We start from the raw sequence: 55,016 nt of genomic DNA, 5'->3' as shown, positions 1-55,016 counted from the left end.
GAGGGCTGCAATCGCCATCTCGGGGTGGAACTGATTGGGCGTCGTGACGGAGACGACGTCGACCTCGGGGTCGGCGATCAGCGCCCGCCAGTCCGCCGTCGCCTTCTCGAAGCCGAATTCACCGGCACGGGCCTCAGCAAGCCCGGCATTGGCTTCGGCCAGATGCACGAGACGCGGACGCTCGACATCGCCGAACACAGTCTTCACCGCATTCCACGCCAGCGCATGGCATTTGCCCATATAACCGGTGCCGATCAAACCGATGCCGAGTGGCTTCATTTCCGTCTCCTCCAGAGCTGCGCGCGGATTTTTGGAATATTTGGATCATTTTGACAAGAGACCTACGCATGGCATTTCTCGCGCCCTTCCCCGCACAACTGTCCAAAAGCCTTCAATTACAGGCGATTAAAAACAATTAGGCGTGTCGTTTGAAATCGTCTATGTTCGACAATATGGAATATTTGTTTCATCTCGTGAGCCGCAAGCATGGATAACGATCCCAAGAGGCACGCGCGTGTGCCGCGCGATTTTGAAAGCCTGCGCAGCACCATCATCGAGCGCAAGGCGAACATGCCGAAGCGGCTGGCTCAAGTCGCAGCCTTCGCGCTCGGCAATCCCGACGAAATCGCCTTCGGCACGACGGCGAGCATCGCGGCCGCCTCGGACGTCCAGCCCTCGACGCTGGTGCGCCTGGCGCATCATCTGGGGTATGGAGGCTTTTCCGACCTGCAGAGCATCTTTCGCGAAAGATTGCGCGACCGGACGCTGAGTTACGAAGAGCGGCTCGTCACGCTGGAGCAATCGAGCGGCGACGATGAGGACGCCAATCTGCTCTCCGGCTTCATTGCCGCGGCAAACCAGTCGGTCAACCGGTTGGCGGCGACAGTGCAGAGCGATACTTTCACGAAAGCGGTGAATATCCTTGCCGGCGCCGAGACGATCTATCTGATCGCCAAACGGCGCTCCTACCCGCTGACGGCGCACATGACCTACGCTTTTTCCAAGCTCAACATCCGCCACCAGATCGTCGCCTCGCCGAACGGCGTCGATCCGGAGATGGTGCAGTTTGCAACACCCAGGGATGCGGCGATCGCGGCGAGCTTCTCGCCCTATGCGGCCGACAGCCTCAGCCAGAGCCAGGAACTTGCCGACCGCGGCGTGCCCGTTATCGCGATCACCGATTCGGCTTTCTCGCCGCTTGCCGCCTGTGCCACGCACTGGTTCGAGGTGGCGGAGGCCGATTTCGCCGGCTTCCGCTCGCTTTCGGCCTCAATGGCGCTCACCATGGCACTGCCGGTTGCAATTGCCGAGCGGCGGCGCAAGCGGCAGCAGTCAAAACCTGTAAAAGGCAAAATGGAATAAACATTCCGAATTGACAAAATATCGGAACCAATGTTTCATTATTGAAAATTCGCAGGCACTGGAAGCCGCGCAAAATCTAGCGGGAGGACATCATGGTACAATCGAATCCGGGTTCGCAGCCGGAGCCGGCGCTTGATGTGATCACCATCGGCCGTTCCTCGGTCGATCTTTACGGTCAGCAGATCGGTTCACGGCTGGAGGATATCGCCTCCTTCGCCAAGTCCGTCGGTGGCTGCCCGGCCAATATCGCCATCGGCACGGCGCGGCTCGGCCTCAAATCCGGCCTCATCACCCGCGTCGGCGACGAGCAGATGGGACGCTTCATCCGCGAGCAGTCGGCGCGCGAAGGTGTCGCCACAGATGGTATCATCACCGACAAGGAGCGGCTGACGGCGCTGGTGCTGCTTGCGGTCGAGGCCGAGGGCGTCTCGCCGATGATCTTCTATCGATCGGACTGCGCCGATATGGCGCTCGATGAAGGCGATATCGACGAAAATTTCATCAGATCGTCGCGCGCCGTTCTCGTTTCCGGCACGCATTTCTCGCGGCCGAATACCGAGGCCGCGCAGCGCAAGGCGATCCGTATCGCCAAGGCGAACGGCCGCAAGGTAATCTTCGACATCGATTACCGCCCGAACCTGTGGGGACTTGCCGGCCATGCGGAAGGCTTCGAGCGCTACGTGAAATCCGACCGGGTCTCCTCGAAGATGAAGGAGACGCTGCCGGACTGCGACCTCATCGTCGGGACAGAAGAGGAAATCCTGATCGCTTCCGGCGCCGACGACGTGCTCGGTGCGCTGAAGGAGATTCGCCGCCTGTCGCCGGCAACGATCGTACTGAAGCGCGGCGCGATGGGCTGCATCGTCTATGACGGGCCGATCGCCGACGATCTCGAGGCCGGCATCGTCGGCCAGGGTTTCCCGATCGAAGTCTTCAACGTGCTCGGTGCCGGCGATGCCTTCATGTCCGGCTTCCTGCGCGGCTTCCTGCGCGACGAGCCGCTGAAGACGTGCGCCACCTGGGCCAATGCCTGCGGCGCCTTCGCCGTTTCCCGCCTGCTCTGCTCGCCGGAATATCCGACCTGGGCGGAACTCGACTTCTTCCTGACGAACGGCAGCAAACACCGGGCACTGCGCAAGGACGAGGCGATCAACCATATCCACTGGGCCTCGACCCGGCGCGGCGAAGTCCCGCTTCTGATGGCGCTGGCGATCGACCACCGCTCGCAGCTCATCAGCGTCGCCGATGAGCTCGGCGTCGGCCATGAGAAGATCGGCGCCTTCAAGCGGCTGGCGGTCGCGGCGGCGGCGCGGGTGTCGAACGGCCGCGACGGCTACGGCATGCTGATCGACGAACGTTTCGGCCGCGACGCCTTCTTCGACGCGGCAACGAAGAATTTCTCCTGGATCGGCCGACCGGTGGAATTGCCGGGCTCGAAGCCGCTGCGCTTCGAATTCAGCCAGGATATCGGCTCGCAGCTTGTGGAATGGCCGCTCGGTCATTGCATCAAGTGCCTGTGCTTCTATCATCCCGATGATCCGGCTGACCTGAAGACGGAGCAGCAGGAGAAACTGCGCACGCTGTTCGAGGCCGCCCGCAAGGTCGGCCGCGAGTTGCTGGTGGAGATCATCGCCGGCAAGAACGGGCCGCTCACCGACGATACGATCGCGACCGCGCTGGAAGAGCTTTATGCGCTCGGCATCAAGCCGGACTGGTGGAAACTCGAGCCGCAGGCATCGAGCCAAGCCTGGAAGAAAATCGATGCGGTGATCGCCAAAAATGATCCATGGTGCCGCGGTATCGTGCTCTTGGGCCTCGAGGCGCCCGCCGACGAGCTGATCTCCTGCTTCGAGGCGACGCTGGCGGCTCCCTCCGTCAAGGGCTTCGCCGTTGGCCGGACGATCTTTGCCGATCCGGCGCGCGCCTGGCTTTCGGGCGAAATAAACGACGAGGAGGCGATCGCCGACATGGCCGGCCGCTTCCGGCAACTGACCGAAGCGTGGCTGAAGACGCGTGGGCGTCACTGAGAATTAAGACCCTCCCCAACCCCTCCCCGCAAGGGGGAGGGACTTAACTTGAGGCTCGCCTCACGCCATGAGCGAACGTTCTTTTGGACGAGACCCTGCGGCGAGAATGTTGAGAGCCCGCCAGGTTAACCCCTCCCCTTGTGGGGAGGGTTGGGGAAGGAAAAAACGTGAAAGAAAGATTGCGGGAGGACCCGATGGGCAAGACGATACGGTTGACGATGGCGCAGGCCGTCGCGCATTTCCTCAAGAAGCAGATGACGATCGTCGACGGCAAGAAGGTGCAGATCTTCGGCGGCGTCTGGGCGATCTTCGGACACGGCAACGTCGCCGGCATCGGCGAGGCGCTCTATCAGGTGCGCGGCGAATTGACGACCTATCGCGCCCACAACGAACAGGGCATGGCGCATGCCGCGATCGCCTATGCCAAGGCGAATTTCCGCACGCGCTTCATGGCCTGCACGACCTCGATCGGCCCCGGCGCACTGAACATGGTGACGGCCGCGGGCGTCGCGCATGTCAATCGTATTCCCGTTCTCTTCCTGCCGGGCGACGTCTTCGCCAACCGTGCGCCGGATCCGGTGCTGCAACAGATCGAGGATTTCGGCGATGGCACGGTTTCGGCCAATGATGCCTTCCGTCCGGTTTCGCGCTATTTCGACCGCATCACCCGGCCCGAGCAGATCATCACGGCGCTGAAGCGCGCCATGCAGGTCCTGACCGACCCCCTGGATTGCGGCCCGGTGACATTGTCGCTCTGCCAGGACGTTCAGGCGGAAGCCTATGATTATCCGGAAAGCCTGTTCGATGAAAAGGTCTGGACAACCCGCCGGCCGCAGCCGGATGCGGACGAGCTGGCAAATGCCATTGCGCTGATCAAGGCGTCGCGGAAGCCGGTGATCGTTGCCGGCGGCGGCGTGCTTTATTCGCAGGCGACGAAGGAGCTTGCCGCTTTTGCCGAAGCCCACGGCCTTCCCGTCGTCGTCACCCAGGCCGGCAAGTCGTCGATCAACGAGACCCATCCGCTGGCGCTCGGCTCGGTCGGCGTCACCGGCACCTCGGCGGCAAATGCGATCGCGGAAGAGACGGACCTCGTCATCGCCGTCGGCACCCGCTGCCAGGATTTCACCACCGGCTCCTGGGCGCTGTTCAAGAACGACAGCCTCAAGATGGTCGGCCTCAATATCGCCGCCTATGACGCGGTGAAGCACGATAGCCATCCGCTGGTGGCCGATGCCCGCGAAGGGCTGAAGGCGCTTTCGGCAGGGCTTTCCGGCTGGAAGGCGCCGGCAGCACTCGCGGAGAAGGCGGCCGCGGAGAAGAAGGTCTGGATGGAGGCTGCGGCCAGGGCGATGGCCACGAGCAATACCGCCCTGCCCTCCGATGCGCAGGTGATCGGCGCGGTGGCACGCACGATCGGCGGCGAGAATACGACGGTTCTTTGCGCTGCAGGCGGCCTTCCCGGCGAATTGCACAAGCTCTGGCCGGCGACCGCGCCTGGCAGCTATCATATGGAATACGGCTTCTCCTGCATGGGCTATGAGATTGCCGGCGGTCTCGGCGCCAAGATGGCGCATCCCGAACGGGATGTCGTCGTCATGGTCGGCGACGGCTCCTACATGATGATGAATTCCGAGATCGCGACGTCGGTCATGCTCGGCCTCAAGCTCAACATCGTCGTGCTCGACAATCGCGGTTACGGCTGCATCAACCGTTTGCAGATGGGCACCGGCGGCGCCAACTTCAACAATCTGCTGAAGGACTCCTATCACGAGGTGATGCCGGAGATCGATTTCCGCGCGCATGCCGAAAGCATGGGCGCCATCGCCGTCAAGGTCGGCTCCATCGCGGAACTCGAGCAGGCGATCATCGATTCGAAGAAGAACGACCGCACCTCGGTCTTCCTCATCGACACCGATCCGCTCATTACCACCGAAGCCGGCGGCCATTGGTGGGATGTCGTGGTGCCTGAGGTCAGTCCTCGCGAACAGGTCAACGAAGCGCGCAAGGGCTATGTCGAAGCACGCGCCGCCCAACGCATCGGCTGACCGACTGCATAATTCCTTCAATCGGCATCGATTTAAGGACAAAATTATGCAGCAATTCGAGGTGCTACAGCGTCCTTTGCGCGTCTGGAAAGGCGCGCGGCGCTGTCGTGCCACCATTTTTCGGAGGAGCGTCCCGGCTCTTCCGCAATGCTTTTAAGGAGAATGTTGATGAAGGCCAAACTCGGCATGTCGCCCATCGCGTGGTGGAACGACGATCTTCCTGAGCTCAGCGACGATGTGTCCCTCGAGGAATGCCTGCGGCAATCGCGCAGCGCCGGTTTCACCGGCATGGAACAAGGTCGCCGCTTCCCCAGCAATCCGGAAGAGATGCTTCCCATCCTGCGCGCCGCCGACGTGACGCTGTGCGGCGGCTGGTTTTCCGGCACGCTTGTCAATGAGGAGCTTGCTGCCAACAAGGACCGCATCGCGCCGATGATTGCGCTGTTCAAGGCGGTCAATGCGCCTTGCATCGTTTATGGCGAAGTCGGCCGCTCCATCCAGGGCGATCGCTCGAAGCCGCTCGCAACCAAGCCGCGCCTCTCCGATGACGAGATGAAGGCCTATGCGCGACGCGTCACGGAATTCGGGGAATGGTGCGCCGAGCAGGGCATGCCGCTTTCCTATCATCACCACATGGCTGCCGTGGTCGAAACCGAGCCGGAACTCGACGCCTTCATGCGCTCTTCGGGTGAAGGCATTCCGCTGCTGCTCGATGCCGGGCATCTCGCCTTTGCCGGCGGCGACGTGCTGCGCGCCATCGAAAACCACCACGCCCGCATCAACCATGTTCACGTCAAGGACATCCGCAAGCCCGTGGTCGATGGGCTGGACCGCAGCCGGCAGTCCTTCCTCGATGCGGTGGCGCTCGGCGCTTTCACGGTGCCCGGCGACGGCTCGCTCGATTTCGGCGCCATCGTCCAGCGGCTGGCCGACCACGGCTATGAAGGCTGGTTCGTCGTCGAGGCCGAACAGGATCCACGCAAGGCACCGCCGCAGAAAATGGCCGAGATCGGCCATGCCGAATTGATGCGCGTCATGACGGCCGCGGGTTATACCGTGGAAACGGAAGGTTTTCCAAAGGGATAACAGAACGAAAGACCCCTCCCCTCCGGGCACCTTCTCCCCACCGGGGAGAAGGGGGAATGGAAACGGCGAGGCATGTCCCTTCTCCTCTCGGGGAGAAGGTGGCGGCAGCCGGATGAGGGAGGCCGCATCCGCCAATTTACGAGGAGAAACACCAATGCCAAACCTCAAGGTGAAACCGTCCGGCACGCATGGCCGCGTCACGCACGTCACCCCGGAAAATGCCGGCTGGACCTATGTCGGCTTCGATCTGCATCGGCTGAAGCCGGGCGAGACCGTTTCGGGAGAGACGGGCGATCGCGAAGTCTGCCTCGTCTGGGTGACCGGCAAGGGCAAGGCATCGGCCGGCACCAGGGATTTCGGCACGCTCGGCGGCCGCATGAGCCCGTTCGAAGGCGCCCCGCATGCGCTCTATATCCCGATGGAATCGACATGGTCGGTGACGGCGGAGACCGATCTGGAGCTTGCCGTCTGCTCGGCGCCCGGCGGCGGCACCTATCCGGCAAAGGCCATCCCGCCCGGCACGCATCCGCAGGTAACGCGCGGCAAGGGCACGAATGTGCGCTACGTCAACAATATCATGCCGGAGGACGACAGCTCGGCCCATTCGCTGCTGGTCGTCGAGGTGATCACGCCGGGCGGGCACACCTCCTCCTATCCGCCGCACAAGCACGACCAGGACGACCTGCCGAACGAGAGCTTCCTGGAAGAGACCTATTACCATCGCCTCAATCCGCCGCAGGGCTTCGGCTTCCAGCGCGTCTACACCGACGATCGCTCGCTCGACGAGGCAATGGCGATCGAGGACGGTGACGTGACGTTGGTGCCGAAGGGCTATCACCCCTGCGCCGCCTGCCATGGCTATGATCTCTATTATCTCAACGTCATGGCCGGACCGAAGCGGATCTGGAAGTTCCACAATGCTGCCGAACATGAGTGGCTGATGAAGGCGTGAGGGCTGTCTCAGATCGCTAAATAATCTGACAGCGCAAAATCGCCGCTGATGGTTCACTGCCTCCATCCAAACACGGATGGAGGATCACCATGCATAGCTCTAATTCCACAATCTCGGCCCGCAATATGCGGCCCGGCCTGTTCCTTGCCATAGCCACCGCAGCACACTGGCTGGAGCGCAAAATGAACGAACGGCGCAACTGCAATGCGCTGATGGAGCTGTCCGACGAGCAACTGAAGGATATCGGCCTTTCCAGGGGGCAGACCGAAAGCGACGTCCATGTCTACAGTCGCTACTGAAACTTGAGCGTGATATTGTGCCCCGCAGCGCCGCGCGTCTTTTCAGACGCGCAGAGGACGCTGCAGCATTTTGGATTGCTGCATAATTCTTTAAATCGATTCCGATTTAGGGAATTATGCAGTGGTCGCCTCGTCGGGCGGCCTGTCTGACCCGGAACATGCCATGTCGCAGTTTTCAACAGCACCGCTCCTGAAAACGAAGACGGTCACCATTCGTGACATCGTCTGCAATGGCGAATGCCGCCACAAGAGCGACGAAGAATGCGCCCATAGGACGAGCCTCGTCTATCCCTATCGCGGCGTATTCATGCGGCATGTCGGCCGCAACGACACGGTGGCCGAAGCCAATCAGGTCGTGTTCTTCAATGCCGGCCAGGGATATCAGATCAGCCACCCCATCGAGGGCGGCGATGCTTGCATCGATCTGGCGATCGACGAATCCATGCTCGAAGAACTCACGCCGAAGGATCAGGTGCAGCCCGGCCAGGCCTTTTCCTTCCGCCGTCAGCGCCGGCGGATCGATCCGCGGGCGCAGGCGCTGGTCGCGCTGCTGCGTCATGGTCTGCGCCGCAAAGTCGCCGAAACGCTGGAGGCGGAGATACTGGCGCTGACGCTGGTGCGCCGCTCGCTCGGCGAGCGTACATCGCACGCAGCGGGCGCCAGCGCCGGCCGGCAGAAACTCGTCGACCGGGCCAAGCTGGTGCTCTCATCCGATCTCGCACGACGCTGGACGCTTGCGGAAATCGCCTCGGAAGTCGGCGTGTCGCCGGTTTATCTCACCCAGGTCTTCCAGCAGGTCGAGGCCACACCGCTTTATCGCTACCAGTTGCGGCTGCGGCTTGCCCGGGCGCTCGATCTGCTCGGCCAGTATGAGGATCTGACGGCGCTCGGTCTCGATCTCGGCTTTTCCAGCCACAGCCATTTCAGCGCGTCCTTCAAGCAGTCCTTCGGGCAGACTCCGGCCGAATTCCAGCGCTCGGCGCAGCTACGGCTGAGGTAAAAGCCTCCGTAAATCGCTAAAGATTTCGACAGCGGCGATGCGGTCTTCGATGATCTTATGAGCCTGTCCCGATCTGGGGACGATAACCGGAGGATCACCAGATGAAGAAGACCACATGCGCTGCCTGCGACTGCGAACTCGGTGCGGAAACCATCACCGTCAAGCTCGGGGGCAAGACTGTCGAGGTCTGCTGCCAGGAATGCGCCGAGGCGTTGAACGAGGCGGAAGCTGCGACATCGGCCGCTTCGAGCGCCAATGAATGACGGTATCAGATAGAGCCGCCAGTGAACTGACCCCGAGGGTTGATGTTAACCTTCGGGGATCAATTCACGAGGCGGCACGGCTTTGCCGTATCAGGCGGGCAGAAGCCCATAGCGCCAACGGCGGCGTTTGGCGTTCTGCGACAGCACCAGGACGGCAAGGATGACCATGCCTGCCTCGGCAAAGACCGGCACCATCCAGATTCCCTGCTCGCCGAAGATGAAGGGAAGCAGGAAGGTGAGCGGCAGGGTCAGCAGATAGGGCCGCGACAGGCCGAAGATCGCGGCGCGCGGCGCATCGCCGATCGATTGGAAATAGGACGACAGGATCAGCATCTGCCCAAAGAGAAAATAGGCGGCGATCGTCCAGGGCAGAATTCGCCTGACCTCGGCTGTTATGGCGGGATCGGCGACGAAGACGGCGCCAAGGCGGCCAGCCAGCAACTCGACGGTAACCTCCACCAAAGTGCAATAGACGAGTGCTGCGAGCATGGCGATCTGCAGGCTGCGGCCGACGCGAAGCCCGAGGCCGGCACCGTGATTGTTGCCGGCGATCGTCTGCAGGGCGATGCTGAGGCCAAGCAGCGGCAGATAGGTGAAGGTCATGATCCGGGTGATGATGCCGTAGGCGGCAATCGTGGCGACATGATCTGCCACGCTCCAGAGCGAGACATTGATCAGAATGGCGGCCGCGGCCAGCGATATGCCGATGAAGCCGAGGCTCATCGGCGCGCCGAAGGCGACGATGCCACGCCATTCGGCAAGTGCTGCTCCAGAGGACGGCCTGAGTGCCGTGGGCCGACGCCAGCGGTAGGCGAGCACGGCTGCAAGACAGACGAATTGCGAAGCGATGGAGCCGGCTGCCGAACCGAGCACGCCCCAATGCATCACCGCCATGAACAGCCAGTTGGCGAAGATGTTGAGCAGCGAGGCCGACAGCGTCACCAGCGTCATGAAGCCGATCTTGCCTTCGCAGCGCAATCCGTCGAGATGCAGTGACAGAAAGAAGCTGACCGGCGCACAGGCGATCATCGCGCCCATGAACAGCGTTGCGCCATCGGTTACGGCGGAATTGCCGGCAGCACCGACACCGATGATCTGCCGGCCCACCGTCCAGTAGACCAGATTGAGGATAAGGGTAACGGCGAGCGCCAGCGCATGCGCGCCGGCAAAGACCCGACGCGCACCATCGCGATTGCCGGCACCCAGTCGGCGGGCGAGGATGCTTGCCATGCCGTTCGAGACGAGCGATTGCAGGGCGATCAGCAGCATCAGCCCCGGGAAAATCAGGCTGACGGCAGAGAGCGCGTCCGGGCCGACATAGGCACCGAGGAAATAGGCGTCGACGACGGTGAACAGGCCGTTGACGGTGGTGATCGCGACGATCGGCGCCGCCGTCTTGATGAAGACGCCCGGCAGCCAGCCGGTGAGGAAGGCATTGCCCTGGGAAAGATCGGTCATGGAGAAATCCGTGTCATATCGGCGAGTCCCGAGCCCGGCTTGTAACCATGCGGATTCGCCTCAAAAGAAAAAGAGAAGCAACTTACAGGTCGAGCACCAGATGCGGCAGACCGTTCGAGGTCTTTCTCGGCGACACGCCGTCGGCATCGATCTGCGCGTTCACGCGCCGGCGAAAGGCCGAGAAGCTCTCGAAGGTGACGACATCCACCGGCTCGTCGAAATGGATGGTGATCCTGTGGAGATCGCCGCCTGGCAGGGCCGAAAGCGCCAGAACCTCGCCGGTGAACGGCTGGTTGAGATAACGGCCGCGAATATGCGCGCCGATGAAAAGCGGCGCCTTTGGAGCGGCATTGGGCTTTGCCGCAAGGGCCGCGAGCGTGTTCCAGTCGCGCACGCCGTGCTGGCGGGCGATCATTTCCAGCGCCGCACTGTGGGTCAGCGGAGTGCCGCGATCGTTCATCGCCTGGCGCAGACGCTTGGCCTGAGCCTTCAATTCTTCGATGGCAGGATAGGTCGTCATGGAGTGAGCCTTCACAAGGCATGCTCTTCGACTGCGGATGGGAGCTCACATTGCCGCCAGTCAGCATGCACAAGGGGCCGTGACCATGATCGCGAGGGCTTCACCATGGATTTTCATCCGCGAGCGGCCGGTGCCTCGAACCGACCCTTGTATGCGGCAAGGACGCAGGCATGTCAAGAATGGCGCATACGCGCTGGGAAATGAGCAAATTTGGAGCAAACCTGCCCGAAATCGGTGCGATTTTCCCGCAGATTTCACCGACGCATTCAATTCTAACGATGTTCTTCAGCAAGTGTCAGCATTCCTAAGCTAATATCCTGTCCTATACCAGCGGAGGCTAAAAGGGCCTTTCAGATGCACCTCGACACAGAACACCCCAAGCCGGAACGTGCTTACAGGGAATTCAATCTCGACAGGCCGGGCAACATCATCTTCGTCGGCCATCATCTCAGCACCGGAACGCAGGTGCGCTGCCTGATCCGCACGATCACGCTCGCCGGCGCCCTGCTCGAAGTCAGCCCCAACCTGGAAATGCCGAGCCATTTCTTCCTCGAAATCCTCGGCATCCATGACGAGATCGGCTCGACCGTCGTCAAGCGCGAAGGCGAATTGGTGACGATCAGCTTCAACATGCTGCTCAATCCGGAATTCCTGCACCACGTGCTGCGGCTGAGCTTCGAAAGCTGAGGCTTTTTGCGATCCGCGAAGCATCGCGGCGCATCGCCTTTCTTTCGGCGCCCGGCCGTGCAGCGAGACGCGCGATGATCGGAACGACCCAGAGAAATCCGCGCCATTCCGGCCTATCAAGCGGATCGGCAAAGCGATCGCGGCGGATCCGGCGATTGCGGGTTTCGACTTCCTTAAAGAGAGTAACCCAGTTGAGATCCATTGCTTCGTCCTCCATCTATTGGCTCGTGCACTTGAGCTAAGCCTTCGCGCCCATCCGATGTAGAGGCGTGGGGGAAAGGGGGTTTTCATCCATGAAAGATGCCAGCTGGGACGACCTGCAGCTTTTCTTCCATGTCGCGACCGGCGGCGGGCTTTCGGCGGCGGCTCAGCGCACCGGGCTCAGCGCCCCGACCATCGGCCGGCGCATGCTGGCGCTCGAACGGGTGACGGGCCGCTCGCTGTTCAGCCGCGGCCCCACCGGTTATCTGCTCGCCAAGGATGGGCAGGAACTGCTCGATCGCGTCCGGCTGATGCAGGATGCCGCGCGTGCGATCTCGGACTGGCGCGGTGAGGTGCTGACACTACCGATCGTCTCGACGGCCGCCGACAGCTGGACCTTGCGCTTCATCGCCGATCATCTGGCCAGCGTCTGGACGCCGAAGGACAGCTTCCGCATGTGCTACAAAACCTCAGATGCGAGTGTCGATTTCACCTATCGGCAAGCGCATATCGCCGTTGGCCACAGCCGGCCGGAGAGCGGCAACGTCGCGATCCGCCGTTCGGTCAAGGTGGCACATGCGGCCTATCAGGCGGCAGATTATGACGAGGCCAATTGCAACTGGATCTCGCTCGGCACCGATACCGCCATCACGCCGGCCGACAAATGGACTTTCGAACAGCCGGATTACTGGATCACCAGCTGGACGAACACGCCGCATATGCTGTTTCACCTGATCCGCGGCGGTGCCGGCCGTGGCGTGCTTCCCTGTTTTATCGGCGATCAGGAGCGCAGGCTCGTCCGCGCCGGGCCTGTGATCGACGAGCTGACGTATGAGATGTGGATTGTTGCGCATGATGACGAGCGGCAACGGCCGGAGGTCAGGATCGTCATCGACCGCCTGGCGGCGCTCTTTGCCGATCGTGAAGAGCTGTTTGCTGGGCGGATGCCGTTGGTATGACGCGAAAACGCGGGCCTCTCGACCCGCGTTTCCTCAGTTTACTGCGAACGGGCTCAGGCCGCGAGATGCCGCTCGATCTCGTCGACCGGCATATTGGTATAGTCCTTCGCCAATTCCGCGGAGATCGCTGCCTGCGTATCGGCGCTGAGGGCCGGCCGCAACGCGCCGAGCGCCTTCGGCGGCGCAACGAGGATGATGCGGCGGGCATCCTTTTCCTGCGCCAATTCGTCCAGCCTTTCGGCCAGTTGTTTCAGAAACTGGGCTTCGGCCTGATCCTGCCAGTTGGTCTCCTCGACGGCGCTGCCGCTGAAGCCGTTGGCGGCATGGCTGCGGCCGGGCTTATCGGCGCCAATCTCGCGATCGGGCGCGCTCGGCTGCGTCAGGGTTTCCAGCACCTTCAGGTTCATCAGTTGGGCATCGCCGGCATTCTGCATGATCAGAGCCTTGGCTCCATTGCAGACCACGACCCATGATTTCCAAGGGACTTTGACATCAGTCATCTTCAATTCCTCACTGTCGTCATTCGAAGCGCGCCATGCTTCATGGATCAAGGCAGAACGCCTGGCTATTGAAAGAGTTCGGGAAAATTGCACCGAAATCGAACGGGCAGCGATCCGGCCGGCCTTTGCTGCGTAAAAAGGGACAAGTTCGGGAGACTGACGATGAAGACATCACTGCTCGCCTATGCCGGCGCCGTTCTCACCCTTCTCGTCTGCGACGGAATCTGGCTCGGCCTCATCGCTCGCAATTTTTATCGCGACCAGCTGGGCGCGCTGATGCTGCCCTCGCCCAATCTTGCGATCGCCGCCCTGTTCTACCTGCTCTTTGCCGCGGCAGTGGTCGTGCTCGCCGTGCTGCCGGCTCTGTCGGCAGGCTCGATCGTCACCGCATTTCTCCACGGTGCCATTCTGGGACTGGCGGCCTATGGCACCTATGACATCACCAATCTTGCCACGCTTCGCAACTGGCCAGTCGTCATGAGCCTGGTCGACATGGCCTGGGGCACGGCTCTGACGGCGCTGACCGCCGTTGGCGGATATCTTGCCGTCAGATTTCTGGGCTGAAACCGGAAAACCGCGTCCCGATAATGAACATGAAGGCGTCCCGCTTGGGAACAAAGTTTGAACTCGTTAAAATTGTAATTTTATATTTGACGAATGTGCAAAACATTCATGTGACCTTGGTTGGGATCAAGACCAGTTGCTCGATCAAGCCAGCCTGAATGAGATCAAGGTCAGCTTGATTGAGATAAACCCCCAATGTGTCCTGACTGACGGAGAATGTGAATGACTATGCTCCGCGCTACACACCTTGCCACGGTCAAGTCCGCCGTCTACGACCAGCGCTGGGAAGAATTCATCGTCAAACGGCCAGCCCGCATCGTCGCCGTCCGGCCGTGCCTGACGGGCGTCTCGATGCGAAGCGCCGAGATCATCGATATATCCCAAGGCGGCGCCACCTTCATCGTCTCGACCACGGCCGGCCTGCCCAAGCATTATTATCTCAACATTCTCGGCCTCGCCTATCGCATCGGCTGCGCCGAGGTCTATCGCCACAAGGAACGCATCGGCGTCCGGTTCATCAACATCATGGACCCCGAGGTTCTGCGCCGCGTCGTGCGCACCGATTTCCTCGTCGGCAACATGGAAGCGATCGCCGCCCGACGTGCGCCGATCTTCAGGGCGTGAACCGTCCCATAACAGGCTTGTTGCAGAAATAATCTTGCTTGCGTTGGCCGTGCCCGGGCCTATTGTTTCGTCAATTGTCAATATGCCCGGGAACCCGCTTTCGCATGTCCGCCTTTTCGCGCTTCACCCCCCTTGCCAGCGCCCTGCCCTCCACAGTTCCCTTTGTCGGCCCCGAGGCGATCGAACGCCAGCGCGGACTTGCCGTTTCGGCACGCATCGGCGCCAATGAGAACGGCTTCGGCCCAGCCGCTTCCGTGTTTGCCGCGATGCGCGAAGAGGCCGGCAATATCTGGAAATACAATGATCCGGAGAATTTCGCGCTCAGGGAAGCGCTTGCCGCCCATCTCGGCGTCTCGGCCGCCAACATTGCCATCGGCAGCGGCATCGACGAATTGCTCGGCCAGATCGTCCGGCTGGTGATCGAACCGGGCGCGCCCGTCGTCACCTCGCTCGGCGCCTATCCGACCTTCAATTTCCACGTCGCCGGTTTCGGCGGCCGGCTGGTGACCGTTCCCTACGCCAACGACCGCGAGGACCTCGACGGCCTGCTCGATGCCGTCAAGCGGGAGAATGCGCCGCTCGTCTATTTCGCCAATCCCGACAATCCGATGGGAAGCTGGTGGGATGCCGAGAGCATCGTCGCTTTCGCCCGGGCGCTGCCCGAGACGACGTTGATGGTGCTCGACGAGGCCTATAGCGAGACGGGGCCGGCAGGGTCGCTGCCGTCGATCTCCTCGCTGATCGAGCTGCCGAACGTCGTTCGCACCCGCACCTTCTCCAAGGCGTACGGACTTGCCGGCGCACGCATCGGCTATGTGATCTCGACGCCAGGCACGGCGCAGGCCTTCGACAAGATCCGCAATCATTTCGGCATGAACCGGCTGGCGACGGCAGCAGCGCTGGCCGCCCTCAAGGACCAGGCCTATCTCGTCGAGGTGGTCGGGAAAATCCATGCGGCGCGGGAGCGGATCGGCGCTATCGCCCGGGCGAACGGTCTCGAGCCCCTGCCCTCGGCGACCAATTTCGTGGCGATCGACGCCGGACGCGACGGCGTTTATGCCCGCGCGATCGTCGACGGGCTGATGGAGCATGGCGTCTTCATCCGCATGCCTGGCGTGGCGCCGCTCAATCGCTGCATTCGCATCAGCGTCGGGCCGGAGGCGGATATGGCGCTCCTCGAAAACGCACTGCCGCAGGTGCTGAAAAAGATCGGCCGATAAGGGCAAGAACCGCGGCCGGTGGAGGATCCGGTCGCGGTTCCCTTCTCCCGGCGTCGGCCCCGTCCAAAGCGCCCCGCCAGCTCCCTCTTTCCGAGGTTGTTATATCGTTCCTACCGAATTGCCGGCAGGTGGGTGTCAGTGAACCGTCATCCACTCGCGGGCAGCGCGCAGCGCTGCCACGAGCTGCATCTTGTCCATAGCGGCGGCCACGTCGGCACGAAGCTCGGCGGCGCGATCGTTGCCCTTGATGGCAGCGATGTTCAGCCATTTGTGGGCGGCGACGAGATCGACTTCACAGCCGCGGCCGGTCGCATACATCAGACCCATTTCGCAGAAGACATCGGCGTTGTTGTCGCCACCCATGGTGGCCGTTTCAGCATTGTGCATTTCAAAGCGTGCCATCGGTTTTATCCCTGTTAGCCTGTTTATGACTTACCCTGTTTTACCTCCGGGCCTTGCCGTCTATCGCGGCTTGGCGGCCCTTCCGGTCCGGCGGGTTTGCCCCGCTCGTTTGATGGCTTCACTATGCCGAACGGCCTTCAAAAAACGCCTAAAATGCATGATTAATTCTAGACAAACAAAGTGCAAATGCTTGGTAAATTTGGGTTTTTGTTAAACATCAGATTCCTTGCGAATTAAGGATTTTCGCGCCAATTTTACGAAAGATTCAGATTTGAAAATAAAGGGATCGTTCATCATGAAATCAGCAGGCGATATCTTTACAAGCTCGCCGCATGGCTTTTTTCTCCGGTTTTTCACTCGATCCGCAGAACAACGATCGGGCTTATTTACCTTTACGTTCGCGTCAGTTATTTTCGCGGCCGATCAAGGGACATCATGGAGGAAAAGATGATCCGCAGCTTCGTTCTCGCCGGCACTATTGCAATGATCGCGGGTATCGCGCATGCCGAGGAGCCGATCGTCGGCAGCTGGAAGACGGCCGCCGGCGATACGGCGGTGATCGCATCCTGCGGCGGCAGTTATTGCGTGACGCTGAAGACCGGCAAATATGCCGGCCGGAAGATCGGTACGCTTGCGGGAACCGGCGGCAGCTATGCCGGCGAGATCACCGACCCGGCGGCCGAAAAGACCTATAGCGGTTCGGGCAAGATTTCCGGCAATTCGCTGAGGATGCAGGGCTGCGTGATGAAGATCCTCTGCAAGTCGCAGACCTGGACGCGGCTCTGAACCATAGACAGCTCATCCCAAATACAGAAGCATGCCGGCACACCGGCATGCTTCTACGCTCTTTACCGCCCCATTCGGTAAGCCGTCCGGCGATGGCCGAAAGGGGGCGATCCGCCTGACGAACCCTTATAAATCCTCTCCGCACCCCTCCCGAGCCTGCCCGGCAAGCTGAACGGCGGATGAACCGGCATCTCAGCACTCGTTCAGCCGCGGCATGGCAAAACTCTTGTCACGATAGAGTTGCGATCGGGGGCAAGGCAATGGACCTCTATATTCTGGCAAGACGCTTTAGCATCATCACGCTGTTTGCGGCGATCTTCGCGGTCACATTTTCGGCGGTCGTGGTGCACGAAGGCGGTGGCGGTGCCCAGTCGCATTTCGGGGCGAGCTATACCTGCCTGGAGAGAAACGGCACCTTCTGCGCGCCTGCGGTGCGCTGACCAATGCGCATCGTACGACGCGCTTTAAATCTTTGATTTACGCATGTCGTTGTCCCAAAACCGTTGCGCAGTTTGGGCGACAGGCATCCGCACCAGACGCGGAAGAGGATAAAAAATCGGAATCCGCCGGCGCGCGTCGTTTGCTTGTCAAAAACAACTCTCTATAATGCGTCATGAACAAACGAATCTCCCCTTTGTCGCCCCTCGACACATCCTCTCCACCCCCTTTCCAGCCTGAGAGTTTCGATGATCCCGCCAAGGCGGTCGAGGCGCTGACGGCGCTTTACGAGCGCAATACGGCGTTTCTGATCCAGAACTTCAGCGAACTCGCACAGGGCGCACCGATTTCCTCGCGCTACCGCGCTTTTTATCCGCAGGTCAGCATCGAGACGACAAGCTTCGGCCATGTCGATTCGCGGCTTTCCTATGGTCATGTCACGGCGCCCGGCATCTATACGACGACAGTCACCCGGCCGAAGCTCTTCAAGCATTACCTGAAGGAGCAGCTGGCGTTGCTGATGAAGAGCCACAATGTTCCTGTCATCGTCTCGGAATCGACGACGCCGATCCCCTTGCACTTCGCCTTCGGCGAGGGTGCGCATGTGGAAGCATCGACCAACGCCTTCATCGACGTTCCGATGCGCGATATCTTCGACACGCCCGATCTCAACACCACCGACGACGAGATCGCGAACGGCGAATATATCCCGCCGCCGGGAGAGCCCTCGCCGCTTGCGCCGTTTACCGCGCAACGCATCGACTATTCGCTCGCCCGGCTGTCGCATTATACGGCGACGCATGCCGAGCATTTCCAGAATTTCGTGCTGTTTACGAACTACCAGTTCTATATCGACGAATTCTGCGGCTGGGCGCGCAAGCTGATGGCCGAGGGCGGCGGCGATGGCTATACCGCCTTCGTCGAGCCCGGCAATGTCGTCACCCTGCCCGGCTCGAACGCGCCGGAAACGGATGCGGCGCTTACCCGCCTGCCGCAGATGCCGGCCTACCATCTGAAGAAGAAGGGCCATGCCGGGATTACCATGATCAATATCGGCGTCGGCCCCTCCAACGCCAAGACGATCACTGACCACGTCGCCGTGCTGCGCCCGCATGCCTGGCTGATGCTCGGCCACTGCGCCGGTCTTCGCAACAGCCAGCGGCTCGGCGATTATGTTCTCGCCCATGCCTATATGCGCGAGGACCATGTTCTCGACGACGACCTGCCGGTCTGGGTGCCGATCCCGGCACTGGCCGAAGTCCAGGTGGCGCTGGAAGCGGCCGTTGCCGAAATCACCGGCTATGAAGGTTTCGAGCTGAAGCGCATTATGCGCACCGGCACCGTCGGCACGATCGATAACCGCAACTGGGAACTGCGTGACCAGCGCGGGCCGGTGAAGCGGCTCTCCCAGGCGCGCGCCATCGCGCTCGATATGGAATCGGCGACGATCGCCGCCAACGGCTTCCGCTTCCGCGTGCCCTATGGCACGCTGCTCTGCGTCTCCGACAAGCCGCTGCACGGCGAATTGAAGCTGCCAGGCATGGCGACGGCCTTCTACCGGACGCAGGTCAACCAGCATCTGCAGATCGGCATCCGCGCCGTCCAGAAGCTGGCCGCCATGCCGAAGGAAGCGCTGCATTCACGTAAGCTGCGCAGCTTCTTCGAAACGGCCTTCCAATAGGCCGTCACCTGCCTGTCACAACAGACGCCGAGCCGTCCGCGAGCATCTGCGGCCTGCCCGCGGCAAGGTTCAGCCCTGAAATCAGCAGGGTAAAGGCGGCGATGACGAAAGCGATGCGCAGAAGAGCCTTCAGCGCGTCGGCATCGTCCAGCCCCAATTGACGCCTCTCGCGGCGGCGTGCCCAGATCTGGCTTGCCAGGGCGATTTCAAGAATGCTCATTGTCGTTCTCCTCGACAGGTTTTGATGAAGCCTTGTCGAGCGCTGCCTTGCGATCTCGACAGCCGGCCGGAACAAAGATTTTTTCCGCCGCTGTCGAATTGCGTGGAGCTCGGTCGTCCAGGGTTATTGAATACTCACAAGGAGGCTGCCTGCGATGAAATATCTCTGTCAGGTCTGGTTCGATGGCGGTGTGCTCGACGCCATGACGAAAGAGGAGAAGGCCGAACTCGACACCAATTCCCTGGCCTATGACAAGGACCTTGCCGAAAGCGGGCATATGATTGTCGCGCAGGCGCTGCAGCCGCCGACATCGGCGGTGACCGTGCGGGTGCGGGGCGGCGAGATGTCGGTGACGGACGGTCCCTTCGCCGAGACGAAGGAGGCGCTCGGCGGCTTTATCCTGATCGAGGCAAAAGATCTCAACGAGGCGATCCGCATCGCCGCCGGCATTCCGCTCGCCAGGCTCGGTGCGATCGAAGTGCGGCCAATCCACGAATTCGGAGCTAAATGAGGAGAGACCGATGAAATTTCTATGCCAGATCTGGTTCGACACGGAAAAAAGCAAGCTGGTCCCTCAGACCGAATGGGATGCGCTCACACAGGAGTGCATCACCAGCGACAATCGCTGGCGCGAGAGCGGTCATCTGCAGGTGGCGCTCGCCTTGCATGAACCGTCAACGGCGATCACGGTCCGCCTGCGCAATGGCGAGGCCTTTGCGACCGATGGCCCATTTGCCGAAATCAAAGAGCACCTCGGCGGTTTTGTGCTGATCGAAGCCGAGAACATCGAGGAGGCGAAGACGATCGTGTCGAGTTTTCCGATCCTCAAATATTGCTCAATCGAAGTGCGCCCGACTTACTCCATCCAGGATGGGAAATAGCCATGCGCTACATCTGCCTGATTTATAACAGTGTCGACACCGACGGCAGGCTGACCGCGGCGGAAACCGATGAACTCGTCAAAGCGCATTTCGCCTTCGACGAGGAGCTGCGCCGCGACGGCATCATGATCCATGCCGATGCGCTTGAGATGCCTGATAAGGCGACCGTGCTGCGTGTTCGAAACAACAGCCTGTCAGCCACCGACGGCCCCTATGTCGAAACCAAGGAGCATCTGGCCGGCTTTTACGTCATCGAGGCGCCTGACATGGTGAAAGCCAGGGAGATTGCCGGGCGGATCCCATCGGCACGTTTCGGCGCGGTCGAACTGAGGCCCGTGCGAATGCTGACCCTGCCGGACTGAGGTGGCCCGTTGGAACGCGTGATCGAGGAGATCTATCGAACGCAGTCGCGCCGGGTGCTGGCGACGCTGATCCGCCTGCTCGGCGATTTCGACCGGGCGGAGGAAGCGCTGCACGACGCCTTCGCTGCGGCCGCCCGGACATGGCCAACGGACGGCATTCCCGGCAATCCCTTCGCCTGGCTCGTTTCGACGGGACGCTTCAAGGCGATCGACACGATCCGGCGGCGGGCGCGTTTCGATGCTTCGCAGCATCACATCGAAGACAGCCTCTACTCCCCCGACGCAACGGAGATCGGCGACATGGAACCGATCGAGGACGACATGCTGCGGCTGATCTTCACCTGCTGCCATCCGCTCATTCCGGCCGATGCGCAGATGGCGATGGCACTCAGAGAAATCTGCGGACTGACCACCGAAGAGATCGCCCATGCCTTCCTCATTCCGGCGCCGACGGTGGCGCAGCGGATCGTGCGCGCCAAGGGCAAGATCCGGGCGGCGAAGATCCCCTACGAGGTGCCGGGCCGCGAGGCGCTGCCGCCGCGGCTAGACCGGGTGCTGCACGTCATCTACCTCGTCTTCAACGAGGGTTATTCGGCCTCTTCGGGCGAAGACGTGGTCCGCGCCGACCTGACCGCAGAGGCGATACGTCTGGCGCGGCTGCTTCTGGCGCTGCTGCCGCATCCCGACGTCTCCGGCCTGCTGGCTTTGATGCTGCTGCAGGACTCCCGCCGCGCCGCCCGCCGCGGCGAAGAGGGATCGCTGGTGCTGCTTGCCGATCAGGACCGCTCGCTCTGGGATCATGCAAAGATTGGGGAAGGCCTGGCGCTGCTCACCGAGGCGATGCGGGCGGGAGAGATCGGCACCTATACGCTGCAGGCGGCGATCGCCGCCGAGCATGCCAGGGCGCCCGCTGCCGAAGAGACCGACTGGCGCCGGATCGCCTTTTATTACGATCTGCTTCTGGCGGCCCAGCCCTCCCCGATCGTCGAGCTCAACCGCGCCGTAGCGATCGCGATGGCGGACGGGCCGGCAAAAGGGCTGGAACTGATCGATGCCATTCTGGCCCGCCGGGAGCTGCAGGCCTATCACCTCGCCCATTCGGCGCGCGCCGATTTCCTGCGCCGTCTCGGCCGGAGACAAGAGGCGATCGCCGCCTATGAAACGGCGCTGTCGCTCTGCCGGCAGGAGCCGGAGCAGGCGTTTCTCAGAAAACGGATTTCAGAGCTTGCCGCGGCGTCCGAGCGGCAGTGAGATCGCCGTGCCGGTGAGCGCCGAGACGATGATCAGCAGGTGGGCATTGATGCTCGCCTGCGCCAGCGCGGCCAGAGCCATCCGCTCGCTCGAGGCACCGAGAGCGATGGCGCCGGCGGTGATGCCGGCCGGATAGGTGCCGACGCCGCCCGGCGCATGCATCGGCAACACGGAGGAGAGCTCGCCGCCGAGCGCGCCGCCGAAGCTTGCCGCCATCGGCGACACGCCCATCAGGCCGAGCGCCCAGGCAAGCACCATCACCTTCACCAGCCAGTTGACGATGGTCATCGCCCAGGCGCGCGCAAAGGCCACGGCATCGAGCGGCAAACCGTTTTCGATCTCGGCGACGAATTTCTGCGCCTTATTAGGCAGCAGCCGGGCGGCGAGGCGCAGCAGCGGCTTGCGGGCGGCAAAGGCTGCGACCGGCAACAGCAGAAAGGCGGTCCAGAGCGACCAGGCAACAGCCGCATTGGCGGCGGCGACGGCAAAGCCGATGCCAGCGGCGGCCAGAAGCGCGTGCAGGTCGAGCAGCCGCATGACGAAGAGCGCCGAGGTTCCGCGCGTCAGCGGAATGCCGAATTCGGTGCGCATCAGCAGCGGAAAGCTGGTCTCGCCGGTGCGGAAGGGCAGCATGATGTTCAAGAGGTTGTGGATCTGCGTGACGCGGAAGAGGACGGCGAACCGGCCGGCCGTTTCCTTTGGAAAATAATCATAGATGCGCCAGGTGCGCAGGAAATAGGTGCTCGTCAAAAGCACGAGCGCGCCGATCACCGGACCGGCGCCGACATCGGCCCATTGCCTGATGATGACGGGCCACCCCCAGAACCATTGGATGAAGAGCGCATAGGCTGCGACGATGACGACCGTCAGAATGGTCATGCGATTGCGCATAAACCAGGATTGCCGGCTTTCAACGATCGAGCTCTTCATGTAGTAGGCATTCCTCGCTTGGGTCGGCATGGGACCGGTCCCGTCGCCAGGCCTTTTAAGAGAAATGCAGGTTGCGCACAACGGCGGAGTTGATGGCGATGGAGGCGAAGGCGCCTTCCCGCCGACGATCCGGGCGCTGACCGGTATATGACACGCCTTGCCGGCTTGACGTGGAGATCGATGTTGGAGCGGATTACCAGAAGCATTACGAGCGCCAGCATGTTTCTGGCAGTCTATTTCCTGCTGAACATCGCGCTGCGCATCGCCTTACCTCATACGCTCGATCTCGACGAGGCGGAGCAATCCTTCTACTCACAATATCTGCTTGCCGGCTATGGCCCGCAGCCGCCTTTCTATAACTGGATACAATATGCCATCGTTTCGGTGACCGGCATATCGATGTGGGTGCTGTCGGTGCCGAAGAATATCATTCTCTTCGGCTGCTATCTGTTCTACGGGCTTGCCGCCCGCGAGGTGCTGAAGGGCCGCTCGCTGGCCGCCATCGCCATGCTGAGCCTGATCACTCTGCCGCAAGTGGGTTTGATGGCGCAGCGCGAATTGACGCATACCGTCGCGCTGCTGTTTGCAACCTCGCTTTTCCTCTTCGGTTTTTTCCGCACGCTGCGCCAGCCGACGATCGGGAGCTACCTGATCATCGGCATCGCCACCGGCATCGGGCTGATCTCGAAATATAATTTCGCCATCCTGCCGGCTGCCGCCCTGATCGCCGTGCTGCCGGACCGGAAATGGCGCGGCCGTCTGATCGACTGGCGTTTGCTGCCGGCGGTCGTCCTCGCCATTCTGATCGTGCTGCCGCATGCGCTCTGGCTGCCTGACAATCTCGCCAGCGCCTCTGCGCCGACACTGGAGCGGATGACCGCCGAAGACCTGGCCCCCGCCGGCCTGCCGCGCATCGGACAGGGGTTGCTGTCTCTCGTCATCGCCGTCCTCGGCTTCGTCGCATTGCCGATCGTTCTCATCGGCGCCGCCTTCCGGCGCGACTTCTTTCGCGCACTCTCCTCGTCCAGCCCGATGATCCGGGTGATCGAGCGGATGATGGTCATCAGCCTGGTCGCCTTCGTCGGCGTGGTCCTCTTTGCCGGCGCCAGCGATATCCACGAGCGCTGGCTCGACCCGTGCCTGCTCGTCCTGCCGCTTTATCTGTTCCTGAAACTGGAAACCGCCGATCTCGATCTTTCTGCCGGCCTTGCCCGCTTCCGGCCCGTGGTGCCGGTCTTCATGGTCGTCATCCTGTCGATCCTTCTTTTCCGGATCGTCGGCATTCAGTACATCGGCACCTATACGAGAACGAACGTACCCTTCTCCGGTTACGTCGCTGAATTGACCGCGACCCGCAAGCCGGTTCTTATCGTGGCGGGGACGAAGTTCGTGGCCGGCAATCTGAGGCTGGCCTTTCCCGATGTTCCCGTCGTGATACCGTTCTTCCCGGGTGCCGGGGTTCCCGAATATGCGGCGGCGAAGGGGCCGGTGCTGGTTATCTGGCGCGGCGAGACCGCAGACGACCCGACAATTGCCCCCGGTTTCGCCAGCGATCTCGTCAAATCGGGCATTCATCTGCAAGAGTTGAACACGCTGACGCTGCCCTATCTCTTCGGTGACGGCAAACGTAGCTTCTCCATCGGTTACTCCTGGGTGGAGGGGGGCGCGAAATAGCACCCCGGCAGCGCAGCCGATTGCTGGGAAACCGCCATTGCCGCTGGCAACCGGCGGACACTTCATGTAGTAGCCTTCCGCAAGCGCGGCGGCAGCAGTAACGAATACTCGGCCGCCCGGCCTTTTGGAGATGAAAGTTGCAGACAACGGTAGAGCCCATTCGCGATATGAATGATCCGGTACAATCGCTCGAACTGTCGCTGGTCGTGCCCATTTTCAACGAAGAGGAAAGCGTCGGTCCGCTTGTCGAGCGTGTCGCGGCCGCGATGGCCGGCTACCCGCATCGCTGGGAGCTGATCCTCGTCGATGACGGCAGCACCGATGCGACGCTCGTCAACGCGCGCAAGTTTGTCGGACGCGAGGGGCTGGCGCTCAGAATCGTCGAGCTGCAGCGCAACTTCGGCCAGACCGCCGCCATGCAGGCCGGTATCGACACCGCGCGAGGCCGGCTGATCGCGACGATGGACGGCGACCTCCAGAACGATCCGAAGGACATTCCTTCGATGGTTGCCGAACTGGAACGGCGCGAACTCGACCTTTTGGTCGGCTGGCGCAAGAACCGTAAGGACGGTCTGTTCTTGCGCAAGATTCCGTCGTGGTGCGCCAATTACCTGATCGGCCGTATCACCGGCGTCAAGCTGCACGATTACGGCTGCAGCCTGAAGATCTACCGTGCCTCGATCATCAAGCAGGTGAAGCTGATGGGCGAAATGCACCGCTTCATCCCGGCCTGGGTCGCCGGTGTCGTCCCGAGCTCGCGCATCGGCGAGATGGCCGTCACCCATCATGCCCGCGAGCACGGTGTTTCGAAATACGGCATTTCGCGCACCTTCCGCGTCATCCTCGACCTGCTGTCGGTGATGTTCTTCATGCGCTACAAGGCACGGCCCGGGCATTTCTTCGGCTCTCTGGGTCTTGGCCTCGGCGCGGTCGCCATGCTGATCCTGCTCTATCTCGGCTTCGACAAGTTCATCCTGGGCAACGATATCGGCACGCGACCGATGCTGATGGTCGGCGTCGTGCTGCTGCTGTCGTCGGTGCAGATGATCACCACCGGCATTCTGGCTGAGATGATCGCGCGCACCTATTATCGCGACGACGCCTCTCCGAACTACATCGTGCGACAGATCTTCGACGATCACAGCCAAGCCTAAGCCGGCAGCCCGATGCTGGAGCGCGCAACGAGGACGATCAAGACCGCGGGCCTGCTGCTTGCAGCCTATTTCGTGCTCAACATCGTGCTTCGCATCGTGCTTCCGCATTCGCTGGAGCTCGACGAGGCCGAGCAATCCTTCTTCTCGCAATATCTGCTGGCCGGCTACGGTCCGCAGCCGCCCTTCTACAACTGGATGCAATATGCCGTCGTTTCGGTGACGGGCATGTCGATCGGCGCGCTTATTGTCCCGAAGAACATCCTCTTGTTCCTATCCTATCTCTTCTATGGCCTTGCCGGGCGGCGCGTGCTGAAGGACCAGGCGCTTGCCGCCGTCGCCATGCTGGCGCTGATCACCCTGCCCCAGGTCTCCTACATGGCCCAGCAGGATCTCACCCACACGACGGCGCTGCTCTTTGCCAGTTCGCTGTTTCTCTACGGCTTCTTCCGCACGCTCGACCGACCCGATATCGGCAGCTATCTCGTGCTCGGGCTGGCGACCGGCATCGGACTGATCTCGAAGTATAATTTCGCGCTGATGCCCGTCGCCGCCTTGATCGCCATCCTGCCCGATGCCGAATGGCGGCGCAGGGCGCTCGACTGGCGCATGCTGGCCGCAGTCGCCGTTGCGCTCGTCATCGTCCTGCCGCACGCGATCTGGCTGCAGGGCAATCTGGCATTCGCCTCCTCCGACACTCTGGTCAAGATGGCCGCCGGCAGCGAACCGGTCGGCATTGTACGGATCGGCAAAGGCCTTCTCGCCTTTCTCGTCGCCATCATCGCCTTTGCGGCGCTGCCGGTCGCAATCTTCGCCGTCACCTTCCGCCGGGATTTCGTCCGGGCGCTTTCGGCCGGAAACCGCTGGACCGGGATGATGGAGCGGATGATGCTCGCAAGTCTTGCCGGCATCGCTTTGATCGTGCTGTTCACCGGCTCAACCACCGTGCGCGAACGCTGGCTCGACCCGTTCCTGCTGGTGCTGCCGCTCTATTTCCTGGCGAAGATGCAGGCTGCCGACCTCGACCTTTCCGCCGGGCTGCGCCGCTTCCGGCCGGTGCTGCCGGTGCTGATGGCCTGCGTGCTGATCGCGCTCGGTTTCCGTGTCGTCGGCGCCGGGCTGATCGGCATCTACAGCAGGCCGAATGTGCCGATGGCGGGTTTTTCGCGCGATATGACGCGACAGGCTGAACCGGCGCTGGTGATCGCTTCCGATCCCTATATCGGCGGCAACATGCGGCTGCAGCTTCCCGACGTCCCGGTGGTGATCCCGGATTTTCCGGCACCGGGCATTCCGGCCTATGCCGAGGCCAAGGGGCCGGTGCTGATCGTCTGGCGCGGCAAGAAGACGGCGACGGCTGCGGATGCCGTCATGCCGGAGCGGTTTTCATCGGCGCTGATGGCGGCGGGCATCGCACCGCAGGAGATCGGCTCGCTGTCGCTTCCCTATTATTTCGGCCGACCGGGCGACAATTTCGCGCTCGGTTATGGCTGGGTTCGGCCGGAGACCAGATAGGATGACCGAAACCAATCGTCGCGACATCAGTTGGATTTTCGCCCTGCTGGCCGCCTATTTCATGCTTCAGGTCGGCGTACGGCTCGCAACCTCGCATTCGCTCGATCTCGACGAGGCCGAACAGGTCTTCCGGTCGCAATGGCTTGCCGCCGGCTACGGCCCGCAGCCGCCCTTCTACAATTGGCTGCAATACACCGTCTTCCAATTGACAGGCGTCTCGCTTGCCGCCCTTTCGGTGGTCAAGAATCTTCTGCTGTTCATCTCCTACCTGCTCTACGGCCTGACAGCGCGGCTTATCCTGCGCGACAAGGCGCTGGTGGCGATCGCCACGCTCGGCCTGCTCACCATCCCGCAGATGGTTTTCGAGATGCAGCGCGACCTGACGCATACGGTTGCCGTGTTCTTCTCGGCGAGCATCTTCTTCTACGGCTTCATCCGCAGCCTGAAACAGCCTAGTCTTGCCTCCTATCTGATAGCAGGCGTCGGCATCGGTTTCGGCCTGCTTGCCAAATATAATTTTGCGATCCTGCCGGCGGCAGCCCTCATCGCCGCACTGGCGGATGCGCGTCTGCGGCCGCGGATCTTCGATAGGCGGCTGGTACTGACGGCGGTGGTGGCGCTCATCATCATCCTGCCACATCTCTTCTGGCTGAAGGACAATCTCGATTTCGCCACAGCACGCACCCTGGAGAAGATGACCGCCAGCGGCCATGCGAGCTATCCCGCGCAGGTGGCGATGGGCGTCAGCTCGCTCGCCCTCGCCGTCATCAGCTTTGCCGGATTGACCGTGGCGATATTCGCGATCATCTTCGGCAAAAGCCTTCGTCCGGCGCTCGGCTCCGGCTCGCAATGGACGCAGTTGCTCGAGCGGATGATGCTGGTCTTCCTCATCGGCATTCTACTTCTGATCGTCTTCGGGGGTGCTGCCGGCATCAAGGATCGCTGGCTGGTGCCGATGCTCTTCATCTTGCCGCTCTATGTCTGCCTGAAGATCGAGGCCGCAGGTGTCACGACCGCCAAGGCATTCCGGCGTTTCATGGCTGTCGTCGCCATCATCATGATCGGCGTACCGGCGGCCCTTTACGGCAGCGTCGCGGCCGCACGTTTCACCGGCCATTACGAGCGGCTGAACAGGCCTTATGCCCCGATGCTGGAAACCCTGCGCCAGCAGGCCGAACCGGCGGCGATCCTTGCCGGCGACAGTCTGCTCGCCGGCAATCTCAGGCAGGATATTCCCGGCGTGCCGGTCCTCTCGGTGGATTATCCCGGTTTCAGCCCGGATCTCTCCGGCCGGCGACCGCTTCTCCTGGTGTGGCTCCTCCCCAAGGACGGCAGCGAAGCACTGCCGCCTGATATGGCGCAATGGCTACAGACCAATCTTGGCGCATCCACGCCTGAGGCATTGGTGATCGACAAGCCCTATTTCTATCAGCGCGGCGACGACCGCTATCGTTTCGGTTATGCCTGGGTCAACCAGCCGGGCTGAACGAAATCAGGATTTTGACCCTTTTCTATCACGCCGATATTGCACGCTTGATCGCTGTCAAATGGCAGCAAATGCAAGCCAAAAACACGGATATGAAAAGGAAGGTCCCAAGCGGTTGGGATAGCGGCAGGAACGACCAGTCGCCTCGTTGAAATTGAGGCAGCGCAAACTCGGAAAGGCCGGCTTGCGCAACGGCTCCCCGCCCCATAGGCAGACCGGTCGCGATCAGCGCGATATGGGCATGGATGAAGCCTGAACGGGGGTGTCTTTGTGGCTGCATGGCCACTCTGACCCCGAAAATCGATGCAAGCATCAACAGGACCGTGGCGCTCCAAATTCCAATGCCGGGTACCGCCAAAAGCAGATAGATGGGCTCGCGCATGACCGGAAGTATTGTCATGTAAAGCCACCAGGCGGAGGCACTTGAGGGGTGGCTTTCCAGGAGCGGTATGCTGAGTACGAAGATCGATGCTATCGCGTAAGCCAGCGATGGCCCAAGTCGCATCAGCGTGAAAATCGCGATCCACATGCGGCGTTCCATCCGTTGACCTGACGAGCAGGATAGGCGACGTCGATTTGATTTCTACTCAGGAGTCACGAGGCAGATGATGCCTACCTTGGATAGTAGGCATTTTTATCACACTGTCGCATTCCGGCGAAGACCGCCTCTCTCGCTTTTTTGTGAGTATATGCTTAAATTCTTGAGTTGTTAGCTTTTTTTCACGATGATCTCGGGTGAACACATCCGAGTCTTAGGTAAGAATGTCTGATGGGGATCAAATTGCCAATGTTGCAGATCAGAGTTGGAACGAAATGCATCGCGCTTTTGATAGCGACCGGAGCGATCTTAGCTGGTTGCCAGTCATCCAGCGATGGTCTCGCTGCTTATGGCGATAGTGCAAAGACCCTCGAGGATGACTCAGCCGTCGCCTTCTATAAGAACGACGAGTTGATAACCACCGGCAAACTGCAGTTTCAGGAAAAGAACTACGGAAAATCTTACGCCATTTACAAGCGAGCAGTTGACGTTTTTCCGCAGGATCCGGCCGCTTGGCTAGGCTTGGCAGCCTCCGCCGACATGGTTGCCCGCTTCGACACCTCCGACCGCGCCTACCAGCAACTCTCGCGCATGATCGGCAACACCCCGGTCTACTACAACAATATTGGATATTCTCACCTTTTACGCGGCGATTTGCGCACTGCCAGAGGGTATTTCCTGAAAGCCTATGAGCTTGATCCCGGAAACGAAGTCACAGCCCGTAATCTCGAGTTGATGAAGAACAGCGTCAATTACGCTCAGCGGTGATCGGCCCTTCGGCGATCGGCAATCTGTGTAGAGATGAGAGCGCCCTTGCCGCGTTGCGAGCATCGGCGCGGCGCCCCTGGCAGCGTCCGGCGATTGCCTTAAAACTGTCGCGCAAAACTGTGCGGCGGTTTGCGGCAGGGAGATCATGTAAAAGCAAAGATCTGAAGCACGTCACATGAAGCACGTCTGATGCCACGTGCTTTGCAGGTGAAGCCTTTATCTACCGTGCCTTGCGAAGGATGAGCTGGCCTTCCGGCGAGAGTGTTCGTTCGTAACGCGGCAGGTCGCTGACGGCAATGCCCCCGGCTGCGATTGACGCAAGACTGCTATCCGGCATCAGAGTTTCCGCCGGCGCAGCACGGGGTGCGAAAAATTGTGCCGGTTCCTTGCCGGGCGCGCTCAGGACCAAAGCGGAACCCATGCGAAGACCGTCTGTGTCGTTGTGCCGTTCGTTGACCACGGCTTTTTGCAGCTCATCCATCCCCTGGCGGATCAGCGCGACGTCGTCGGCCTTGGCATTGTCGTCGATCTTGCGCGACTGCTTTTCCATCTGTCCTTTCAGGCCGTCGATGGACCTTTTCAGCGCGGCGATGGTCTCGCGGCTCTCGCGAACATCCGCCGAGTTTTTGGCGGTATAGATGAGAACGCCGGCATTCACCGGCAGGAGCATCAGGAGCAAACCGATGAGCAGCGGGCTTTTTGAGCCCCTCTGCTCTACTGTTCGCAAATTGCCTGGTTTTGGGCGTTCTGCTTCGACCTCGATACTCGGAATGCTGGTCATTCGTTTACTCCCCCGTAAGTCATCAAATCTACCTGGCCGCGATCGGCGGCAAGTGCGCAATCATTCCGATGTAAACACGCCTTCCCATGCCCGTTCGAGCATTTCGAGCGATGCATTTCTATCTATGCCATTGAAATCACAGTAAGAACCGACGAAATCCAGAAGATATTTCGGATGATAGCAAGACGCCGGCACATCGCCTTTGTACTTGCGATCGTAGAACAGGTTCAGGTCTGGATCACAGACAGCCAATCCGGTGCTGCTGGCATAGGATTTGAAAATTCTGATATATTCGTCGCGCGACGGCGTGTTCACAAAGATCTTGTACTTGAGTCGCCGCAAGCCCGCCTCGTCGGAAAGGTCCTTCGGTGCGATATTCGTCGAAAACACCACCAGCTCGTCAAAGGGAACCCTGAACTTCTTGCCGGTGTGCAGCGTCAGGAAGTCATATCCGCGCTCGAGCGGCACAATCCAGCGATTGATGAGCGCCTGCGGCGCCACTTGTTGGCGTCCGAAGTCGTCGATGATGAAAACACCTCCGGACGCCTTTAAGTGTATGGGCGCTTCATAGACATTCGGTCCTTCGTTGAAGGTGAGATCGAGCTGATCGAGGGTCAATTCCCCGCCCGTCTTGATCACCGGACGGCGGCATTCGATCCATCGTTGATCCGCTTTCGGATGAGATTCCGTGTCAGCCTGCGATACGGGGTGATGCACCGCTTCGTCATAGAAACTGATGACATGGCCGCCGACCTCGATGGCATAGGGCACCCAGATCGTTTGGCGAAACAGTTGCGACGTCCGCTCGGCGATGCTCGTCTTTCCGTTGCCGGGGGGGCCGTAAAGCAGGATAGAGCGACCGGAGTTGATGGCCGGGCCGAGCTTTTCGACCAGGGCGTCTGAGAGCACCAGCCCGTCAAGGCTGTCGTTCAGCCGCTCCGGGGTCACGCGCTCGTAATGGATGGACTGCAAACCGACTTGCCGGCAGAACGCGTCGAGCGACACCGGCGCCGACCCGACATATTGGCTTTGACGCGACGCCGCGTGGGCATATTCGAGCCCCTTCATGGAAAGAGCATATCGAATATCGGATCGCACATCCTCACCAGCCAAGCCGCGAGCTTCAAGGTATGCGAGTTTCACGAGCTCCTTGATCAGGATATTGACGATCACTTTCGGCAATTTCATGCGGTCAGCCAGATGAGATACCGTGGTCGTATCCTGCTCGGCCGCGCATTTTGCCGCCAGCCGAAGCAGGAACGACGGATCCAGTCCGGCTTGTTCTATGCTTGCCGGTGCCATGGGCATACGCGGATCGAGGGTAATGATGGCCTCGTTACGATTCTGTTCGAGCGAATACTGCATACGACCTCGCTTGGCTCAACCGCCGGGTTTCATGCCGATGAGAAGACTGACGACACGCATAACAACGGGTACAAGAACGATGACCAGGCTTACCGGAAAAAGGAATGCGCCGAGCGGCAGCAGCATTTTGACCGGCAGAGCGTTTGCCTTTTCCTCCGCGCGAACAACACGGAGGTCGCGCATTTCCTTGCAGTAGACCCGCAATGTCTGCGTTACGCTGGTCCCGAGTTCCTCCGATTGGCGGAACAGAACGGAAAGGGCCCGGGCCTCGTCGATCCTCAGGCGGACGGCAAGGTTGGCGAGCGCCTCACGCAATCGCCGGCCGCCTCGCACTTCCAGCATCATGATCGAGAGATGCAGGCCGAAGTCCTGCTGCTTGGCAACGAATTCCCGGGCAACGCGGTTCGCCGCCGCCTCGATGCTCATCCCCGCATCAAGGCAGACGATCAGCATATCCATGAAATCGGGAAAGAGGCGGCGGTACTCCCTCTCTTTGGCGGCACCACGCCGGTCAATATAGATGTTGACCAGAATAAAGGTCGCGCCCGCAGCAAACATGCCAAGGATGAGCATCACTATCTGCGACATATCAGGCGCGAACCGGTTTAGGGCCCAGACCGCTGCGACGAGCATGCTGATACAGACCACCGCGCGAACCACCTGGAAGGTGGTCACGGCACCGGCAGCGAAATACCCCGCCCGGATCAGCCGGTTCTGGGTGGAGTTCACATTGGTGTCACGTCGCGTAATCTCGAAATAGCGACGGATCAGACGGTTTTCCGCCTCGCCGAGATCGGCAATCGTCGTATCGCCAAGGTGGAACTCGTCGCCTGATGCCACCGAGCTCTTCGACACCCGGACCGAGACCTCGCGCTGTCGAAAAAACAATTCCGATGCTGCTGCGGAAAAGATCAGCACTGCAAAGAAGACGATGAGATAAATTCCATACTCACTCGACATGACTCAGTACTCGAAGTTGACCATCTTGTAGAGAATGACATTCCCGATCGCCATGACGGCCAGCAGCACGCTCACCACCATGGTTCCGTGACCGCTATCCCAGAGGGGATCGAAGTAGGTCGGCGACAACGCCTTGATCATCGCGTAGAGCAGAAACGGATAGGCCGACATGAAGATCGCCGTGATGCGTCCTTCCGACGAAATCGCCTTGACCTTTGCCTTCAGCATCATCCGGTCACGCAGCGTCTTCGAAAGGTTCTGCAGGATCTCCACGAGGTTTCCACCGGTTCCGGCCTGCACGCTTAGCGATATCGCAAGCAGGTTCAGATCCTCGACGCCGACCCGGTTCGCCAAGTTGACAAGGGCATCGTCCAACGTCACGCCGTAGGTGAGCTCATCCGAGAGGAGGCCGAACTCGGTGCCGATCGGATCAGGCATCTCGCGTGCCACCAAAGAAATCGCCGCCGGCAGCGGGTGGCCGGCGGCCAAGCTGCGATTGGCGACATCGAGCGCTTCAGGAAGCTTCAGTTCGAATTTCCGCATGCGGCGCGCCCGGGTGCGCCAGACGACGAGTACAGGGATGAGGAGGCAGATCAGGAGAAAGACGGGGATCCGAAACAGAGGGTTCGGCACGAGGAATCCCACGGCCAACCACGTCAAAAGGGCGCCCGCGATCGCGAAGAGAGCAAATCGCCTGGCATCGAACTTGATACCGGACTGGGCGTAGAACTGCAGCAGCCGCTGCGTGATGGGGGTTTGCCGCCAACCGCCGCCGGCACCGCGCTCCTTCAGCATATCGCTATAGGTCTTGCGATGATCATCGCTGACCTCGAGCAAGCTCAGCCGATGGTTCACGGCCCGGTGTCGTTCGGAGCTCTTGAAGTAGCTGCGCATGATCGCTTCGACAGCAACAAGGGCGGCGGTGAAAACGGCGGCGTAAAGGAGCGTCAGGGTCATTGAACAGGTCCTGTCTGCAGCGGTTTGCCGGGATCAAAAATCGTCAAAGGGATCTCGATCCCGAGTTCGGCAAATTCCTCGACGAACCGCGGCCGGATGCCGGTGGCGCGGAATTCTCCATGGATCCGTCCGCCTTCGTCGGTGCCGATTTTCTTGAATTTCATGATCTCCTGCATCTGCACGACTTCGCCTTCCATGCCGGTGATCTCGGAAATCGAGACGATCTTGCGGCTGCCGTCGCTCAGGCGCTGGACCTGCACGATCATGGTGATGGCGGACGAGATCTGCGAGCGAATGCTCAACTGCGACATCGGCATCCCTGCCATGCCGACCATCTGCTCAAGCCGACCGACGGCGTCGCGCGGCGTGTTGGCGTGAATGGTCGTCATCGACCCCTCGTGACCGGTATTCATCGCCTGCAGCATGTCGAACGCCTCGTCGCCGCGTACTTCGCCGACGATGATGCGGTCGGGACGCATGCGCAGGGCGTTTTTCAAAAGCTCGCGTTGCCGGATCTCGTTGCGCCCGTCGAGCGTCGGCGGCCGGGTTTCCAGACGCCCGACATGTGGCTGCTGCAGTTGAAGCTCGGCCGCATCCTCGATGGTGATCAGGCGCTCCTTTGGAGAAATCTGCGACGAGAGCGCGTTCAGCAAGGTGGTCTTGCCAGAACCGGTGCCGCCTGAAATGACCATGGACACCTTGCCCTTGACCGCGGCGCTGAGCAGGACGCGCATCGCATCGGCCATGGCGCCATATTGCACCAGGCGCTCCATTGTCAGCGGCTTGCGCGTGAATTTGCGAATGGAAACGAGCGGTCCATCGACAGAGATCGGCCGGATGGCGACGTTGACACGCGAGCCATCCTTGAGGCGGGCGTCAACCATCGGCGTTGACTCGTCGACACGGCGGCCGACCGCCGAGACGATCTTGTTGATCACCCGAAGCAGGTGGTCCTCGTCTTTGAAACGCACGGCGGTGCCTTCCAGCTTGCCGCTCCGCTCGACATAGACGCTGTTGTAGCCGTTGATGAGAATATCTGCGATTGTATCATCGGCCAGCAGCGGCTCGATCGGTCCCAGCCCCAGCATCTCGTCGGTGATATCGCGGATCAGATCATTGATTTCCTTGGCATTCAGCGGAAAGTTGTTGTTCCGGATATAGTCCTTGACCAACGGCCGGATCTCGGTCGCGATCTCCTCGTTGTCGAGCGTGTCGAGGATCCCGAGGTTGATGCGATCGAGCAGGTAGCGGTGCAGATTGACCCGCTCGGAAACCATGTCCGGCCCCAGCGAAGCCTCTTCGCCGCTCGCAGTGGCGCTGTTGGAGGCCGGTTGGGCAGGCATGTTCTCAACGGCGCCGACCAAAGACAGTTCGGCCGCCTCCAGATCTTCGCGGCTTTCCGGCTCCCGCTGCTTATAGAAACGCCCGATGATACCGTTCGCCATGTTTCCCATCCCCGAACTCTTATTTTACAATGACCGTGGAACCGACTTTCACCCTCGCATAGAGATCGATGACGTCGGCATTGCTCATGCGAAAACAGCCCGATGACGCGAAACCGCCGACCGTCGACTGCTCGTTCGTTCCATGAATGCGATAGAGCGTGTCGGTCCCGCCCTTGTAGAGATAGATCCCGCGGGCACCCAATGGATTGAGCGGCCCAGCCGGCACAAGGTCCGGAAGTCCGGCCGCGCGCGCCTTCATCTCGGCAGGCGGGCGCCAGTCAGGCCACTCTGCCTTGCGTCCAACCTTGACGGTACCGCTCCAGCGAAATCCGTCTCGTCCGACTCCGATTTTGTAACGGATCGCGCGTCCTTCGGAGATGACGAGATCCAGCGTACGATTGCCGCTGACGATGACGATCGTCCCAGCCGCGTAGCTTTTTTCGATCGTCACCACGGCGCTTGTCGTCGGCCCAAGGCTTCGCGGCACAAGCCCGCCTGCCGCGGCGTCGCCGACAGCGGCCAGAATTGCCAAAACTGCAAGGCCGACGATCGCCTTCATCGCACCAGTGCTCCAAGCTTACCGACCGCGCCGCAGAAGCGCGCCCGGGAATTCACTTGAAATGGCAGCACACCGCGGTTGACTGCCTCGCTCAGAGTATCCCAGTCATCCGCAATGACATGCGTCGGGATCTCCTTGAAGATCTTCTCCGTTTGTTGTCGGCGCAGGCCGAGGCCGAAAAGCTTGCTGCGGTATTTGTTGATGACGATGAATATCTGATCCGAACTACCGCGCAGCCGTACCAGATTGGCAAACAAATCCTTGGCTTGAGAAAGCGCAGGGACCGTCATTTCAGTGACGATGCAGATGCTGTTGACCGACGTCAGCACCTCGTATTTCCACGGCGTGTCGTAATAGGGAACGTCGATGATCGTGTGGTCGCTCTCGAAGGCGGCCACGTCGAGCATACGCAGCACGAGTTCACGGCCCTTTGGCGCCAGAAGGACTGATGGCTGCTTGAAGGACAGCAGTGAAAAGCCGCCCGAATGACGCTTTCGGACCAGATCGATGAATTCCAGATCGACCCGGGAAGGATTGGCGATGACCGGCTTCAAGTCGTAGTCGTTGACAAGGTTGAGATAATAGCCAAGCGCTCCGGAGCAAAAATCCGTGTCGAACAAGTCGATCCGCGGCGTGGAATTCTTGGTCGGCTGGGCCAGCACATGCGCAAGCGACGAAGCAATCATGCTGGCGCCCGCGCCACCGACGGCCGAGACCACGGCATGCACCCGGCTGTCGCTGGCCCCGGTGCCCGGCGCGTGGGTCGAAATCATGTCGATCAGTGCGCGGCGATCGAGCGGCTTCTTCAGCCAGTCATTGCCGTTTAGGCGGAAGAGCAGCCGCAGCATGTCGTCCGCCAGGTCTTCGGAAACGACGACGAGCGGAATGTCCCGATAGCTCGTGCGAAACGCGAAAAGCTCCGGCTGGTGCAGCAATGTCCCGTTGTCGACGTCGAGAACGATCAGGTCGAATTGCGTCGGATCGAAGCGGCCCTTTTCTCCGAGCGCCTTCAGCGAGAGATGGCGGACATCGTAACGCGAAAGCGACCCGAACGTATCGAGCATGAAGCTCGCAGCAGCCGCGTCGTCGGACAGAACCAGGATCTTGGTGGATGCGGCAATGTTCATGTGAGCTGTCATTTCGCTTTCCTACGCATAATTTAAGGAGTCAGCAGGTTGAGCACGTCTTTAGATCTTCCGTCGTGATCGTCACCGGGTGGGCCGGGACGGTGATGTCGTTCAGTCCCAGCAGGCCGCCGAGGATCGGCAGATCGAAGGTGATATCGCGCACCTCCAGCCGCATCGTCAGCACGGGCCCGTCCGGCCGGCCCCAATAGCCGAGCCCCGATCGCTGGTAGGTGACCATCAGCTTATCCGGCGTGATGCGCCAATTGAGGTCGCAAATGCCGGGGTGAGGATCAGTTCCCGCGTTGCAAACGCCGTCGCTTCCCAGGACGATCCGGTTCAATGCCGCCGTGCAGTTCGCCAGAGCCGGCCCGCAGGTCGAGGATATCGTGGCATCGTTCGGCGCCGCTTTGCCGTTGTTGAGTGGATCGGCAGCTTCAATCGGGAAAACGGCATTGAAATTCGTCGTCACCGGATCGGATACGGCCGCCAGACGGGCACCATATTGCAGTGCCTTGACGGTCTGGTTCCACTGCGACATGGCATAGCCGAACTCGATGAAGGCGGCGAATACCAGCATGACGATCGGAAAGGTCAGCAATGCTTCGACAAGGCTGGCGCCGCTGCTATCCTGCCAGAAGGTCTTGATCGCCCTAGAGGTCACCATCCGATGTACCTCTCTTCATGGAATGAGCTGATCGTGATGGCGTCGATTCCGAGAAAGCCGAACACCGGCGAGGTCTCGTAGAGATGAGCAGTGGAAATGGTGATGTTCCCGTCTGCATCGGGTGCAGTGATGGTGATGTCGGCAGCGTCCTTCCAGCCGGGGACGCGGGGTATGGCGCCTGCCGCAGGTGTTTGCGTTCCGTAAAAGGCGATCGTCTTCGCAGTCGCCTGATTGCATGTCGGCACATAGGTTCCCGACACCGGCCGGCATCGCGAAAGGTACCGCCCCGCATCGCGCAAGCCTGCGTCGATCTGCATCCGCTCCCAGAAGATGCTGCCAAACTCCAGTATCCCCGCCGCAAAGAGCGTCACAAAGGGGATGGCGAGTAGCGCTTCGGCAAGCACCGCGCCTTCCTCCCGCCGCCAGAAGCCGAGGCAAAGCCGATGCCGGATAAAGTTGCGGAGCGCCATCATCTGACCAGCTCCGCTTCTTCCCGCAGGAATTCGTCGAGCGTACCGCGACCACCCTTGCCGGTGATGTCGATCATCTCCAGGGAAAGGTATCGTTCGCCGCCATCCTTTATCGCCGGCTTGGTCAGAAACATGCGCGCGAAGGCCACGGCGCGCGTGGCCTTGTGGCCGTTCAAATGGCCGACCGAGGCTTCATAGCCGCAATTGACGATGGCTGAGAAGATCTCGCGGCGATCACCGTATTCGGCCGCCGTATAGTTCGAAAGGTCCGGGCCGGTATAGCACTGGCCGCCGGTTGCCGGTGTCCCGGTCTCACCATTGGCCGAGGCATGGCTGATGAGAGACGGGTTTGCCAGCTCGTAACGATAAACATCGTAAGCGGAGGGTTGACTTGGCGTTCCGGTCGGCGCCGGATAACTGGAGTGGCTGCCGAGGACCGTGCTCACCGAGGGCGCGGCCGTTCCCTGCGCGACATTCCAATATGTCATGTACTGCCAATTGTTGCTGCTGCTGATCTTGCCGCCGGCAAGCGAGGTCATGGACGCTCCGTAGCCGAGCGGCAAAGCCTTGGTGGCATCGCCGACAACGGCTCCGACCGTGACCGGATCATAAGTATCGCAGCCCTTCTTTCCCTTGCCGCTGATCGACTGAGCGGAGCGCACGTTTTGGGCGGGTCGGTAACGATAGTCGCCGTTCGCCTTGTTGAACGACGAGGAGTAAAAACCGAAGCGCGTATTGACGCCGTCCTCGACTGGCCCCGCCTTTGCGCCGGTCTCCGTATCGAGGCTGTCCTGCGTGTAGCAGGTACCGGGGTTCCCGGTGGCGAGAGCCTCCGCCAGCACGGACGCACCATTGCCCAAGGGGGTCCGCAGGAACCCGAAATTGCCGGGACCGGGATTGGACGCCGAGGTGCTGTGAAGCTCGATCTGTCGCCCGTAGAGATTGCCGGCCGCAAAATTGGTGTGCAGGGCCGCGGCTGCAACTTCGCTGGCGCTTTCACTCGTGTTGCCCGCCGGCTCGAACGGATTGCAGATAAAGATCGGCGTCACGTCGCAGGCGCTGGCGTGGTATACCGCCACGGCGTCGGCGGCGATATTGATCGTACTGCGGGTGAAACCAACCGGGATCGGAAAGATCGTCTGCATCGCCTGCGGCTTGGCGATGACCCAGGCGTAGGACGCTTCGCTGGCCGTTGTCGTTTCCATCGAAGACGGGATGGGCGTATCGTCGTTGGCCGGGATGCTCTTCAGAAAAAGCACGGTGACCGTGCTCCCGGCATCGTTGCCGGCGTCATAGGCCACGGTAATATGCGAGCCAAGCGACATGCCGGCCCCGCCCCCGGAAAAAGCCGCACTATTGGCGATTTTCTCGATCGCCGTCTGCGCCCTCGAAATGGCATCATCGCGGCCATCGAGTTCGCGGGCTCCGGCCAGCGCCATCGCATCGACCGCGTTCTGAAGATCGGTGTGCAGGTTGCTGCTGCGGCCGACATCGATGATCAGCAGCGAAAAACCGAGAAGCATCGGCATGGCGATGAGCGTCAAGGCGATGACATAGCCACGATGATCGTTCCAGAACCGTCTGATAACCCTGCTCAGCATTGGCATACCCCCATCGCGGCGCTATCGCCGTGACGACCCTGTTTCGTGCATTTCCCCTTCCGGCGCGCTGCCGCCGTTCATGCCTTTCGAACAGCTACTGGCTGACGGTGGCCCCACTGGACGCCCCGTTGGCCTCCATGGCCGGCGACGGCTGAATAACGCCCACCCCGCCGTTCTGATACTGAGTGACCGCCCTGCGGATTACCTTGCCGTCGCTTGCGATGCGGGTTCGCTGGGCCTCCGGCGGGAACGGGTCCTCGGTATGGATGGCCTTGTTTGCTTCCATGGCGTTGCCGGCCCCGAAGGTGATCGTATCGCGATGGTTCATGTAGTCGGCACAGCCGGAAACGAGGCCGGCGGCGGCAAGGACGAGAAGGACGCGCTTAGCGTTTTGTAGCAACGGCTTGGACTCCCTGGTTCAGGTCGAGACGATGGCCATAGGGCCCAGTCACGCCTACGCCATTGCGAAAGCGTCGGAGCATGTCCTTGTCGACTTCCAAGACACCGAGCGCGAAGAGCTCGACGTCGTTGGACGAACGCGTCTGGTCGAGCGGACTGTAGAGGTCCTCGCCCGGGCGAGCCGGTCGGACTATGTGCGGGGTGACGACGATGACGAGGTCGGATTCCTTCTTCTGGAAACTCGTCGAACGGAACAATGCGCCGAGGATCGGTATCTTCCCGAGGCCCGGCAGTTGCTGGATGTCTTTGGCATTGATCGACTGCAGCAAGCCCGCCATGGCAAAGCTCTGGCCGTCGCGAAGCGCTACCGTGGTGCTCGCAGCACGCGAGATGAAACCTGGATTGCCGTTGACGTTGATCGACGGATCAAGCTCGGAAACCTCAGGCTCGATCTCCAGATTGATGACGCCGTCGTCAAGCACCACCGGCTTGAAGGTCAGCCGCACACCAAAGGGGCGATAGTCCGTCTCGGTGGCGACTGTCGTGCCGTTGTTCGTCGTCTTCAGGATCGGCACTTCACCGCCGGCATGGAAGCTGGCGGTCGAGCCGCTCATTGCGATGAGGTTCGGCTGAGCCAGACGACGCACCAATCCCTTCTGCTCGAGCGCATTGATGACCACGTCGATACGGCCGCCGGAGATTTCCAGCACCTTGGCGATCAACTGGCCGAAGGGCAGCATACCCGTTGCCGCACCCTTGGGGTCAAGGAGGCTACGGGCCAGGTTGCCGTTATCGTCCACGGTGATACCCTGGCTGGTCGTTGCCTTGCCGATGCCGTTGTTGCCATGCCCGGACCAACCGATCCCGAGGTCCCGACCCGTCTGGCGCGAGGCTTCGATGACACGAACCTCCAGCATCACCTGCTGGCTGTCGCTGACGCGCAACTGGTTCAGCACCGGCTGCTCGGAATAGGACTGGGCGATTTCCATCACCCGCTGCAATTCGACGCCGTCACGAACCATGCCTGTCAGGCGAATGCGATCGTTGGAGTTGACCACGGTAACCCGGGCCGAGGGCGCAGCAGAGCGAATGGCGGCGGCGACTTCGGTGAAATCGTTGGCAACGCGGATGTCGATTACGCCGAGAAGCGATTTGTCGTCGCCATAGACCGAGATATTGGTGGCGCCGGTCTTCTTGCCGCGGATGAACAGCGACCGGTCGGAAAGCGGCACCACGTCGATCATATCGGCGCTGCCGATGACGAGATCGCCGAAGGGCTGGCCGGTATTGAGCGTCAGCGTCTCGTTCGGAGGCAACGTCACATGCTGGACCGATTTGCCGAGGGTGACCGACTTTTCCTGTGCGTTGGCGCAGCCGACAAATCCGGGCCCCAAACACACACAGGCCGAAAACACTGCCGCCAGTGCCGCAAGGCTTTTGGTCCTTGCGATTCGTCTCTTGCCGTTCGCCATGCCTGCTTTAGCCCCCCTCCTTCGGCTGGCCGCACCTGCGGCAGGCCGCATAAACATCACTGGATCAGGCCGACTCGGTGCTCCTCGCGCTTCGTCGTGTTCCAGACCCCCACCGTCACCCACTTCGGCTCGACCGGCAACACCGGTTCGACCTTTTCCTCCACAATCTGCACTTGTTTTTCGGGTTCTGGCAACTTATTCTTTTCCAGATCATTGCCGAGCTCCGTCGCCATCGCCCCGCCACCGAGGTCGGCGACGGTGATCGGTCGGGTTTGCTCGACAGAGGAAGAGGCAATATTGCGAAGCGCCAGTGAGAGCGTGCCGATACTGGAGCCGAGGGTCAGGCGCTGCGCCTCATCGGTCGTGACCTCAAAGGTCACGGTTTTCACGACGGATGGCTCGTCCTTGCGCTCGTCCGCCGTCTGGTCCACCGCCAGCACCTTGACGCCTTGCAGCAACACGTCGACGAAGGTCTGATCGTTGCCGGCCGGCCCGCGCACTACCCGCGTCAGAAGCACGTCGACGCGATCGGAAGGCCTGACGAAGCCGGCAACGCCGAGCACATCGTTGACGCGGATGGAAACTGCCTTCATGCCCTGGTCGAGGGCCGCCGACAGCGTGGCGCGTTCGCCGGTACCAGTGATTTTCGAGGATAGCACCGGCTCGCCAGGGTCGATCGCCGCCATGGCATAACGCGGCTGGGCATCGCTGCCGACGACCGCCTCGATGCTGACGAACGAGCCTGCGGGTGTTTCATTCGAGGGCCACGGAATGGCCCTGAGATTTTCGGATCGGATCCGGTCGCCGAAGCGCATTGGCTTGGCGGCGACAACGAGTGTCCGTTCCTCGGCCTTCATGCCGTTCATCGCCAGCAGCCGGGCCTTCTGATCGGAGAGATACTCGCGCATGCCGAAAACTGCTGCTGCTGCGAGGACAAACGCAATAACGAGACTTAAAATCGTTGACGAACGCATCGCGGTTACTCGCTACACTGGACGGAACGCATCCATTCATTAATTCTAATTTAGAAGAGAGGGGTTAACAAAAACCCCTCGCTTCTTCGAACGCCAGTATCAGGCTGCTGGGGCGGTCAGGTTGGTTGTAAACCACCCTGCCCAGCCGTTCCAAACGGTAGCCAAGTTGGTGCCGGCCAGTGTCACCGCTGTGATCACGCCGCCAACCAGCAAGGCAAGCAGAATGAGGTATTCCGTGAGTGCGACGCCGTCTTCTTCCCGCGCGAAAGCGCGTACGCTATTTACAAAGGCTTTCATCGAGAATTTCCTCCCAGATAAGTTGTGCGCCGTAATTTCCCCCGGCCACCTTGTCGTCGAGACCGCCCCTTCGACTGGGAATATTAATAATCTCTTAAGACTAATTTAGTCAATTGTTTTATACGGAGGCGTTCGGCATCTATACTTTATGGTTAAGACCAAAGTCCCGGAGCCATTTGTAAAAACTGACGCACTCGTCTGGATTTATTGGAATACGACTTAAAGACCCGACTATAGTAGCCCAAAAGGTTGAATACCATGCTGCAAGTAATCCATGTCATTAGTTCGCTTTCGGTATTTCTTTTTCTCTATGCCGCATGGACCGATTTCCGCACATGGAAGATCCCCAACTCGATAGTGCTCGCATTGATTGCACTTTATGCATTGCGCGCGGTGGCCGTGATACTTGGCTCACAGGACGTCGGTGCTGCGCTATTTGCTTCGAGCGGAATTGGCGGCGACGTCGGCGCCGGCCTGCTGATGTTCATGCTGGGGGTGATGCTCTGGGGGCTCCGGCTGTTTGGCGCAGGAGACGCCAAGCTTTTCCTGCCGATCGGCCTTTTTATCGGATGGCACGGAATGCTGCCGTTTTCGTTTTTGCTCCTCGTCCTCGGCATCGTGACGCTCCTGGTCCTGCGGCTGCCGGTGCCGCTGCCCGTCGCACATCTCGCCTTTTTCATGCGTGTGGAGGAAATCCGGGCGAGCCGGAAGGTGCCCTATGGCGTCGTCATGGTTTTCGCCGCGCTCCTCACCTTGGCTTTGCCCATTATCCGACAGCAGTGACCTGGCATCGGCACAGCCGCTTCCTCGCAACCGCCCCATTGCCAAAGCAGGATGTTGCGCGCCTGCGGCCACGGATCTTCGACCGGTGGGTCGAAGCGAAGCGCCGCCACCAGCCATGATTCAATGGCTCTAGGCAATCTCGGCGTAGCCGCACCTGAGCTCTCAGTGGTCGACTTGCCCTATTTCTATGGGCGTGGCGGCGGCAGCTACCGTTTCGGTTATGCCTGGGTCAACCAGCCGGGATGAACGGCATCAGGATTTCAGCTCCTTCCAGGCCGCGTCCAGCGCCAGCTTGGTAATCCTTGCCATCTCATCCACCTCCGCATGGCTGATGACGAGCGGCGGCGAGGCCAGCATGCGGTCGCCGGTGGCGCGCAGCACGAGGCCGTTCGCCAGCGCGTGGTTGCGCACCAGCGCACCGACCTGATCGGGCTTGACATAACGGGTGCGCGTGCTTTTCTCGGCGGCAAGCTGCAGGCCGCCCATCAGGCCGATGCTGACGGCTTCTCCGACGAGATCATGTTCGGCGAGCACTGCCCAGGCCGTGCCGAAATAGGGACCGATATCGTCGCGCACGCGTTCGACCAGTCTTTCCTCCTCGATGATGCGCAGGTTTTCGAGTGCGGCGGCCGCACAGACCGGGTGACCGGAATAGGTGAAGCCGTGATTGAACTCGCCGACCTCGTTGATCAGCACATCGGCGATGCGGTCGCTGACGAGCACGCCACCGATCGGCAGGTAACCGGAGGAGAGCCCCTTGGCAATCGGCGCCAGATCGGGCTCGACGCCGAAATACTGGTGGCCGAACCAGGCGCCCAGCCGGCCGAAGCCGCAGATCACCTCGTCGGTCACCAGCAGAATATTGCGCGCCTTGCAGATCCGGTCGATCTCCGGCCAGTAGGTCTCGGGCGGGATAATGACGCCGGCGGCGCCCTGCACCGGCTCGGCGACGAAGGCTGCGACATTCTCCTCGCCCAGCTCGTCGATCTTCGCTTCGAGCTCGCGCGCGACTTTGAGACCGAATTCGGCGGGCGAGAGATCGCCGCCCTCGCCGTACCAGTAGGGCTGGCCGATATGGACGATGCCTGATATCGGCAGGTCGCCCTGTTCGTGCATGTATTTCATGCCGCCGAGGCTGGCACCGGCGACGGTCGAGCCGTGATAGCCGTTCTTCCTCGAGATCACGATCTTCTTCGACGGCTTGCCGACGGCGCTCCAATAGACCCGGGCCATGCGGAACCAGGTGTCGTTGGCCTCCGAACCGGAGCCGGTGAAGAAGATATGGTTGAAACGGGCGCCGGCATGGGAGGCGACCTTCTGTGCCAGCAGCGTCGTCGGCGTCGAGGTCGTGCCGAAGAAGGTGTTGTAATAGGGCAGCTCGTTCATCTGCCTGGCGACGGCATCGGCGATCTCCCGGCGGCCATAGCCGATATTGACGCACCAGAGGCCGGCGAAGCCGTCGAGATATTTCCTGCCGTGATTGTCGAAGATGTGGACGCCCTCGCCGCGCTGGATGATGCGCGTGCCTTCGGCATTCAGTTTCTTCATGTCGGCGAAGGGATGCAGGTGGTGCGCGGCGTCGATCGCCGCAAGGTTCGAGGGCGGGTAGGTATCGGGCATGGTGGTAAAGACCCTCGCGGATTGAAAGGCTGATGTCGATGGGTTAGGAGCTTGGCCTTGTCCCGGAGGATTTTCAAGGTCATGGCGAGCGACAGGATGGACGGCACGGCCGAAGGCGGCGACCCGCGTTTCGAGGTCCTGATCGTCGGCATGAACGGCGACCTGCGCGGCAAGCAGCTTCCGATCGGCGCCGAAAGCAAGATCTGGTCCGGAGACATCCGCCTGCCGACCTCGACGCAATCGCTCGACATCTGGGGCGACGACAATGACGACATCACCGGCCTGTCGCTGACGATCGGCGATCCCGACGGCATGCTCGTTGCCGACCGGCGCAGCCTGGCGCCGATGCCCTGGGCGCCCGAAGGCTCGATGCAGGTGCTCGCCAGCATGCACGAATTCGACGGCAGCCCGAGCTTCATGGACCCGCGCGCCATCCTCGCCTCGGTGCTGGAGCGCTATGCCTCGCGCGGCCTGACGCCAGTGGTGGCGACCGAGCTGGAATTCTACGTGATGGCGGGAGACTGGCGCGAGACCGGACGCCCCGCCCCGCCCGAAAGCCTGACCTATCGCGGCGAGCCGAACGGTTTCCAACTTTACGACATGAGCGCCGTCGACGCGCTCGGCGATTATCTCAAAACGCTGAGGGCCTATGCGAGGGCGCAGGGGCTGCCGGCGGATGCGACGACGGCGGAGTTCGGCCCGGGCCAGTTCGAGGTCAACCTGCTGCACCGCCCCGATGCGCTGGCAGCCGCCGACGATTGCCTCTATCTCAAGCGCATCGCCGAGCAGGCGGCGCGCCGGCACGGGCTGAAATCGACTTGCATGGCCAAGCCCTATTCCGAACATGCCGGCTCCGGCCTGCATGTGCATGCGAGCATCATCGACGGCCAGGGCCGCAACATCCTCGATGCCGAAGGCGGCGAGCCGAAGCGGCTCAAATCGGTGACGGCAGGCCTGCTTAACACCATGCGCGAGGCGCAGCTGATCTTCGCGCCCTTCGCCAATTCCTACCGGCGGTTCCAGCAGGGCTCGTTCGCACCGGTCGATCTGACCTGGGGCAGCGGCCATCGCGGGACGGCGATCCGCATACCCGACAAGGACGGGCCGGCTGCACGCATCGAACATCGCGTCGCCGGCGCCGACGCCAATCCCTATCTGCTGCTCGCGGCGATCCTTGGCGGCATGCTCACCGGTCTCGACGACGAACTCGACCCCGGCGAAGAGACGACGCCGTCGCACATGCCGGCGAATACCGCACGCCTGACGCATGATTTCCTGAGCGCCGTCGAAAGCTTCCGCACCTCGCCCTTCATCGCCGATATCTTCGGCGCCCGGTATCAGGCGCTCTATGGCGACACCAAGCGCAAGGAAGCGCTGGCGCATCTGCGCACCGTCTCGGATTTCGACTATCGCACCTACCTGCCGCGGCTCTGAAATCTACGCGGCCGCCGACTTACGCGGCGGGCTCGCGGCGTTCGCTGGCGTGCACCTGCGCCGCAAGACCCTGCTTGACGAGAACCTTCAATTCGCCCGGATGCAGCCGGATCGAGACATCGCGTTCGAGTGGCAGCAACTCACCGTCCATGACGCAATTGGCCTTGAAGCGCAGTTTCGGGAAATGCAGGTGCACTTCGGCCGGGTGCATCACCATGACGTCGGCATTCTCGCGGAACTTGCCGCGCAGCATATCGATGGCGAGACGGGCGACACCCAGAGGCTTCAGCGGATTTGCCGTGTAGAAGCCGAGTTCGCCGCTTGTGAGATTATCGGCATAGAGCAGCGCATTCTCGCCGAAGGGGTTGTTGGAGACTGAAATCGCCGACACCCTGCGACGCTCCCGCATGCCGGCCGCCTCGAAATCGACCTCGAATTCCGGCGGATTGAACACGACGCCCAAGGCCGCCTTCGTGCTCGCCCGGATCTTGCCGAGCCGCGAGCGATAGCTGTAAGCGTTGCGGTAGCGCACCATGCGGGCATGCAGGCCGGCGGAAAACTGGTGGATGAAGGGCCGGCCGTTGGCGCTGGCGATATCGACATTGTCGATCTCGCCGGTGGCGAGCACATCGAGCGCCTGCCAGATGTCGAGAGGCACACGCAACGAGCGGGCAAAGAGGTTCATCGTGCCCGCAGGCACGACACCGAGCGCAATGCCGTTTTTCCAGGCGATCGAGGCCGCCGCCGAAATCGTGCCATCGCCGCCGCCGGCGACGATCCCGTCGATATCGTCCCGCTTGGCCGCTCGCTCCATGGCGGGAATGATTTCCTTTCCGGAGAAGACGATAGCATCGAAATCGTGCCCCGCTTCGCGGAAAGCCGCCTCTGCCCTCTTTTCGTAGGCCAGCATGTCGGTGGTCTTGAAGGTACCGCCGTCGCGATTGAAAAAGCCTACAAGCTTCATAAGGGCTCCAGTCCCTGGCGTGGAGATAATCCTGCCTTTGTCCATCAGATGGTTGCGATCATGGCGATTTCAAGCGCCACCGCTTCCCCGCAGAAATGACGGAAATGCAAAATTTGCAATAGACGTATGCACATAGCAGGACGCTGCACTGCAAAAAATGCACTCGACGCCAGCCTGAGCGTTAGGGATAGATGAAGTATCGGGGACATGGGTCTCCACCTCCCGCCATTTTACGATCGGCTCGCGGCCGCGCCTGCGCCAAGGGCCATTTCCAAGCAGAAACCGCCTCGAGGAGCTCTCGTGAGTGAGATTGCCGTCAATATTTCCGTCGATAGCCGGGATGAAGAGCTGCCGTCGGCAACGACAGTGGCGCTGGTGCAACTGGCGCTCGCCTGCGGCGGCTTCGGCATCGGCACCGGCGAGTTTGCGATCATGGGGCTGCTGCCCAATGTCGCCGAGACTTTCTCGGTCACCACACCGCAGGCCGGCTACGTCATCAGCGCCTATGCGCTCGGCGTCGTCGTCGGCGCGCCCGTCATCGCCGTGCTCGCCGCGAAGATGGCGCGCCGCACGCTGCTCCTGACCCTGATGCTGATCTTTGCCGCCGGCAATATATCAAGCGCCATGGCGCCGACCTTCGAGACCTTCACCCTGCTGCGTTTCATCAGCGGCCTGCCGCATGGCGCCTATTTCGGCGTCGCGGCTCTTGTGGCCGCCTCGATGGTGCCGGTGCACCGCCGCGCCCGTGCCGTCGGCCGCGTCATGCTCGGCCTGACGGTCGCTACCCTCCTCGGCACGCCGCTGACGACGTTCTTTGGCCAGTCGCTCGACTGGCAGGTGGCGTTTTTGTCGGTCGGCGTGCTCGGCCTGCTCACTGTGGCGCTGATCTGGTTCTACGTTCCGAAGGACCAGGTTTCCGAGGAAGCGGGGTTCCTGCGCGAACTCGGCGCCTTCCGCCGGCCGCAAGTGTGGCTGACGCTCGGCATCGCCGCCGTCGGTTATGGCGGCATGTTCGCGATGTTCAGCTATATCGCCTCGACGACGACTGCAGTGGCGATGCTGCCGGAAAGTGCGGTCCCGATCATGCTTGTTCTCTTCGGCGTCGGCATGAACGCAGGCAATTTCATCGGCTCGTGGCTCGCCGACAAGTCGCTGCTCGGCACGATCGGCGGGTCGTTGGTCTATAACATTGTCGTGCTGACCACCTTTTCGCTGACCGCCGCCAACCCCTATATGCTCGGCCTTTGCGTCTTCCTCGTCGGCTGCGGTTTTGCCGCCGGCCCGGCGCTGCAGACGCGGCTGATGGATGTCGCCGCCGATGCGCAGACGCTTGCCGCCGCTTCCAACCATTCCGCCTTCAACATCGCCAATGCGATCGGCGCCTGGCTCGGCGGCCTCGTCATCGCCTGGGGTTACGGTTTTGCGGCAACCGGTTATGTCGGCGCAGCGCTCTCATTCCTCGGCCTCTTCGTGTTTGCAGCCTCGTTCCACCTCGAGCGCCGCAGCCGGAGCGCGCAGGCCGTCTGAGGCCATGCGCAACTCGCGGCCTTCCGGGCTGCAGAAGACATAATCATCGCCCCATGCTGCGAGCGCTCGAATGACCGGCTTCAGCGTCATGCCGAGCGGCGTCATTGCATATTCGACGCGCGGCGGCACCACCGGAAAGACGGTGCGCGACACCAGACCGGACTCTTCCAGTTCGCGCAGTTGCTTGGTCAGCATGCGCTGGGTCACGGCCGGCAGTTTGCGGCGCAGTTCGTTGAAACGCAGGGTTCCTTCCATCAGATGAAAGAGGATCACGCCCTTCCACTTCCCATCGAGGTAAGTCAGCGTCGCCTCGACCGGGCACCCGGGAAAGTTCGTGACGAGCTTGGCGCGCGGCAATGACATTTTACGGTATCCTTTTGGGTACTACGTACAGAATTTGTGCATTCTTGCGTTGTCAGAACATAGTGCGCATCTAGCTTCCGTGCAATTAACACAGGAGTCTCCCATGCGCGCCGTCGCTTATAAAACGCCCCAACCGATTTCCGCCGAGACCTCGCTGATCGATGTCGAACTGCCGATGCCGGAGGCCAAGGGTCACGATCTGCTCGTCGAAATAAAGGCCATTTCGGTCAATCCCGTCGATGTGAAGGTCCGCGCCCATTCCGCACCACCCGCTGACGAGCTTAAGGTGCTCGGCTGGGACGCCGCCGGTATCGTCAAGGCTGTTGGCGCAGAGGTCACGCTGTTCCGGCCAGGCGACGAAGTATTCTACTCCGGCGTCATCAGCCGCCCGGGCAGCAATGCCGAATTCCATCTCGTCGACGAGCGCATCGTCGGCGCCAAACCGAAGAGCCTGGATTTCGCGGCCGCGGCCGCCCTGCCGCTGACCTCGATCACAGCCTACGAAGCCCTGTTCGACCGGCTGAAGGTACAGGACGCAGTGTCGGGAGCGGCACGCTCCATCCTGATCGTCGGTGGCGCTGGCGGCGTCGGCTCGATCGCCATCCAGATCGCCCGGGCCCTGACCGATCTCACCGTGATCGCGACCGCGTCGCGGCCGGAAACGCAGGGTTGGGTGAAGGAACTCGGCGCGCATCACGTCGTCGACCATTCCAAACCGATCGCGCCTCAGGTGGCAGCGCTCGGCATCGGCGCGCCGGGATTCATCTTCTCGACCACCAATACCGACAGCCATATCGGCGACATCGTCGAAGCGATTGCGCCGCAGGGCCGCTTCGCGCTGATCGACGACCCGAAGACGCTCGACATCGTGCCCTTCAAGCGCAAAGCCATCTCCGTTCATTGGGAACTGATGTTCACCCGCCCGCTCTACGGCACGCCTGACATGATCGAGCAGCACAAGCTGCTGAACAAGGTTTCCGAACTCGTCGACGCCGGAAAGATTCGCACTACGCTTTCGGAGATCGTCGGGCCGATCAATGCTGCCAATCTCAAGAAGGCGCATGCCATGGTCGAAAGCGGCAGGATGAAGGGCAAGGCGGTGCTTGCAGGATTCTGAGATCGCCAGCATGGCCGGTATTTTTTCGGAACCGCAAGGTCATGCAAACCATCCGCCCGGAATGCCGCATCGCGGGGTGCGACATTCTGGCGTTAAGCATTGACCCCGCTTGACTTTTTCCGCATTCGGGACCACCTAGCAAACACGTGGCCGACACCTGTCAGCCACGGATTTCAACGGAGCCATCTTCACGATGCCAAGCGACAGTAGCAGTCGATTGCCTTTGCCGTACGCGGCCCTCGTGCGCTGACCGACTCCTGTCGGCTCGCCCGATCGGACGTTACGGCGGATCGACGGAAAGGCGAGCCTCACATGAATATCAATCGCTTCCCTCTTCGGGCAGGCCATGCCGCCCGTGCCTTCATCAACAACAGCCGCGGCGCAACGATCGCCGAACGCGTCGATGCGTTGAACGCGCTCGCCGTCCAGGATGCCGGGCGTGTGCTGTCCGGCATGCCGCTGGACTATGCCGTCAACATTCTCGACCGGCCGGAGCTTCGCAACGCTGCACAGATCCTTGCACTGATCAGCGCGGAGGACGCCGCACGGCTGCTGCACGGCATGTCCAACGACCGCGTCGCCGACGTGCTGCTCGAACTCGACGGCGAGACTCGCGCCCGGCTGTTCTCCAGCCTCGACGAGCCGGTGCGCATCGCGATCCAGCACCTGATGGGCTATCCGCCACGCACGGCCGGCGGCATCATGACGACTGAGTTCGTCAGCGTGCCTGACAGCTGGACAGTTGCCCAGACGCTCGACCATGTGCGCCAGGTCGAACGCTCGCGCGAGACCGTCTATGCCATCTACGTGCTCGACGAGATCAGCCACGCGCTCATGCATGTGGTGACGCTGCGCCGGCTCATCACCGGCGAGCCGGAGGCTTCGATCCTCACGGTGGCGCAGAAGGGTGCGCCGGTTTCGGCCGATCCGCTGATGAAGCAGGAAGATGTCGCCCGGCTGATCCGCAAGCACGACCTGCTCGCTCTGCCCGTCATTGACGAACATGGGCAGGTGCTCGGCATCGTCACCGTCGACGACGTGATCGACACGATGATATCGGACACGACGGAAGCCGCGCAGAAGTTCGGCGGCATGGAAGCGCTCGGCCAGCCCTACATGAAGATCAGCTTCGCCGGCATGATCCGCAAGCGCGCCGGCTGGCTCGCCGCGCTCTTCCTCGGCGAAATGCTGACGGCAAGCGCCATGCAGCATTTTGAAGGCGAGCTGGAAAAGGCCGTGGTGCTGACGCTGTTCATCCCGCTGATCATGAGCTCCGGCGGCAATTCCGGTTCGCAGGCGACCTCGCTGATCATCCGGGCCTTGGCGCTCGGCGAGCTGAAGCTTTCCGACTGGTGGAAGGTGCTGTTGCGCGAGCTGCCGACCGGCATCGTGCTCGGCGCGATCCTCGGCCTGGTCGGCTTCGTCCGCATCGTCTTCTGGCAGTCGGCCGGGCTCTACGATTACGGCCCGCACTGGCAGATGGTCGCCGTCACGGTATTCGCCGCCTTGATCGGGATCGTCACCTTCGGCTCGATCTGCGGCTCGATGCTGCCCTTCGTGCTGCAGAAACTCCGGCTCGATCCGGCCAGCGCCTCGGCCCCCTTCGTCGCCACGCTGGTCGACGTCACCGGGCTCGTCATCTACTTCTCGGTGGCGCTGCTCATCCTCAGCGGAACGCTGCTGTAGCGCCCAAAACGGCAAGCCCGAGGAGAATTATTTCCCCTCGGGCAGCTTCAACGGCCCATGCGTCTTGATGCTGCGGATGGCGAAGTTGGAGCGGATGTCGCTGACATTCGGCAGCGTCAGCAGCGTTTCCGTCAGAAGCCGCTCGTAGGCGGCGAGATCCTCCACCACCACTTCGGCGAGGAAATCGGCCGTGCCCGAAATCAGGAAGCAGGAGACGATCTCGGGGATGGCGAGCAGCGCCTTCTGCTGCGCCTCGGAATTTTCGCGGCTGTGATGGACGACCTTGAATTCGACGAAGACGGTCAAGCCGAGACCGACCTCCTTGCGATCGATATCGGCCGTATAGCCGCGGATGACGCCGGAGCGTTCGAGATTGCGGATGCGGCGCAGGCAAGGCGACGGTGAAAGGTTCACCTTCTCGGCGATCTCGACATTGGTGGCGCGCGCATCCTCCTGCAGGCACCTCAGGATGGCAATATCGAATTTATCGAGATTTGGCATTTTCGCGATCCCTGTCGGCACGGATTGGCAGAAGATTGCGTCTAGCATGATTTTAGAGCCAGAGATAGCAAGGACATGCCCTGCCCTCTAGCGCTAGTCTTTTCTCAACCGGAGAGGCTCCGGACGAGAGAAAGGACAGGACGATGACCACCATTGCATTTACGAACGACAAGTCGCCGTCGCAGGCGTTGGGCTATGCCAGCGGCACTCTGACCGTGTTGATCTGGGCGACATGGTTTCTCGTCACCCGCCACAGCGCCGCAACGCCACTCGGCTCGATCGACATCGGACTGATCCGCTTCGGAATTCCGGCGCTGGTGCTTGCACCCGTCTGGCTGAAGACGGGACTGCTGCCGAAGGCCCTGCCGCTCCACCTGCTGGCGATCATGGTCGCCGGTTCCGGCGCCGTCTTCTTCCTGCTGACCACGCTGGCAATCCATTCGACGCCCGCCGCCTCTTCAGGCATTCTGCTCGGCGGCTCGATGCCGCTCGCTGCGGCGCTGATCGGCATTGCGCTGTTTCGCGAAAGACCTGACAGCACGCGCATCGCCGGGCTCGCCGCGATCATCGCCGGAGTACTGATCCTGCTGACGCAGAGCCTTGCGGACGCCTCGCTGCCCTGGACGAGCTTCGTGTTGCTGCCGGCCGGCGCCGTTTTGTGGGCAAGCTATACACATGCCTTCCGCCGCTCCGGCCTGACCGCCGTACAGGCGAGCGCCCTGATCGCCGTCTGGTCCTTCCTGATCATGGGCGCGCTTGCCCTTGTCTTCGGCATCTCACTGCCGCAGGCTTCTCTCCCGGATATCGGCCTGCAGGTGCTGAGCCAGGGCATTCTGTCCGGCCTGATCGCCATGCTGGCTTATGGCACCGCCGTCAGAACACTCGGCGGAACGCAGGCCGCCGCCTTCACGGCGCTGACACCGGTGCTCGCAACCCTCGGCGGCGGATTCCTGCTCGGCGAAGCGATCGGCATCACCGAAATCAGCGCCGCGGTGATCACCGGCATCGGGGTGGCGCTTTCGACGGGTATTGCCGCGCCGCGCCATTGACCATCAGCGGGAACCAACACGTCAACAGCCGTCGACAGCGATCGCTGCGGCGGCTTTTTCAATGAACCAGATTTTAGTCGCTCAAGCCTGGATGACAACGACCCTGGCACCGACTTCGACGCGGCTATAGAGGTCGATCACGTCGTGGTTCATCATGCGGATACAGCCGCTCGACATGGCAAGACCGATCGATTGCGGCTGGTTGGTGCCGTGAATGCGGAAATGCGTGTCGCCGCCGCCGCGGTAGAGATACATCGCCCGCGCACCGAGCGGGTTGTTCGGGCCGCCAGGCATGCCGCCGGCAAGCTTGCGATAGCGTTCTTCGCGGCGCTGCATGTTTTCGGTCGGCGTCCAGCTCGGCCACTCGGCCTTGCGGCCGATATAGGCGTCGCCGGCAAAGGCCAGCCCCTCGCGGCCGACGCCCACCCCATAACGCACTGCCCTGCCGTCGCCGAGGACATAGTAGGCGCGGCGCGCCGGGGTATCGACCACCACTGTGCCGGCAGCGTGTGTGGTTTCATAGGCCACTTCCTGGCGGCGGAGCTCCGGCTTGATCTTGTCGATCGGCACCCGCTTCAGCGGAAATTTTTCTTCCGGAAGTGCGGCGTAATTGGTCTGGCTGTTCAGGCCGGTCGAAGAGCAGCCGGCGACAAAAAGCGGCAGAGCGATCAGAAAGCCCCGGCGGGAGATCGTCATGAATGTGTCCTTAGTGCGTCAACATGATGTCGCAAGCTAAGGAAATTATGGTTAACGAACGACTAACGACGGCCCGCAATAAGCGATCACGAAGGCGTCAGCACGTGAAAATTGTCGGCAGCGGGGATAATCCGCCTCACATATTCGGATAGACCGGCCCCTCGCCGCCCTGCGGCGGCACCCAATTGATGTTCTGGTTGGGGTCCTTGATGTCGCAGGTCTTGCAGTGCACGCAGTTCTGGGCGTTGATGACGAAGGTATCCTGCCCGTCCTTCTCCACCCACTCATAGACGCCGGCCGGACAGTAGCGCGTCGACGGGCCGGCATAGATATCGTGCTCGGAACTCTTCTGCAG

At 61.3% G+C, this 55,016-nt stretch carries 61 protein-coding genes (1 of these 61 running past the window's edge); 32 read left to right on the top strand and 29 right to left on the bottom strand.

Annotation, left to right across the window (positions count from 1 at the left end; all coding sequences use genetic code 11):
• Positions 1-279, bottom strand: partial view of a Gfo/Idh/MocA family protein gene (locus tag FHT75_RS21465; protein WP_028758254.1) — the 5' portion only. 837 nt of this gene lie to the left of the window's left edge; 279 of the gene's 1,116 nt are visible here — the first part of the coding sequence; its start codon is at positions 277-279; the stop codon falls past the left edge of the window.
• Between the two features lie 207 nt (positions 280-486).
• Between FHT75_RS21465 and FHT75_RS21460 the strand changes: the two genes are divergently transcribed.
• From FHT75_RS21460 to FHT75_RS21425, 8 genes are all read left to right on the top strand, one after another.
• Entirely contained in the window at positions 487-1,362 is an 876-nt protein-coding gene (locus FHT75_RS21460; RefSeq protein ID WP_028758255.1) for a MurR/RpiR family transcriptional regulator, read from the top strand.
• A gap of 92 nt (positions 1,363-1,454) precedes the next feature.
• Positions 1,455-3,389 carry a bifunctional 5-dehydro-2-deoxygluconokinase/5-dehydro-2-deoxyphosphogluconate aldolase gene (gene iolC / locus FHT75_RS21455; protein ID WP_047616224.1) on the top strand — a complete coding sequence of 645 codons (1,935 nt, stop codon included), beginning with the start codon at positions 1,455-1,457 and terminating at the stop codon, positions 3,387-3,389.
• A gap of 194 nt (positions 3,390-3,583) precedes the next feature.
• The gene (iolD, locus tag FHT75_RS21450; RefSeq protein ID WP_183845218.1) at positions 3,584-5,434 is read left to right on the top strand and encodes a 3D-(3,5/4)-trihydroxycyclohexane-1,2-dione acylhydrolase (decyclizing); all 1,851 of its coding nucleotides are present in this window, start codon (positions 3,584-3,586) and stop codon (positions 5,432-5,434) included.
• Positions 5,435-5,602: 168 nt separating this feature from the next.
• Positions 5,603-6,520: a myo-inosose-2 dehydratase gene (iolE, locus tag FHT75_RS21445; protein WP_028755934.1), complete on the top strand. Its 918-nt coding sequence runs from the start codon at positions 5,603-5,605 to the stop codon at positions 6,518-6,520.
• A gap of 154 nt (positions 6,521-6,674) precedes the next feature.
• Positions 6,675-7,472, top strand: coding sequence for a 5-deoxy-glucuronate isomerase (iolB, locus tag FHT75_RS21440; RefSeq protein WP_028755933.1), 798 nt, complete (start codon positions 6,675-6,677; stop codon positions 7,470-7,472).
• Between the two features lie 89 nt (positions 7,473-7,561).
• Entirely contained in the window at positions 7,562-7,771 is a 210-nt protein-coding gene (locus FHT75_RS21435) for a DUF1127 domain-containing protein (protein ID WP_047616220.1), read from the top strand.
• A 163-nt stretch (positions 7,772-7,934) separates the two neighbouring features.
• Positions 7,935-8,771 carry a helix-turn-helix transcriptional regulator gene (locus FHT75_RS21430; RefSeq protein WP_183845219.1) on the top strand — a complete coding sequence of 279 codons (837 nt, stop codon included), beginning with the start codon at positions 7,935-7,937 and terminating at the stop codon, positions 8,769-8,771.
• A 101-nt stretch (positions 8,772-8,872) separates the two neighbouring features.
• Positions 8,873-9,034, top strand: a complete 162-nt coding sequence (locus FHT75_RS21425) for a hypothetical protein (RefSeq protein WP_165932247.1) — start codon at positions 8,873-8,875, stop codon at positions 9,032-9,034.
• A gap of 90 nt (positions 9,035-9,124) precedes the next feature.
• On the opposite strand, the gene FHT75_RS21420 is transcribed toward FHT75_RS21425, so the two are convergent.
• Together FHT75_RS21420 and FHT75_RS21415 are read right to left on the bottom strand one after the other, a co-directional pair.
• Positions 9,125-10,492: an MATE family efflux transporter gene (locus FHT75_RS21420; RefSeq protein WP_183845220.1), complete on the bottom strand. Its 1,368-nt coding sequence runs from the start codon at positions 10,490-10,492 to the stop codon at positions 9,125-9,127.
• Between the two features lie 82 nt (positions 10,493-10,574).
• On the bottom strand, positions 10,575-11,012 hold the full coding sequence (locus FHT75_RS21415) for a glyoxalase superfamily protein (RefSeq protein ID WP_132574716.1): 438 nt from the start codon (positions 11,010-11,012) through the stop codon (positions 10,575-10,577).
• 354 nt (positions 11,013-11,366) lie between these two features.
• On the opposite strand from FHT75_RS21415, the gene FHT75_RS21410 reads away from it, so the two are divergent.
• Positions 11,367-11,699, top strand: a complete 333-nt coding sequence (locus tag FHT75_RS21410; protein WP_028755928.1) for a hypothetical protein — start codon at positions 11,367-11,369, stop codon at positions 11,697-11,699.
• Here FHT75_RS21410 and FHT75_RS35940 read toward each other — a convergent pair.
• Entirely contained in the window at positions 11,650-11,901 is a 252-nt protein-coding gene (locus tag FHT75_RS35940) for a hypothetical protein (protein WP_246712963.1), read from the bottom strand. The two genes, FHT75_RS21410 and FHT75_RS35940, sit on opposite strands and share 50 nt — an antisense overlap.
• Positions 11,902-11,992: 91 nt before the next feature.
• Between FHT75_RS35940 and FHT75_RS21405 the strand changes: the two genes are divergently transcribed.
• On the top strand, positions 11,993-12,859 hold the full coding sequence (locus FHT75_RS21405; protein ID WP_097542952.1) for a LysR family transcriptional regulator: 867 nt from the start codon (positions 11,993-11,995) through the stop codon (positions 12,857-12,859).
• Between the two features lie 53 nt (positions 12,860-12,912).
• Here the strand turns inward: FHT75_RS21405 and FHT75_RS21400 are convergent, their stop codons facing one another.
• On the bottom strand, positions 12,913-13,359 hold the full coding sequence (locus FHT75_RS21400; protein WP_028755926.1) for a host attachment protein: 447 nt from the start codon (positions 13,357-13,359) through the stop codon (positions 12,913-12,915).
• A 162-nt stretch (positions 13,360-13,521) separates the two neighbouring features.
• Here FHT75_RS21400 and FHT75_RS21395 point away from each other — a divergent pair, with 162 nt between their 5' ends.
• From FHT75_RS21395 to FHT75_RS21385, 3 genes are all read left to right on the top strand, one after another.
• Positions 13,522-13,923, top strand: a complete 402-nt coding sequence (locus FHT75_RS21395) for a DUF2177 family protein (RefSeq protein ID WP_183845221.1) — start codon at positions 13,522-13,524, stop codon at positions 13,921-13,923.
• Between the two features lie 222 nt (positions 13,924-14,145).
• The gene (locus tag FHT75_RS21390) at positions 14,146-14,547 is read left to right on the top strand and encodes a pilus assembly protein PilZ (protein ID WP_028755924.1); all 402 of its coding nucleotides are present in this window, start codon (positions 14,146-14,148) and stop codon (positions 14,545-14,547) included.
• Between the two features lie 104 nt (positions 14,548-14,651).
• Positions 14,652-15,767, top strand: coding sequence for a pyridoxal phosphate-dependent aminotransferase (locus FHT75_RS21385; protein ID WP_097595011.1), 1,116 nt, complete (start codon positions 14,652-14,654; stop codon positions 15,765-15,767).
• A gap of 135 nt (positions 15,768-15,902) precedes the next feature.
• Here FHT75_RS21385 and FHT75_RS21380 read toward each other — a convergent pair whose 3' ends face one another.
• A complete protein-coding gene (locus FHT75_RS21380) occupies positions 15,903-16,169 on the bottom strand; it encodes an SEL1-like repeat protein (RefSeq protein WP_028755922.1) in 267 nt (88 codons plus the stop codon).
• 447 nt (positions 16,170-16,616) lie between these two features.
• On the opposite strand from FHT75_RS21380, the gene FHT75_RS21375 reads away from it, so the two are divergent.
• The 3 genes from FHT75_RS21375 to FHT75_RS21365 all read left to right on the top strand — a co-directional run bounded on the left by FHT75_RS21375 (position 16,617) and on the right by FHT75_RS21365 (position 19,074).
• On the top strand, positions 16,617-16,955 hold the full coding sequence (locus FHT75_RS21375; protein WP_028755921.1) for a DUF2147 domain-containing protein: 339 nt from the start codon (positions 16,617-16,619) through the stop codon (positions 16,953-16,955).
• A 260-nt stretch (positions 16,956-17,215) separates the two neighbouring features.
• Positions 17,216-17,395: a hypothetical protein gene (locus tag FHT75_RS21370; protein WP_028755920.1), complete on the top strand. Its 180-nt coding sequence runs from the start codon at positions 17,216-17,218 to the stop codon at positions 17,393-17,395.
• A gap of 173 nt (positions 17,396-17,568) precedes the next feature.
• A complete protein-coding gene (locus FHT75_RS21365; protein WP_028827834.1) occupies positions 17,569-19,074 on the top strand; it encodes an AMP nucleosidase in 1,506 nt (501 codons plus the stop codon).
• A gap of 4 nt (positions 19,075-19,078) precedes the next feature.
• Here the strand turns inward: FHT75_RS21365 and FHT75_RS21360 are convergent, their stop codons facing one another.
• Positions 19,079-19,294: a hypothetical protein gene (locus tag FHT75_RS21360; RefSeq protein ID WP_028755918.1), complete on the bottom strand. Its 216-nt coding sequence runs from the start codon at positions 19,292-19,294 to the stop codon at positions 19,079-19,081.
• Between the two features lie 154 nt (positions 19,295-19,448).
• Here FHT75_RS21360 and FHT75_RS21355 point away from each other — a divergent pair, with 154 nt between their 5' ends.
• From FHT75_RS21355 to FHT75_RS21340, 4 genes are read left to right on the top strand one after another with little or no spacing between them, the layout of a single operon-like run.
• Positions 19,449-19,805, top strand: coding sequence for a YciI family protein (locus FHT75_RS21355; RefSeq protein WP_028755917.1), 357 nt, complete (start codon positions 19,449-19,451; stop codon positions 19,803-19,805).
• Positions 19,806-19,815: 10 nt separating this feature from the next.
• A complete protein-coding gene (locus tag FHT75_RS21350) occupies positions 19,816-20,175 on the top strand; it encodes a YciI family protein (protein WP_028755916.1) in 360 nt (119 codons plus the stop codon).
• A gap of 2 nt (positions 20,176-20,177) precedes the next feature.
• Positions 20,178-20,537, top strand: coding sequence for a YciI family protein (locus tag FHT75_RS21345; RefSeq protein ID WP_183845223.1), 360 nt, complete (start codon positions 20,178-20,180; stop codon positions 20,535-20,537).
• A gap of 9 nt (positions 20,538-20,546) precedes the next feature.
• The gene (locus FHT75_RS21340) at positions 20,547-21,788 is read left to right on the top strand and encodes an RNA polymerase sigma factor (protein ID WP_063474219.1); all 1,242 of its coding nucleotides are present in this window, start codon (positions 20,547-20,549) and stop codon (positions 21,786-21,788) included.
• Here the strand turns inward: FHT75_RS21340 and FHT75_RS21335 are convergent.
• Positions 21,756-22,718: a lysylphosphatidylglycerol synthase domain-containing protein gene (locus FHT75_RS21335; protein WP_063474218.1), complete on the bottom strand. Its 963-nt coding sequence runs from the start codon at positions 22,716-22,718 to the stop codon at positions 21,756-21,758. The genes FHT75_RS21340 and FHT75_RS21335 overlap by 33 nt on opposite strands.
• 180 nt (positions 22,719-22,898) lie before the next feature.
• On the opposite strand from FHT75_RS21335, the gene FHT75_RS21330 reads away from it, so the two are divergent.
• From FHT75_RS21330 to FHT75_RS21315, 4 genes are all read left to right on the top strand, one after another.
• Positions 22,899-24,392, top strand: coding sequence for an ArnT family glycosyltransferase (locus FHT75_RS21330; protein ID WP_063474217.1), 1,494 nt, complete (start codon positions 22,899-22,901; stop codon positions 24,390-24,392).
• Positions 24,393-24,529: 137 nt separating this feature from the next.
• Positions 24,530-25,546, top strand: coding sequence for a glycosyltransferase family 2 protein (locus tag FHT75_RS21325; RefSeq protein WP_183845224.1), 1,017 nt, complete (start codon positions 24,530-24,532; stop codon positions 25,544-25,546).
• Positions 25,547-25,558: 12 nt separating this feature from the next.
• Positions 25,559-27,058: a glycosyltransferase family 39 protein gene (locus FHT75_RS21320; RefSeq protein WP_183845225.1), complete on the top strand. Its 1,500-nt coding sequence runs from the start codon at positions 25,559-25,561 to the stop codon at positions 27,056-27,058.
• A 1-nt stretch (position 27,059) separates the two neighbouring features.
• Positions 27,060-28,544, top strand: coding sequence for an ArnT family glycosyltransferase (locus tag FHT75_RS21315; RefSeq protein WP_047616193.1), 1,485 nt, complete (start codon positions 27,060-27,062; stop codon positions 28,542-28,544).
• Positions 28,545-28,572: 28 nt separating this feature from the next.
• On the opposite strand, the gene FHT75_RS21310 is transcribed toward FHT75_RS21315, so the two are convergent.
• A complete protein-coding gene (locus FHT75_RS21310; protein ID WP_183845226.1) occupies positions 28,573-29,073 on the bottom strand; it encodes a hypothetical protein in 501 nt (166 codons plus the stop codon).
• A 258-nt stretch (positions 29,074-29,331) separates the two neighbouring features.
• On the opposite strand from FHT75_RS21310, the gene FHT75_RS21305 reads away from it, so the two are divergent.
• On the top strand, positions 29,332-29,850 hold the full coding sequence (locus tag FHT75_RS21305) for a tetratricopeptide repeat protein (protein WP_028758844.1): 519 nt from the start codon (positions 29,332-29,334) through the stop codon (positions 29,848-29,850).
• Positions 29,851-30,070: 220 nt separating this feature from the next.
• Here the strand turns inward: FHT75_RS21305 and FHT75_RS21300 are convergent, their stop codons facing one another.
• The 14 genes from FHT75_RS21300 to FHT75_RS21235 all read right to left on the bottom strand — a co-directional run bounded on the left by FHT75_RS21300 (position 30,071) and on the right by FHT75_RS21235 (position 42,921).
• Complete coding sequence (locus FHT75_RS21300; RefSeq protein ID WP_047616191.1) at positions 30,071-30,631, bottom strand: hypothetical protein; 561 nt, start codon at positions 30,629-30,631, stop codon at positions 30,071-30,073.
• A 60-nt stretch (positions 30,632-30,691) separates the two neighbouring features.
• Entirely contained in the window at positions 30,692-31,996 is a 1,305-nt protein-coding gene (locus FHT75_RS21295) for a hypothetical protein (RefSeq protein ID WP_063474215.1), read from the bottom strand.
• Between the two features lie 15 nt (positions 31,997-32,011).
• Complete coding sequence (locus tag FHT75_RS21290; RefSeq protein WP_047616187.1) at positions 32,012-32,956, bottom strand: type II secretion system F family protein; 945 nt, start codon at positions 32,954-32,956, stop codon at positions 32,012-32,014.
• A 3-nt stretch (positions 32,957-32,959) separates the two neighbouring features.
• A complete protein-coding gene (locus FHT75_RS21285) occupies positions 32,960-33,913 on the bottom strand; it encodes a type II secretion system F family protein (RefSeq protein ID WP_063474214.1) in 954 nt (317 codons plus the stop codon).
• A complete protein-coding gene (locus tag FHT75_RS21280) occupies positions 33,910-35,358 on the bottom strand; it encodes a CpaF family protein (RefSeq protein WP_063474213.1) in 1,449 nt (482 codons plus the stop codon). The genes FHT75_RS21285 and FHT75_RS21280 overlap by 4 nt, the downstream gene beginning before the upstream one ends.
• Positions 35,359-35,377: 19 nt before the next feature.
• Complete coding sequence (locus FHT75_RS21275; RefSeq protein ID WP_063474212.1) at positions 35,378-35,917, bottom strand: L,D-transpeptidase; 540 nt, start codon at positions 35,915-35,917, stop codon at positions 35,378-35,380.
• A complete protein-coding gene (locus FHT75_RS21270; protein ID WP_063474211.1) occupies positions 35,914-37,056 on the bottom strand; it encodes a response regulator/pilus assembly protein in 1,143 nt (380 codons plus the stop codon). Before FHT75_RS21270 ends, FHT75_RS21275 begins: the two co-directional genes overlap by 4 nt.
• Positions 37,057-37,084: 28 nt before the next feature.
• Entirely contained in the window at positions 37,085-37,708 is a 624-nt protein-coding gene (locus FHT75_RS21265) for a TadE/TadG family type IV pilus assembly protein (protein WP_063474210.1), read from the bottom strand.
• A complete protein-coding gene (locus FHT75_RS21260) occupies positions 37,702-38,181 on the bottom strand; it encodes a TadE/TadG family type IV pilus assembly protein (protein ID WP_063474209.1) in 480 nt (159 codons plus the stop codon). The genes FHT75_RS21265 and FHT75_RS21260 overlap by 7 nt, the downstream gene beginning before the upstream one ends.
• Positions 38,178-39,779, bottom strand: coding sequence for a TadE/TadG family type IV pilus assembly protein (locus tag FHT75_RS21255; RefSeq protein WP_063474208.1), 1,602 nt, complete (start codon positions 39,777-39,779; stop codon positions 38,178-38,180). Before FHT75_RS21255 ends, FHT75_RS21260 begins: the two co-directional genes overlap by 4 nt.
• A gap of 94 nt (positions 39,780-39,873) precedes the next feature.
• Positions 39,874-40,179: a hypothetical protein gene (locus FHT75_RS21250; protein ID WP_048338684.1), complete on the bottom strand. Its 306-nt coding sequence runs from the start codon at positions 40,177-40,179 to the stop codon at positions 39,874-39,876.
• Entirely contained in the window at positions 40,163-41,650 is a 1,488-nt protein-coding gene (locus tag FHT75_RS21245; protein WP_048338685.1) for a type II and III secretion system protein family protein, read from the bottom strand. Before FHT75_RS21245 ends, FHT75_RS21250 begins: the two co-directional genes overlap by 17 nt.
• Before the next feature lie 56 nt (positions 41,651-41,706).
• Positions 41,707-42,624, bottom strand: coding sequence for a Flp pilus assembly protein CpaB (gene cpaB / locus FHT75_RS21240; protein WP_048338686.1), 918 nt, complete (start codon positions 42,622-42,624; stop codon positions 41,707-41,709).
• A gap of 99 nt (positions 42,625-42,723) precedes the next feature.
• On the bottom strand, positions 42,724-42,921 hold the full coding sequence (locus tag FHT75_RS21235; protein WP_018241340.1) for a Flp family type IVb pilin: 198 nt from the start codon (positions 42,919-42,921) through the stop codon (positions 42,724-42,726).
• Between the two features lie 258 nt (positions 42,922-43,179).
• Here FHT75_RS21235 and FHT75_RS21230 point away from each other — a divergent pair, with 258 nt between their 5' ends.
• Both FHT75_RS21230 and FHT75_RS36290 read left to right on the top strand, forming a co-directional pair.
• The gene (locus FHT75_RS21230; RefSeq protein ID WP_048338687.1) at positions 43,180-43,704 is read left to right on the top strand and encodes a prepilin peptidase; all 525 of its coding nucleotides are present in this window, start codon (positions 43,180-43,182) and stop codon (positions 43,702-43,704) included.
• Positions 43,705-43,827: 123 nt separating this feature from the next.
• Positions 43,828-43,950: a hypothetical protein gene (locus tag FHT75_RS36290; protein WP_280949750.1), complete on the top strand. Its 123-nt coding sequence runs from the start codon at positions 43,828-43,830 to the stop codon at positions 43,948-43,950.
• 6 nt (positions 43,951-43,956) lie between these two features.
• Here the strand turns inward: FHT75_RS36290 and FHT75_RS21225 are convergent, their stop codons facing one another.
• Positions 43,957-45,324 carry an aspartate aminotransferase family protein gene (locus FHT75_RS21225; protein ID WP_063474206.1) on the bottom strand — a complete coding sequence of 456 codons (1,368 nt, stop codon included), beginning with the start codon at positions 45,322-45,324 and terminating at the stop codon, positions 43,957-43,959.
• Positions 45,325-45,405: 81 nt separating this feature from the next.
• On the opposite strand from FHT75_RS21225, the gene FHT75_RS21220 reads away from it, so the two are divergent.
• The gene (locus FHT75_RS21220) at positions 45,406-46,758 is read left to right on the top strand and encodes a glutamine synthetase family protein (RefSeq protein WP_063474205.1); all 1,353 of its coding nucleotides are present in this window, start codon (positions 45,406-45,408) and stop codon (positions 46,756-46,758) included.
• A 19-nt stretch (positions 46,759-46,777) separates the two neighbouring features.
• Here FHT75_RS21220 and FHT75_RS21215 read toward each other — a convergent pair whose 3' ends face one another.
• Entirely contained in the window at positions 46,778-47,722 is a 945-nt protein-coding gene (locus FHT75_RS21215; protein ID WP_047616159.1) for a diacylglycerol/lipid kinase family protein, read from the bottom strand.
• Positions 47,723-48,022: 300 nt separating this feature from the next.
• Between FHT75_RS21215 and FHT75_RS21210 the strand changes: the two genes are divergently transcribed.
• Positions 48,023-49,249 carry an MFS transporter gene (locus FHT75_RS21210; protein ID WP_063474204.1) on the top strand — a complete coding sequence of 409 codons (1,227 nt, stop codon included), beginning with the start codon at positions 48,023-48,025 and terminating at the stop codon, positions 49,247-49,249.
• On the opposite strand, the gene FHT75_RS21205 is transcribed toward FHT75_RS21210, so the two are convergent.
• Positions 49,175-49,612 (bottom strand): winged helix-turn-helix transcriptional regulator, encoded by a 438-nt coding sequence (locus FHT75_RS21205; RefSeq protein WP_052215230.1) that lies wholly within the window; start codon positions 49,610-49,612, stop codon positions 49,175-49,177. The genes FHT75_RS21210 and FHT75_RS21205 overlap by 75 nt on opposite strands.
• Positions 49,613-49,715: 103 nt before the next feature.
• Here FHT75_RS21205 and FHT75_RS21200 point away from each other — a divergent pair, with 103 nt between their 5' ends.
• Both FHT75_RS21200 and mgtE read left to right on the top strand, forming a co-directional pair.
• Complete coding sequence (locus tag FHT75_RS21200; protein ID WP_048338691.1) at positions 49,716-50,729, top strand: zinc-binding alcohol dehydrogenase family protein; 1,014 nt, start codon at positions 49,716-49,718, stop codon at positions 50,727-50,729.
• Positions 50,730-51,041: 312 nt separating this feature from the next.
• Positions 51,042-52,415 carry a magnesium transporter gene (gene mgtE, locus FHT75_RS21195; protein ID WP_063474203.1) on the top strand — a complete coding sequence of 458 codons (1,374 nt, stop codon included), beginning with the start codon at positions 51,042-51,044 and terminating at the stop codon, positions 52,413-52,415.
• Between the two features lie 27 nt (positions 52,416-52,442).
• On the opposite strand, the gene FHT75_RS21190 is transcribed toward mgtE, so the two are convergent.
• Complete coding sequence (locus FHT75_RS21190) at positions 52,443-52,964, bottom strand: Lrp/AsnC family transcriptional regulator (RefSeq protein ID WP_176707346.1); 522 nt, start codon at positions 52,962-52,964, stop codon at positions 52,443-52,445.
• Positions 52,965-53,059: 95 nt separating this feature from the next.
• Between FHT75_RS21190 and FHT75_RS21185 the strand changes: the two genes are divergently transcribed.
• Positions 53,060-53,965 (top strand): DMT family transporter, encoded by a 906-nt coding sequence (locus FHT75_RS21185; protein ID WP_048338694.1) that lies wholly within the window; start codon positions 53,060-53,062, stop codon positions 53,963-53,965.
• An 81-nt stretch (positions 53,966-54,046) separates the two neighbouring features.
• On the opposite strand, the gene FHT75_RS21180 is transcribed toward FHT75_RS21185, so the two are convergent.
• Positions 54,047-54,661 (bottom strand): L,D-transpeptidase, encoded by a 615-nt coding sequence (locus FHT75_RS21180; RefSeq protein WP_063474202.1) that lies wholly within the window; start codon positions 54,659-54,661, stop codon positions 54,047-54,049.
• A gap of 136 nt (positions 54,662-54,797) precedes the next feature.
• Positions 54,798-55,016 (bottom strand): 4Fe-4S dicluster domain-containing protein (locus FHT75_RS21175; protein WP_183845227.1); only part of this gene is annotated, 219 nt, incomplete at its 5' end.

The organism is Rhizobium sp. BK112, from assembly GCF_014193215.1.
Classification (GTDB): Bacteria; Pseudomonadota; Alphaproteobacteria; order Rhizobiales; family Rhizobiaceae; genus Rhizobium; species Rhizobium anhuiense.
The sequence above is the reverse complement of the archived record's forward strand: the minus strand, read 5'-3'. Positions and strand labels throughout refer to the sequence as shown.

Bases quoted from the DNA above. Each gene is read 5' to 3' on its own strand.
- FHT75_RS21330 (WP_063474217.1), top strand. From the start codon at position 22,899: ATGTTGGAGCGGATTACCAGAAGCATTACGAGCGCCAGCATGTTTCTG.
- FHT75_RS21230 (WP_048338687.1), top strand. From the start codon at position 43,180: ATGCTGCAAGTAATCCATGTCATTAGTTCGCTTTCGGTATTTCTTTTT.
- FHT75_RS21305 (WP_028758844.1), top strand. From the start codon at position 29,332: ATGTTGCAGATCAGAGTTGGAACGAAATGCATCGCGCTTTTGATAGCG.
- FHT75_RS21190 (WP_176707346.1), bottom strand. From the start codon at position 52,964: ATGCTAGACGCAATCTTCTGCCAATCCGTGCCGACAGGGATCGCGAAA.
- FHT75_RS21275 (WP_063474212.1), bottom strand. From the start codon at position 35,917: ATGAAGGCGATCGTCGGCCTTGCAGTTTTGGCAATTCTGGCCGCTGTC.
- FHT75_RS21215 (WP_047616159.1), bottom strand. From the start codon at position 47,722: ATGAAGCTTGTAGGCTTTTTCAATCGCGACGGCGGTACCTTCAAGACC.
- FHT75_RS21310 (WP_183845226.1), bottom strand. From the start codon at position 29,073: ATGTGGATCGCGATTTTCACGCTGATGCGACTTGGGCCATCGCTGGCT.
- FHT75_RS21420 (WP_183845220.1), bottom strand. From the start codon at position 10,492: ATGACCGATCTTTCCCAGGGCAATGCCTTCCTCACCGGCTGGCTGCCG.
- FHT75_RS21435 (WP_047616220.1), top strand. From the start codon at position 7,562: ATGCATAGCTCTAATTCCACAATCTCGGCCCGCAATATGCGGCCCGGC.
- FHT75_RS21200 (WP_048338691.1), top strand. From the start codon at position 49,716: ATGCGCGCCGTCGCTTATAAAACGCCCCAACCGATTTCCGCCGAGACC.
- FHT75_RS21265 (WP_063474210.1), bottom strand. From the start codon at position 37,708: ATGGTGACCTCTAGGGCGATCAAGACCTTCTGGCAGGATAGCAGCGGC.
- FHT75_RS21375 (WP_028755921.1), top strand. From the start codon at position 16,617: ATGATCCGCAGCTTCGTTCTCGCCGGCACTATTGCAATGATCGCGGGT.
- FHT75_RS21380 (WP_028755922.1), bottom strand. From the start codon at position 16,169: ATGGCACGCTTTGAAATGCACAATGCTGAAACGGCCACCATGGGTGGC.
- FHT75_RS21280 (WP_063474213.1), bottom strand. From the start codon at position 35,358: ATGGCGAACGGTATCATCGGGCGTTTCTATAAGCAGCGGGAGCCGGAA.
- FHT75_RS21320 (WP_183845225.1), top strand. From the start codon at position 25,559: ATGCTGGAGCGCGCAACGAGGACGATCAAGACCGCGGGCCTGCTGCTT.
- FHT75_RS21460 (WP_028758255.1), top strand. From the start codon at position 487: ATGGATAACGATCCCAAGAGGCACGCGCGTGTGCCGCGCGATTTTGAA.
- iolE (WP_028755934.1), top strand. From the start codon at position 5,603: ATGAAGGCCAAACTCGGCATGTCGCCCATCGCGTGGTGGAACGACGAT.
- FHT75_RS21235 (WP_018241340.1), bottom strand. From the start codon at position 42,921: ATGAAAGCCTTTGTAAATAGCGTACGCGCTTTCGCGCGGGAAGAAGAC.
- FHT75_RS21410 (WP_028755928.1), top strand. From the start codon at position 11,367: ATGCACCTCGACACAGAACACCCCAAGCCGGAACGTGCTTACAGGGAA.
- FHT75_RS21370 (WP_028755920.1), top strand. From the start codon at position 17,216: ATGGACCTCTATATTCTGGCAAGACGCTTTAGCATCATCACGCTGTTT.
- FHT75_RS21430 (WP_183845219.1), top strand. From the start codon at position 7,935: ATGTCGCAGTTTTCAACAGCACCGCTCCTGAAAACGAAGACGGTCACC.
- FHT75_RS21350 (WP_028755916.1), top strand. From the start codon at position 19,816: ATGAAATTTCTATGCCAGATCTGGTTCGACACGGAAAAAAGCAAGCTG.
- iolD (WP_183845218.1), top strand. From the start codon at position 3,584: ATGGGCAAGACGATACGGTTGACGATGGCGCAGGCCGTCGCGCATTTC.
- FHT75_RS21245 (WP_048338685.1), bottom strand. From the start codon at position 41,650: ATGGCGAACGGCAAGAGACGAATCGCAAGGACCAAAAGCCTTGCGGCA.
- FHT75_RS21395 (WP_183845221.1), top strand. From the start codon at position 13,522: ATGAAGACATCACTGCTCGCCTATGCCGGCGCCGTTCTCACCCTTCTC.
- FHT75_RS21220 (WP_063474205.1), top strand. From the start codon at position 45,406: ATGGCGAGCGACAGGATGGACGGCACGGCCGAAGGCGGCGACCCGCGT.
- iolC (WP_047616224.1), top strand. From the start codon at position 1,455: ATGGTACAATCGAATCCGGGTTCGCAGCCGGAGCCGGCGCTTGATGTG.
- FHT75_RS21225 (WP_063474206.1), bottom strand. From the start codon at position 45,324: ATGCCCGATACCTACCCGCCCTCGAACCTTGCGGCGATCGACGCCGCG.
- FHT75_RS21365 (WP_028827834.1), top strand. From the start codon at position 17,569: ATGAACAAACGAATCTCCCCTTTGTCGCCCCTCGACACATCCTCTCCA.
- FHT75_RS21415 (WP_132574716.1), bottom strand. From the start codon at position 11,012: ATGACGACCTATCCTGCCATCGAAGAATTGAAGGCTCAGGCCAAGCGT.
- FHT75_RS21290 (WP_047616187.1), bottom strand. From the start codon at position 32,956: ATGTCGAGTGAGTATGGAATTTATCTCATCGTCTTCTTTGCAGTGCTG.
- FHT75_RS21335 (WP_063474218.1), bottom strand. From the start codon at position 22,718: ATGAAGAGCTCGATCGTTGAAAGCCGGCAATCCTGGTTTATGCGCAAT.
- FHT75_RS21285 (WP_063474214.1), bottom strand. From the start codon at position 33,913: ATGACCCTGACGCTCCTTTACGCCGCCGTTTTCACCGCCGCCCTTGTT.
- FHT75_RS21345 (WP_183845223.1), top strand. From the start codon at position 20,178: ATGCGCTACATCTGCCTGATTTATAACAGTGTCGACACCGACGGCAGG.
- mgtE (WP_063474203.1), top strand. From the start codon at position 51,042: ATGAATATCAATCGCTTCCCTCTTCGGGCAGGCCATGCCGCCCGTGCC.
- FHT75_RS21400 (WP_028755926.1), bottom strand. From the start codon at position 13,359: ATGACTGATGTCAAAGTCCCTTGGAAATCATGGGTCGTGGTCTGCAAT.
- cpaB (WP_048338686.1), bottom strand. From the start codon at position 42,624: ATGCGTTCGTCAACGATTTTAAGTCTCGTTATTGCGTTTGTCCTCGCA.
- FHT75_RS21185 (WP_048338694.1), top strand. From the start codon at position 53,060: ATGACCACCATTGCATTTACGAACGACAAGTCGCCGTCGCAGGCGTTG.
- FHT75_RS21315 (WP_047616193.1), top strand. From the start codon at position 27,060: ATGACCGAAACCAATCGTCGCGACATCAGTTGGATTTTCGCCCTGCTG.
- FHT75_RS21425 (WP_165932247.1), top strand. From the start codon at position 8,873: ATGAAGAAGACCACATGCGCTGCCTGCGACTGCGAACTCGGTGCGGAA.
- FHT75_RS21270 (WP_063474211.1), bottom strand. From the start codon at position 37,056: ATGACAGCTCACATGAACATTGCCGCATCCACCAAGATCCTGGTTCTG.
- FHT75_RS21355 (WP_028755917.1), top strand. From the start codon at position 19,449: ATGAAATATCTCTGTCAGGTCTGGTTCGATGGCGGTGTGCTCGACGCC.
- iolB (WP_028755933.1), top strand. From the start codon at position 6,675: ATGCCAAACCTCAAGGTGAAACCGTCCGGCACGCATGGCCGCGTCACG.
- FHT75_RS21260 (WP_063474209.1), bottom strand. From the start codon at position 38,181: ATGATGGCGCTCCGCAACTTTATCCGGCATCGGCTTTGCCTCGGCTTC.
- FHT75_RS21300 (WP_047616191.1), bottom strand. From the start codon at position 30,631: ATGACCAGCATTCCGAGTATCGAGGTCGAAGCAGAACGCCCAAAACCA.
- FHT75_RS21385 (WP_097595011.1), top strand. From the start codon at position 14,652: ATGTCCGCCTTTTCGCGCTTCACCCCCCTTGCCAGCGCCCTGCCCTCC.
- FHT75_RS21295 (WP_063474215.1), bottom strand. From the start codon at position 31,996: ATGCAGTATTCGCTCGAACAGAATCGTAACGAGGCCATCATTACCCTC.
- FHT75_RS36290 (WP_280949750.1), top strand. From the start codon at position 43,828: ATGGCTCTAGGCAATCTCGGCGTAGCCGCACCTGAGCTCTCAGTGGTC.
- FHT75_RS35940 (WP_246712963.1), bottom strand. From the start codon at position 11,901: ATGGATCTCAACTGGGTTACTCTCTTTAAGGAAGTCGAAACCCGCAAT.
- FHT75_RS21255 (WP_063474208.1), bottom strand. From the start codon at position 39,779: ATGCTGAGCAGGGTTATCAGACGGTTCTGGAACGATCATCGTGGCTAT.
- FHT75_RS21390 (WP_028755924.1), top strand. From the start codon at position 14,146: ATGACTATGCTCCGCGCTACACACCTTGCCACGGTCAAGTCCGCCGTC.
- FHT75_RS21205 (WP_052215230.1), bottom strand. From the start codon at position 49,612: ATGTCATTGCCGCGCGCCAAGCTCGTCACGAACTTTCCCGGGTGCCCG.
- FHT75_RS21405 (WP_097542952.1), top strand. From the start codon at position 11,993: ATGAAAGATGCCAGCTGGGACGACCTGCAGCTTTTCTTCCATGTCGCG.
- FHT75_RS21360 (WP_028755918.1), bottom strand. From the start codon at position 19,294: ATGAGCATTCTTGAAATCGCCCTGGCAAGCCAGATCTGGGCACGCCGC.
- FHT75_RS21180 (WP_063474202.1), bottom strand. From the start codon at position 54,661: ATGACGATCTCCCGCCGGGGCTTTCTGATCGCTCTGCCGCTTTTTGTC.